At 38.0% G+C, this 57,671-nt stretch carries 55 protein-coding genes (2 of these 55 cut by a window edge); 40 read left to right on the top strand and 15 right to left on the bottom strand.

Annotated features, from left to right (window positions below):
• From arsN2 to katG, 7 genes are all read left to right on the top strand, one after another.
• Positions 1-342, top strand: partial view of an arsenic resistance N-acetyltransferase ArsN2 gene (gene arsN2, locus ACUNWD_RS09415; protein WP_445587545.1) — the 3' portion only. The gene continues 114 nt to the left of window position 1, outside the view; 342 of the gene's 456 nt are visible here — the last part of the coding sequence; the start codon falls outside the window, past its left edge; the stop codon is at positions 340-342.
• Positions 343-604: 262 nt separating this feature from the next.
• Positions 605-859: a TM1266 family iron-only hydrogenase system putative regulator gene (locus ACUNWD_RS09420; RefSeq protein WP_445587546.1), complete on the top strand. Its 255-nt coding sequence runs from the start codon at positions 605-607 to the stop codon at positions 857-859.
• Positions 860-862: 3 nt separating this feature from the next.
• Entirely contained in the window at positions 863-2,263 is a 1,401-nt protein-coding gene (gene hydG / locus ACUNWD_RS09425) for a [FeFe] hydrogenase H-cluster radical SAM maturase HydG (protein ID WP_445587547.1), read from the top strand.
• 14 nt (positions 2,264-2,277) lie between these two features.
• Entirely contained in the window at positions 2,278-3,669 is a 1,392-nt protein-coding gene (locus ACUNWD_RS09430) for an aspartate ammonia-lyase (RefSeq protein WP_445587548.1), read from the top strand.
• Between the two features lie 108 nt (positions 3,670-3,777).
• A complete protein-coding gene (locus ACUNWD_RS09435) occupies positions 3,778-3,993 on the top strand; it encodes a conotoxin (RefSeq protein ID WP_445587549.1) in 216 nt (71 codons plus the stop codon).
• Between the two features lie 346 nt (positions 3,994-4,339).
• Entirely contained in the window at positions 4,340-5,581 is a 1,242-nt protein-coding gene (gene hydF, locus ACUNWD_RS09440; RefSeq protein ID WP_445587550.1) for a [FeFe] hydrogenase H-cluster maturation GTPase HydF, read from the top strand.
• A 372-nt stretch (positions 5,582-5,953) separates the two neighbouring features.
• Entirely contained in the window at positions 5,954-8,188 is a 2,235-nt protein-coding gene (gene katG / locus ACUNWD_RS09445) for a catalase/peroxidase HPI (RefSeq protein ID WP_445587551.1), read from the top strand.
• Between the two features lie 82 nt (positions 8,189-8,270).
• Here katG and ACUNWD_RS09450 read toward each other — a convergent pair whose 3' ends face one another.
• A complete protein-coding gene (locus ACUNWD_RS09450; protein WP_445587552.1) occupies positions 8,271-10,697 on the bottom strand; it encodes a DUF4982 domain-containing protein in 2,427 nt (808 codons plus the stop codon).
• 293 nt (positions 10,698-10,990) lie between these two features.
• On the opposite strand from ACUNWD_RS09450, the gene ACUNWD_RS09455 reads away from it, so the two are divergent.
• From ACUNWD_RS09455 to ACUNWD_RS09500, 10 genes are all read left to right on the top strand, one after another.
• On the top strand, positions 10,991-11,560 hold the full coding sequence (locus ACUNWD_RS09455) for a DUF502 domain-containing protein (RefSeq protein WP_445587553.1): 570 nt from the start codon (positions 10,991-10,993) through the stop codon (positions 11,558-11,560).
• Positions 11,561-12,145: 585 nt separating this feature from the next.
• A complete protein-coding gene (ilvD, locus tag ACUNWD_RS09460) occupies positions 12,146-13,975 on the top strand; it encodes a dihydroxy-acid dehydratase (RefSeq protein ID WP_445587554.1) in 1,830 nt (609 codons plus the stop codon).
• 25 nt (positions 13,976-14,000) lie between these two features.
• The gene (gene ilvB, locus ACUNWD_RS09465) at positions 14,001-15,698 is read left to right on the top strand and encodes a biosynthetic-type acetolactate synthase large subunit (RefSeq protein WP_445587555.1); all 1,698 of its coding nucleotides are present in this window, start codon (positions 14,001-14,003) and stop codon (positions 15,696-15,698) included.
• A gap of 17 nt (positions 15,699-15,715) precedes the next feature.
• Positions 15,716-16,258, top strand: coding sequence for an acetolactate synthase small subunit (gene ilvN, locus ACUNWD_RS09470; RefSeq protein WP_445587556.1), 543 nt, complete (start codon positions 15,716-15,718; stop codon positions 16,256-16,258).
• Positions 16,259-16,395: 137 nt separating this feature from the next.
• Positions 16,396-17,283 carry a helix-turn-helix domain-containing protein gene (locus ACUNWD_RS09475; RefSeq protein ID WP_445587557.1) on the top strand — a complete coding sequence of 296 codons (888 nt, stop codon included), beginning with the start codon at positions 16,396-16,398 and terminating at the stop codon, positions 17,281-17,283.
• A 199-nt stretch (positions 17,284-17,482) separates the two neighbouring features.
• Complete coding sequence (gene ilvC / locus ACUNWD_RS09480; protein ID WP_445587558.1) at positions 17,483-18,958, top strand: ketol-acid reductoisomerase; 1,476 nt, start codon at positions 17,483-17,485, stop codon at positions 18,956-18,958.
• A gap of 165 nt (positions 18,959-19,123) precedes the next feature.
• Positions 19,124-20,224 carry an acyltransferase family protein gene (locus ACUNWD_RS09485; protein ID WP_445587559.1) on the top strand — a complete coding sequence of 367 codons (1,101 nt, stop codon included), beginning with the start codon at positions 19,124-19,126 and terminating at the stop codon, positions 20,222-20,224.
• Positions 20,225-20,260: 36 nt separating this feature from the next.
• Complete coding sequence (locus ACUNWD_RS09490) at positions 20,261-21,631, top strand: Gfo/Idh/MocA family protein (protein ID WP_445587560.1); 1,371 nt, start codon at positions 20,261-20,263, stop codon at positions 21,629-21,631.
• Positions 21,632-21,743: 112 nt separating this feature from the next.
• The gene (locus ACUNWD_RS09495; protein WP_445587561.1) at positions 21,744-22,556 is read left to right on the top strand and encodes a ZIP family metal transporter; all 813 of its coding nucleotides are present in this window, start codon (positions 21,744-21,746) and stop codon (positions 22,554-22,556) included.
• 302 nt (positions 22,557-22,858) lie between these two features.
• On the top strand, positions 22,859-23,290 hold the full coding sequence (locus ACUNWD_RS09500) for a lipocalin-like domain-containing protein (protein WP_445587562.1): 432 nt from the start codon (positions 22,859-22,861) through the stop codon (positions 23,288-23,290).
• Here the strand turns inward: ACUNWD_RS09500 and ACUNWD_RS09505 are convergent.
• The 3 genes from ACUNWD_RS09505 to ACUNWD_RS09515 are packed head-to-tail and all read right to left on the bottom strand — an operon-like array spanning position 23,287 to position 24,557.
• Positions 23,287-23,631: a hypothetical protein gene (locus ACUNWD_RS09505; RefSeq protein WP_445587563.1), complete on the bottom strand. Its 345-nt coding sequence runs from the start codon at positions 23,629-23,631 to the stop codon at positions 23,287-23,289. The two genes, ACUNWD_RS09500 and ACUNWD_RS09505, sit on opposite strands and share 4 nt — an antisense overlap.
• The gene (locus ACUNWD_RS09510) at positions 23,615-24,187 is read right to left on the bottom strand and encodes an RNA polymerase sigma factor (protein ID WP_445587564.1); all 573 of its coding nucleotides are present in this window, start codon (positions 24,185-24,187) and stop codon (positions 23,615-23,617) included. The genes ACUNWD_RS09505 and ACUNWD_RS09510 overlap by 17 nt, the downstream gene beginning before the upstream one ends.
• A 4-nt stretch (positions 24,188-24,191) precedes the next feature.
• Positions 24,192-24,557 carry a DUF6249 domain-containing protein gene (locus ACUNWD_RS09515; RefSeq protein ID WP_445587565.1) on the bottom strand — a complete coding sequence of 122 codons (366 nt, stop codon included), beginning with the start codon at positions 24,555-24,557 and terminating at the stop codon, positions 24,192-24,194.
• 213 nt (positions 24,558-24,770) lie between these two features.
• On the opposite strand from ACUNWD_RS09515, the gene ACUNWD_RS09520 reads away from it, so the two are divergent.
• Together ACUNWD_RS09520 and ACUNWD_RS09525 are read left to right on the top strand one after the other, a co-directional pair.
• On the top strand, positions 24,771-25,145 hold the full coding sequence (locus ACUNWD_RS09520; protein ID WP_445587566.1) for a BlaI/MecI/CopY family transcriptional regulator: 375 nt from the start codon (positions 24,771-24,773) through the stop codon (positions 25,143-25,145).
• On the top strand, positions 25,138-26,673 hold the full coding sequence (locus ACUNWD_RS09525; RefSeq protein WP_445587567.1) for a M56 family metallopeptidase: 1,536 nt from the start codon (positions 25,138-25,140) through the stop codon (positions 26,671-26,673). Before ACUNWD_RS09520 ends, ACUNWD_RS09525 begins: the two co-directional genes overlap by 8 nt.
• A 193-nt stretch (positions 26,674-26,866) precedes the next feature.
• Here the strand turns inward: ACUNWD_RS09525 and ACUNWD_RS09530 are convergent, their stop codons facing one another.
• The 3 genes from ACUNWD_RS09530 to ACUNWD_RS09540 are packed head-to-tail and all read right to left on the bottom strand — an operon-like array spanning position 26,867 to position 28,339.
• Positions 26,867-27,364 carry a DUF4252 domain-containing protein gene (locus ACUNWD_RS09530; RefSeq protein ID WP_445587568.1) on the bottom strand — a complete coding sequence of 166 codons (498 nt, stop codon included), beginning with the start codon at positions 27,362-27,364 and terminating at the stop codon, positions 26,867-26,869.
• 41 nt (positions 27,365-27,405) lie between these two features.
• Positions 27,406-27,852 carry a hypothetical protein gene (locus tag ACUNWD_RS09535; RefSeq protein WP_445587569.1) on the bottom strand — a complete coding sequence of 149 codons (447 nt, stop codon included), beginning with the start codon at positions 27,850-27,852 and terminating at the stop codon, positions 27,406-27,408.
• Positions 27,845-28,339, bottom strand: a complete 495-nt coding sequence (locus ACUNWD_RS09540) for an RNA polymerase sigma factor (RefSeq protein WP_445587570.1) — start codon at positions 28,337-28,339, stop codon at positions 27,845-27,847. Before ACUNWD_RS09540 ends, ACUNWD_RS09535 begins: the two co-directional genes overlap by 8 nt.
• Positions 28,340-28,741: 402 nt before the next feature.
• Here ACUNWD_RS09540 and ACUNWD_RS09545 point away from each other — a divergent pair, with 402 nt between their 5' ends.
• From ACUNWD_RS09545 to leuB, 7 genes are all read left to right on the top strand, one after another.
• Entirely contained in the window at positions 28,742-30,244 is a 1,503-nt protein-coding gene (locus ACUNWD_RS09545; RefSeq protein WP_445587571.1) for a 2-isopropylmalate synthase, read from the top strand.
• Between the two features lie 63 nt (positions 30,245-30,307).
• The gene (leuC, locus tag ACUNWD_RS09550) at positions 30,308-31,708 is read left to right on the top strand and encodes a 3-isopropylmalate dehydratase large subunit (RefSeq protein WP_445587572.1); all 1,401 of its coding nucleotides are present in this window, start codon (positions 30,308-30,310) and stop codon (positions 31,706-31,708) included.
• 31 nt (positions 31,709-31,739) lie between these two features.
• The gene (locus ACUNWD_RS09555) at positions 31,740-32,096 is read left to right on the top strand and encodes a four helix bundle protein (RefSeq protein ID WP_445587573.1); all 357 of its coding nucleotides are present in this window, start codon (positions 31,740-31,742) and stop codon (positions 32,094-32,096) included.
• A 23-nt stretch (positions 32,097-32,119) separates the two neighbouring features.
• Entirely contained in the window at positions 32,120-32,704 is a 585-nt protein-coding gene (leuD, locus tag ACUNWD_RS09560) for a 3-isopropylmalate dehydratase small subunit (RefSeq protein ID WP_445587574.1), read from the top strand.
• A gap of 12 nt (positions 32,705-32,716) precedes the next feature.
• Complete coding sequence (locus ACUNWD_RS09565) at positions 32,717-34,261, top strand: alpha-isopropylmalate synthase regulatory domain-containing protein (protein ID WP_445587575.1); 1,545 nt, start codon at positions 32,717-32,719, stop codon at positions 34,259-34,261.
• 13 nt (positions 34,262-34,274) lie between these two features.
• Positions 34,275-34,763, top strand: coding sequence for a hypothetical protein (locus ACUNWD_RS09570; protein ID WP_445587576.1), 489 nt, complete (start codon positions 34,275-34,277; stop codon positions 34,761-34,763).
• A 23-nt stretch (positions 34,764-34,786) separates the two neighbouring features.
• Positions 34,787-35,851, top strand: a complete 1,065-nt coding sequence (gene leuB, locus ACUNWD_RS09575) for a 3-isopropylmalate dehydrogenase (RefSeq protein ID WP_445587577.1) — start codon at positions 34,787-34,789, stop codon at positions 35,849-35,851.
• A 49-nt stretch (positions 35,852-35,900) separates the two neighbouring features.
• Here leuB and ACUNWD_RS09580 read toward each other — a convergent pair whose 3' ends face one another.
• Together ACUNWD_RS09580 and ACUNWD_RS09585 are read right to left on the bottom strand one after the other, a co-directional pair.
• On the bottom strand, positions 35,901-36,032 hold the full coding sequence (locus ACUNWD_RS09580) for a hypothetical protein (RefSeq protein WP_445587578.1): 132 nt from the start codon (positions 36,030-36,032) through the stop codon (positions 35,901-35,903).
• Positions 36,033-36,359: 327 nt separating this feature from the next.
• The gene (locus ACUNWD_RS09585; RefSeq protein ID WP_445587579.1) at positions 36,360-37,793 is read right to left on the bottom strand and encodes a serine hydrolase; all 1,434 of its coding nucleotides are present in this window, start codon (positions 37,791-37,793) and stop codon (positions 36,360-36,362) included.
• A 203-nt stretch (positions 37,794-37,996) separates the two neighbouring features.
• On the opposite strand from ACUNWD_RS09585, the gene ACUNWD_RS09590 reads away from it, so the two are divergent.
• Positions 37,997-38,779 carry an MBL fold metallo-hydrolase gene (locus ACUNWD_RS09590; protein WP_445587580.1) on the top strand — a complete coding sequence of 261 codons (783 nt, stop codon included), beginning with the start codon at positions 37,997-37,999 and terminating at the stop codon, positions 38,777-38,779.
• Positions 38,780-38,838: 59 nt separating this feature from the next.
• Here the strand turns inward: ACUNWD_RS09590 and ACUNWD_RS09595 are convergent, their stop codons facing one another.
• The gene (locus ACUNWD_RS09595; RefSeq protein WP_445587581.1) at positions 38,839-41,625 is read right to left on the bottom strand and encodes a hybrid sensor histidine kinase/response regulator; all 2,787 of its coding nucleotides are present in this window, start codon (positions 41,623-41,625) and stop codon (positions 38,839-38,841) included.
• A 269-nt stretch (positions 41,626-41,894) separates the two neighbouring features.
• Complete coding sequence (locus ACUNWD_RS09600; protein ID WP_445587582.1) at positions 41,895-42,944, bottom strand: M20 family metallo-hydrolase; 1,050 nt, start codon at positions 42,942-42,944, stop codon at positions 41,895-41,897.
• A 149-nt stretch (positions 42,945-43,093) separates the two neighbouring features.
• Here ACUNWD_RS09600 and ACUNWD_RS09605 point away from each other — a divergent pair, with 149 nt between their 5' ends.
• The 6 genes from ACUNWD_RS09605 (at position 43,094) to ACUNWD_RS09630 (ending at position 46,755) form a co-directional block, all read left to right on the top strand.
• The gene (locus ACUNWD_RS09605) at positions 43,094-43,393 is read left to right on the top strand and encodes an ArsR/SmtB family transcription factor (protein ID WP_445587583.1); all 300 of its coding nucleotides are present in this window, start codon (positions 43,094-43,096) and stop codon (positions 43,391-43,393) included.
• 58 nt (positions 43,394-43,451) lie between these two features.
• A complete protein-coding gene (locus ACUNWD_RS09610; protein ID WP_445587584.1) occupies positions 43,452-43,685 on the top strand; it encodes a thioredoxin family protein in 234 nt (77 codons plus the stop codon).
• An 8-nt stretch (positions 43,686-43,693) separates the two neighbouring features.
• Positions 43,694-44,125 (top strand): nitrophenyl compound nitroreductase subunit ArsF family protein, encoded by a 432-nt coding sequence (locus ACUNWD_RS09615; protein WP_445587585.1) that lies wholly within the window; start codon positions 43,694-43,696, stop codon positions 44,123-44,125.
• Between the two features lies 1 nt (position 44,126).
• Positions 44,127-44,825, top strand: coding sequence for an aromatic aminobenezylarsenical efflux permease ArsG family transporter (locus ACUNWD_RS09620; RefSeq protein ID WP_445587586.1), 699 nt, complete (start codon positions 44,127-44,129; stop codon positions 44,823-44,825).
• 36 nt (positions 44,826-44,861) lie between these two features.
• Positions 44,862-45,905, top strand: coding sequence for a permease (locus tag ACUNWD_RS09625; protein ID WP_445587587.1), 1,044 nt, complete (start codon positions 44,862-44,864; stop codon positions 45,903-45,905).
• A gap of 76 nt (positions 45,906-45,981) precedes the next feature.
• The gene (locus ACUNWD_RS09630) at positions 45,982-46,755 is read left to right on the top strand and encodes a pyrroline-5-carboxylate reductase family protein (protein ID WP_445587588.1); all 774 of its coding nucleotides are present in this window, start codon (positions 45,982-45,984) and stop codon (positions 46,753-46,755) included.
• A gap of 62 nt (positions 46,756-46,817) precedes the next feature.
• Here the strand turns inward: ACUNWD_RS09630 and ACUNWD_RS09635 are convergent, their stop codons facing one another.
• Positions 46,818-47,387 carry an acetate uptake transporter gene (locus ACUNWD_RS09635; protein ID WP_445587589.1) on the bottom strand — a complete coding sequence of 190 codons (570 nt, stop codon included), beginning with the start codon at positions 47,385-47,387 and terminating at the stop codon, positions 46,818-46,820.
• A gap of 224 nt (positions 47,388-47,611) precedes the next feature.
• Between ACUNWD_RS09635 and ACUNWD_RS09640 the strand changes: the two genes are divergently transcribed.
• The 6 genes from ACUNWD_RS09640 to ACUNWD_RS09665 all read left to right on the top strand — a co-directional run bounded on the left by ACUNWD_RS09640 (position 47,612) and on the right by ACUNWD_RS09665 (position 53,977).
• Positions 47,612-47,956, top strand: a complete 345-nt coding sequence (locus ACUNWD_RS09640; RefSeq protein ID WP_445587590.1) for an ArsR/SmtB family transcription factor — start codon at positions 47,612-47,614, stop codon at positions 47,954-47,956.
• 24 nt (positions 47,957-47,980) lie between these two features.
• Positions 47,981-48,406, top strand: coding sequence for an arsenate reductase ArsC (locus tag ACUNWD_RS09645; protein WP_445587591.1), 426 nt, complete (start codon positions 47,981-47,983; stop codon positions 48,404-48,406).
• Positions 48,396-49,454: an ACR3 family arsenite efflux transporter gene (arsB, locus tag ACUNWD_RS09650; RefSeq protein ID WP_445587592.1), complete on the top strand. Its 1,059-nt coding sequence runs from the start codon at positions 48,396-48,398 to the stop codon at positions 49,452-49,454. The genes ACUNWD_RS09645 and arsB overlap by 11 nt, the downstream gene beginning before the upstream one ends.
• A gap of 178 nt (positions 49,455-49,632) precedes the next feature.
• The gene (speA, locus tag ACUNWD_RS09655) at positions 49,633-51,525 is read left to right on the top strand and encodes a biosynthetic arginine decarboxylase (RefSeq protein WP_445587593.1); all 1,893 of its coding nucleotides are present in this window, start codon (positions 49,633-49,635) and stop codon (positions 51,523-51,525) included.
• A 229-nt stretch (positions 51,526-51,754) separates the two neighbouring features.
• The gene (locus ACUNWD_RS09660; protein ID WP_445587594.1) at positions 51,755-52,852 is read left to right on the top strand and encodes an alpha/beta fold hydrolase; all 1,098 of its coding nucleotides are present in this window, start codon (positions 51,755-51,757) and stop codon (positions 52,850-52,852) included.
• Positions 52,853-52,999: 147 nt separating this feature from the next.
• Positions 53,000-53,977, top strand: a complete 978-nt coding sequence (locus tag ACUNWD_RS09665) for a c-type cytochrome (RefSeq protein WP_445587595.1) — start codon at positions 53,000-53,002, stop codon at positions 53,975-53,977.
• A gap of 50 nt (positions 53,978-54,027) precedes the next feature.
• Here ACUNWD_RS09665 and ACUNWD_RS09670 read toward each other — a convergent pair whose 3' ends face one another.
• The gene (locus ACUNWD_RS09670; RefSeq protein ID WP_445587596.1) at positions 54,028-54,729 is read right to left on the bottom strand and encodes a protein-L-isoaspartate(D-aspartate) O-methyltransferase; all 702 of its coding nucleotides are present in this window, start codon (positions 54,727-54,729) and stop codon (positions 54,028-54,030) included.
• 263 nt (positions 54,730-54,992) lie between these two features.
• Between ACUNWD_RS09670 and ACUNWD_RS09675 the strand changes: the two genes are divergently transcribed.
• Positions 54,993-55,634, top strand: coding sequence for a hypothetical protein (locus ACUNWD_RS09675; protein ID WP_445587597.1), 642 nt, complete (start codon positions 54,993-54,995; stop codon positions 55,632-55,634).
• Positions 55,635-55,688: 54 nt separating this feature from the next.
• Here the strand turns inward: ACUNWD_RS09675 and ACUNWD_RS09680 are convergent, their stop codons facing one another.
• Together ACUNWD_RS09680 and ACUNWD_RS09685 are read right to left on the bottom strand one after the other, a co-directional pair.
• A complete protein-coding gene (locus tag ACUNWD_RS09680; protein ID WP_445587598.1) occupies positions 55,689-56,900 on the bottom strand; it encodes a sodium ion-translocating decarboxylase subunit beta in 1,212 nt (403 codons plus the stop codon).
• Positions 56,901-56,915: 15 nt separating this feature from the next.
• Positions 56,916-57,671, bottom strand: partial view of a biotin/lipoyl-containing protein gene (locus ACUNWD_RS09685; protein ID WP_445587599.1) — the 3' portion only. Its footprint extends 1,152 nt past the window's final position; 756 of the gene's 1,908 nt are visible here — the last part of the coding sequence; the start codon falls outside the window, past its right edge — the gene reads right to left on this strand; the stop codon is at positions 56,916-56,918.

Consider the following 57,671-nt stretch of genomic DNA (forward strand, 5'->3'; position numbering starts at 1 on the left):
ATAAAACACGATGAAAGCTTGCTGGCTGTTGGCGCATTGGAAACGTATGGAAAGAATGCCATTATCCGGTCGTTTGCGGTTAAAAATGACCAGCAAAATACAGGACTTGGCAAACTGGTTATTTCATTCCTCGAGAATAAAGCTAAGGAATTAGGCACTGAAAAACTTTTTCTCCTTACCACAACTGCCGAATCTTATTTCAGAAAACTTAATTATTTGCCTACAAACCGAAAAACATGCCCCCCTGAAATTCAGGAAAGTTCTGAATTTTCGAACCTTTGTCCCGCGCCTGCCAGTTGTTTAAGCAAAGTCTTATTAACTTCTGAGAAAACAAGCATATAATTTCTCTCAACTTACAACGATGATTTAACTAAAAACCAAAGAGAAATATTCTTAAGAAAGTTACTCGAATCCAGACATTCATCACGATTATGTGAGCAAAGTATTTTATCTTTGCAAAAAACCTGCGGGAAGGTCAACCGACTGACTTCAAGGGAAACATACGATTGTTGCTTGATCAATGAATAATCATGATTTGAAGGATTGATTTTCATTTGCAATTGCCTCATCTATACTTTCCTCTTTCCCGCAAAAACAAAAAATCATGAACACTGACAAACGTCTTGGATTTGTAGGAATTATCATTGAAGATCGTCAGCTCTGCTCGCATCAGGTAAACGATATTCTAAGTGATCATTCCGATCTCATACTAGCCAGAACTGGCATTCCCAATGTAAAAGGAAATACATCAATCATCACGCTAGTGGTTGACAGTACAACAGACGATTTGGGCAAACTAACCGGAAGGTTGGGAGCGATTAAGGGTGTTCATGTAAAATCAGGCTTGTCAAAAAAATAGAAAATGGAAACCATCATCAACAATACGTTTATCAACGAAGGACAAATCAGTGACATTCTCCAAAAATACAGTAAGCCTGATCAGGCACAAGTAAAAGACGTAATTACAAAAGCCCAGGAATTAAAAGGTCTTAATCTGGAAGATGTTGCCGTGTTAACAGGTATCAACGATCCGTTACAACTGCATGAGCTTTTTGAAACAGCCAATTTCATCAAGGATACCATTTATGGGAACAGGCTCGTAATTTTTGCCCCACTTTACATTTCGAATTTATGTGCCAACGAATGCACCTATTGCGCATTCCGGGCAAAAAATAAAGGCATCACCCGAAAGGTTCTAAATCAGGAGGAAATCGCGAATGAAACTATTGCACTAATCAACCAGGGACATAAACGGTTACTCATGGTTGCCGGGGAAGCCTATCCCAAACAAGGTTTTCAGTATGTATTGGAATCCATTCGCACCCTCTATGAATCGAAAACAGACAAAGGCAACATTCGCAGGGTTAATGTAAATATTGCCCCCCTTTCAACTGAAGAGTTCCGCCAATTGAAAAATGAAAACATTGGAACTTACCAGATTTTCCAGGAAACTTATCACCGCGAAACTTATTCAAAGGTTCATCTCGGAGGTAAGAAACGTGATTACAATTGGCGAATCAGCTCCCTTCACCGGGCAATGGAAGCTGGAATTGACGACGTGGGAATTGGAGTCCTATTTGGATTATTTGATTACCGCTTCGAGTTGTTAGCCATGATGCAACACATCAATGAACTGGAGAAAGTATTTGGTGTTGGACCACACACAATCAGTGTTCCGAGGCTGGAACCTGCGACAGGATCCGACATTGCCTCTCACCCACCCTTCGCAGTTTCTGATTTGGAATTTCGCAAGATTGTAGCCATCCTGCGCCTGGCCGTTCCTTACACAGGAATTATCATGTCAACGCGTGAAACAGCACAAATGCGCAGAGACACATTTGCGTTGGGAGTATCACAAATCTCAGCAGGCAGCCGTACCAATCCGGGTGGTTATGAAGACGAAATTGAAAATGAAATTGATGGCCAGTTTAGCTTGGGTGACCACCGACCTTTAGATGAAGTAATTCGCGACGTGGCAGGCATGGGTTATGTTCCTTCTTTTTGCACAGGATGCTATCGTTTAGGACGCACCGGACAGGATTTTATGGACTTGGCAAAACCAGGCGCTATCAAATCGCACTGCGGCCCCAATGCCCTTTCAAGCTTTATGGAATATTTGAATGATTATGCTTCTTCCGAAACTAAAAAAGTAGGAACTGAATTAATTGAAAAAACAATCAAGGAGTTGGAAGGTCTGCCTAAAGATCGTGCAAGAAAACTCGTTGATCGGGTAATCAATGGTCAAAAAGACGTATTCTGCTAACCAATATTCTACCTATGAAAACCCGCACTGAAACTGATTCAATTGGCCCCAAAGAAATTCCTGCAGATGCTTTTTATGGAATCCATACTGCTAGAGCTCTGGAAAATTTTCAAATTAACAATCATTCAATTCATCCGGAATTAATCCATGCATATGGTTGGGTGAAACTGGCTTGTTTTCATGTAAACCGTGAGTTGGGCTATTTTAAAGAAGATGCAAAAGGCATCGCCATTGAACAAGCTTGTACCGAAGTGGCAAATGGAGCGCACAACCAACATTTTAAAATTGATGCGCTTCAGGGAGGAGCAGGTACTTCGACCAATATGAATGTGAATGAAGTAATTGCTAATCGGGCGCTGGAAATTCTCGGTGAAGAGAAAGGCAACTACCAACTGATTTCTCCATTAGATGACATCAACCTTCACCAATCCACCAACGATACATACCCAACAGCTTTAAAGCTGGCTACCATTAATTTATTGAGGCAACTGGAGCAAACTGTATTGGAATTACAGGAAGCTTTTCAGAAAAAGGAAAAAGAGTTTTCACATATTGTAAAGATTGGACGTACTCAATTACAAGATGCTATTTTAACTACACTAGGCCGAGAAATGGCTGCATATGCTGAAGCCTTTAATCGCGACAGATGGCGGATTTATAAGTGTGAAGAACGCCTGCGAGTAATTAATCTAGGAGGAACTGCCATTGGAAGTGGATTAGCTGCACCTCGTCAATACATTTTCAAGGTTACTGACAAATTACGTGAACTCACAGGATTTGGATTGGCTCGGGCTGAAAACTTGATGGAGAACACGCAAAATACGGATGTTTTTGTTGAAGTTTCAGGAATCCTGAAAGCATGCGCCTCTAACCTTATAAAGGTATCGAACGATTTGCGACTCATGTCAAGTGGCCCCGCTGCCGGATTAGGCGAAATCAACCTGCCAGCGATGCAGTCTGGGTCATCCATTATGCCGGGAAAGGTGAATCCGGTAATTCCCGAGGCTGTGATCCAGTCCGCTATGTTGGTTTCCAGCTATGACCAAACGATTTTTCAGGCATCATCCTCCGGCAATCTGGAGTTAAACGCCTTTCTCCCATTAATTGCACATGCATTGCTGGAAAGTATATCAATCCTATCAAACGCTTGTAAAAATCTAACAAGTAAATGTGTACATGGAATAACTGCCAACGAGCATAAATGTCGTGATCAGGTTTTAAACTCAACTGCAATAATAACTGCTCTTATTCCTGTTTTGGGATATGAAAAATGTGAGCATATTCTAAACCAGTCAAAAACGGATGAACAATCCATCAAGGAAATTATTCTTCAACATAAGTATTTAGGTGAAAATCAATTCGAACAGCTTATATCCCCAGAATCTGTCAATAAGTTAGGCTTTTAACAATTTATTTCATTTTATTAAAAAATTCTAAACAATTGTTAATGCTATTTTTATTTAGACTCATTCTTCATAGATTGCGTTCGTAATATTAACTAAAAATTAGAGAAGATGAAAAAATTGGTATTGATGCTAGCTATTGTTTTTGCTTTTGGAGTTACATTCGCTGTTAACATGCCTGTTCAGGAACAAAAAGCTAAAACAGAACAAGTAGCTGACGAAAAAGATAAGAAAGAAGCTAAAACTGAGAAAAAAGAAGGTTGCAGCGATGCTAAAACTGAAAAGAAATGCTGCGGTGAGAAAAAAGCTTGCGGCGACAAAAAGTAGCATTTGATGATTTAATAATTTACAGAGGGCTGTCTGCAAGGGCAGCCTTTCTTTTTTCTATATGATTATAATTTAACGCCAAATTCTGGAGTGCATGAAATAATTCCAAAACTACTATGCGTTCAATAGATGCACCTGAATATACAAGTGCTCCTTGCCCCAGGATTCCGTTACCCTCCACCCTGGGTTAGTATAATAACCCTCTACCAGAGTGTCTACTGATATATGTAATCGTTCTGAGTTTCCTACCTCTAATTATAAAATGAAAAGAATTGAAAAACTAAACTTTCAAAAATAGTTGAATATCGATCTTCGTATTTGTAAATTTCGGGCTGAAAAATAAAACATGAGAACGCCAAAATCTTTTCGTTTGCATATTGGACTTTTCGGTAGAAGGAATGTTGGAAAATCTTCCATTTTAAATGCGCTGACCAGTCAGGAAGTTTCCATTGTTTCAGATGTTGCCGGAACAACCACCGACCCGGTTGAAAAACCGATGGAATTGTTGCCTCTTGGCCCGGTTCTATTTATTGATACTGCCGGTATTGATGATGTGGGTGCCTTGGGTGAAAAACGAATTGAGAAAACCATGGCGGTGATTGACCGGACTGATTTGGGAATCATTATTTCGAACAGCAAGGATTGGGGTGATTTTGAAGAACAATTACTGCAGGAATTTAAGGCTCGCCAGATTCCGGCTGTCATTGTTTTTAATAAGGTGGACTTGTACCAAGCCAGATCCTGCATGGTTAATAGCTTTGCCGGGGACAAGCTCCCATTTATTGAAACGTCAGCAACAACTGGCTTTGGGATTCCTGAATTACGACAGTTAATTCTTAAAAATGCTCCCGATGATTTTATTAATCGCCCAAGTATTGTTTCCGATTTAGTAGGACCTGGTGAAGCTGCCATTTTGGTAGTTCCAATTGACAAGGAAGCCCCTAAAGGTCGGTTGATTTTACCTCAGGTTCAAAGCATTCGGGATTTGCTGGACGGAGATTCATTCTGCATGGTAGTTAAGGAACGTGAACTTCGGGAAGCACTTTCACGATTAAACAAACCACCAAAATTAGTGGTAACTGATAGTCAAGCCTTTTTGAAAGTTGCAGCTGATACTCCTCCCGAAATTCCATTAACCAGCTTCTCGATCTTATTTGCCCGACACCAGGGAGATCTGGCAGAGATGGTTCGTGGAGCAATGGCAATCGACCAGTTAAAATCCGGCGACAAAGTATTAATTGCAGAGGCTTGTTCCCACCACCCGATTGGTGAAGACATTGGCACCGTAAAAATCCCTCGCTGGTTGACACAATATGTCGGTGGGAAACTGCAAATTGATCATGCACGAGGTCATGATTTTCCTAAAAATGTAGAAGAATACAAAATCATCATCCATTGCGGAGCCTGCATGTGGAACCGTCGTGAAATGCTTTCCAGGTTAATGAAAGCGCGTCAAGCTAATGTACCGCTTACCAATTATGGATTAACCATCGCATATTCGTTGGGAATTTTTGAACGAGCATTGCAACCTTTTCCTGCTGCCTTGGAAATGTTTAAGTCCCTTCAAAAAAGCACTACATTGAAATAATTATTAGCTCCTATATTTCAACATTTCAGTCTTATCCATTATAGCAAAATGGCCATATTTCAAGTCAACTTTAAATTTCATTTCCAAAGGAAAATGTGATTTATTTTAATGCTTTCTCCACTCTTTTTCTTTCTCGAGGTGATGAATATTATGATTCCCTGAACTGTTTATCCAATGAAATGTTATTCATTACAAAGGCCTTACACTGTCTTACTTTAATTTATATTCTACATTTAATATCAACAACGTTTGATCTTTCGGTTTGACAGGATATCAAAGCCATGCACTCACTATAAGCATATATAATAAACCTATAAGTTCAATAAATACTGATTATTCTAAATTTAATGAAACATTCAAAATCTACTTAAAATGGGAAATAACTCAGATTCGGGCAAATCAGCCTACAATACAAACGACGAAAGTAAATGTCCTTTTAATGGTCATTCGGCGCAGCATAGTGCAGGCGGCGGCACATCAAATAAAGACTGGTGGCCAAATCAATTAAATTTAAACATTCTTCGACAACATTCTTCCCTATCTGATCCAATGGGTGAAGCATTCAATTATGCCGAGGAATTCAAAAAGCTTGATTTGGATGCCATCAAAAAAGACCTCTTCGATTTAATGACCGACTCACAAGAGTGGTGGCCAGCCGACTTCGGACATTATGGACCGTTATTTATTCGAATGGCCTGGCACAGTGCAGGTACCTATCGACTATCAGATGGCCGTGGTGGCGGTGGATCAGGTTCTCAGCGATTTGCACCGCTAAATAGTTGGCCAGACAATGTCAACCTTGACAAAGCACGTTTGCTCTTGTGGCCAATCAAACAAAAATATGGCAAAAAAATTTCATGGGCTGATCTGATGATCCTCACCGGAAACTGCGCGCTTGAGTCGATGGGACTCAAAACGTTTGGTTTTGGTGGTGGACGTGAAGATATTTGGGAACCCGAGCAAGATATATACTGGGGATCGGAAGGTAAATGGTTAGCCGACAAACGGTATAGAGATGACCGTGATTTGGAAAATCCTTTGGCAGCAGTTCAGATGGGATTGATCTATGTAAATCCGGAAGGTCCGGATGGAAATCCAGATCCGTTATTAGCGGCCAAAGACATTCGTGAAACCTTTGGTCGGATGGCGATGAATGACTACGAAACGGTAGCATTAATTGCTGGTGGACACACCTTTGGAAAAACCCATGGTGCCGCCAATCCTGATGAATATGTAGGACCAGAACCAGCTGCTGCAAGTATTGAAGAGCAAGGCCTTGGATGGAAAAATACCTTTGGCACCGGAAAGGGAGGAGACACGATTGGTAGCGGTCTGGAAGTAATCTGGACAAAAACACCAACAAAATGGAGCAACAACTTTTTTGAAAACTTATTTGATTATGAATGGGAACTGACCAAGAGTCCAGCAGGAGCATATCAATGGAAACCCAAAGGACAAGCTGGTTCCGGAAGTGTCCCTGATGCTCACGATCCTTCAAAAAGACATGCCCCTTCTATGCTAACGACAGATCTTTCCTTGCGATTTGATCCGGCATATGAAAAAATTTCCAGACACTTCTATGAAAATCCAGACGAGTTTGCCGAAGCTTTTTCAAGGGCATGGTTTAAATTAACCCATCGTGATATGGGCCCAATTAGCCGCTATTTGGGACCGGAAGTTCCAACTGAAGAATTGATCTGGCAAGATCCAGTCCCTGCAGTAACGCATGAATTAATAGACGAGAAGGACATTGCAGAACTTAAAACCAAAATTTTAGAAACAGATTTGTCGGTGTCTCAATTGGTATCTACGGCATGGGCATCGGCTTCAACCTTCCGTGGCTCTGATAAGCGAGGTGGTGCCAATGGCGCACGCATTCGCCTGGCTCCACAGAAAGACTGGGAAGTAAATAATCCGGCACAACTGGCAAAAGTTTTGAAAACCCTCGAAAGCATACAAACAGCCTTTAACAGTGCACAGTCTGGTAAGCAAGTTTCATTGGCCGACCTGATTGTACTCGGCGGATGTGCAGCTATTGAGAAAGCAGCGAAAAATGCTGGTCATGGTGTTACAGTTCCGTTCACTCCGGGACGAACTGATGCTTCGCAAGAGCAAACAGATGTGGAATCCTTTATGTATTTGGAGCCTGAAGCAGACGGTTTCCGTAACTATATGAAGAAAAAATACACGGTGTCGGCTGAGGAAATGCTTGTTGATCGTTCACAACTGTTGACACTAACAGCACCTGAAATGACCGTTCTCATTGGTGGAATGCGTGTGCTAGACACAAACTTCGATCATTCAAAGAATGGAGTATTCACCAATCGGCCGGAATCACTCACCAACGATTATTTCACCAATTTGCTTGACTTAGGTACGAAATGGAAAGCCACATCAAAAGACGAAGATTTATTTGAAGGCCATGATCGTAAAACCGGAAAACTCAAATGGACCGGAACCCGTGTCGATTTAATCTTTGGATCAAACTCCGAGCTTCGGGCATTGGCTGAAGTGTATGGTAGTTACGATTCTCAGGAAAAGTTTGTTCAAGACTTTATCTCAGCCTGGAACAAAGTAATGAACCTTGATCGTTTTGATCTGGATTAATACGAACGAAATTGAGACAAAAGGTGGTTCAGAAATGAATCACCTTTTTGTTTTTTCCTGAACGAAACCGATCCATGCTTCTCTAAAGTTCGTTTGCTAACAATCGTATTTTCCCCTTCTTGAGACCATCTCCGGAAACTGTTAGTTCAATATCTCCTGCCTGGGTAGACGACTGAACCAAAATAACCAATTTACCGTTAAACACGTTCATTGTAGGTTTATGAAATACTTCCAATGAAGTTGCATCGCCATTACAAACTGCACGGAACTTACCATTTCCCTTTACTTTAAAATTCAACCGATTTGAAGCGTTTGGGCAAGTATTTCCGTTTTCATCAACAATGGTTGCTGTCACATAACTTAAGTCTTCGCCATTTGCCTCAATGGTTTGCCGATCTGCTTCAAGTTTAATATGATGTGGTTTCCCCGATGTAACAACTGTCTTTTCAGCAACTGCCGTCGCTTGATCATCGTAGGCAATCACTTTCAATGTTCCCGGTTCATATTTAACATCCATCCACATCAACCGATATCGCTTTAACTTAGACTCATTGCTCTTTTTTTGGATCCCTTGGCTTTTGCCATTGATGAATAATTCGGCACAGTTATAATTTGTATACACAAAAACGGGAGTGGTTTCGCCCTCGCGTCCTTCCCAGTTCCAATGAGGAAGAATGTGCAAGGTTTCATCTTTTGTATTCCAACGACTGCGGTACAAATAATATCGGTCTTTGGGCAGACCGGCAAGATCGCAAATGCCGAAATACGAACTTCGGGAAGGCCAATAATCATCGTAAGGCGTAGGTTCCCCCAAATAATCAAAACCAGTCCATACGAATTCACCAATCACCCATGGTTTATCATCTTGTAAAATAAAATCATCCTCCGGAATGTTAGACCAGTTACAATATTCTAAATCATAAGAAGAACATTGTAAATCAGGGTAGGTTTTCCCCGGCTCATTTACAACAGGAAATTTATACACCCCTCTAGAACTTACGGTTGAAGCTGTTTCCGAACCTAAAACAAAGCCTTGAGGAAATCTTTCATAAGCTTCTTCATACAAATGGTCACGATAGTTCAATCCCGGAATATCTAAAATTGCTCCAAAACCGCTTTCCATCACTGCCTTTACCTGATCCATTCCTACAGTAACCGGCCTTGTCGGATCTTCACGATGAAAAATATCCTGAAGCCATTTCAACCTTTTCACGCCATCGCTCACCCATTGGTCGGGAACTTCGTTACCAGCACTCCACATTACAATACAGGGATGATTGCGGGTAGCACGCACCAAATTCTCCACATCACTTTCTGCCCATTCATCGAAATAATGGTTATAACCATTTTCAACTTTAGGCCTTTTCCATTCGTCAAAACTTTCGGCCAGAAACAGAAATCCCATTTCGTCACATAACTCCAATTGTTCAATGGACGGCATATTATGAGAAGAACGAATGGCGTTACACCCCAAATCCTTTAAAACGGTTAGTTGCCGCTTGAGTGCCGTTTTATTAACTGCTGTACCGATGGGACCCAAATCATGATGCAAACATACTCCCTTGAATTTTGTCACTGTTCCGTTAAGTTCGAACCCCTTGTTTGCAGTGTATTTTATTTCGCGAATTCCGAAGCGCACAAACTCCGTATCTTTTAAAACATCTCCCTGATATAGTTTCAATTCTGCAGTATATAAATAAGGGTGGTCAGGACTCCATAAATTTGGATTCTTAACTGCAATGTTTTGCTCTATTTCATCAGCAAATCGCTCTGAAGTTGTTTTTTCAGCCACAACTTTCCCATCCGCATCTTTAATGCAGGTAGTAATACAAACAATTTCTCCCTGCACCTGCGAACGAATATTAACTTTGGCTTGATTTTCAGTAATAATTGGAGTGGTGATAAAATGCCCCCAATGTTTAAAACTCACCTGGTCCTTTACAATAATTTGAACCTTACGGTACAAGCCAGCACCAGGATACCAGCGCGAAGAAAATGGAAAGTTTTCCAGGCGAACTGCAATAACATTCTCTTTTCCTTTTTGAAGATATTTAGAAATATCAAAATAAAAATAGCTATATCCATAGGGCCGTTCACCTACCTTTTCACCATTTACAAATACTTCGGCATTGCTCATGGCTCCATCAAAAGCAAGTAGTGCTTGTTTGCTATCAGAAAACTCAGGAAGATTTATCGTGGTTCGATACCAACCAACTCCAATAAAAGGCAAAGCACCGGTTCTACCGGTTTTTTCCGTTGCTTCTTGTTCATTATTTTGTTCAATTTTAACAACTTGTTTGTCGACTTCCTTGTCAAAAGGACCGTAAATAGCCCAATCATGAGGTACGGCTACTGATTGCCAATCTGAATCATCAAAGTCTATCTGCGAGGCAGCAGTATTCTCCCCTTTCGAGAATTTCCATGTATCAAGTTTTTTTACTACTGTTTGCGCAAAGGAAGTTGAAGTACACATAAAAAACAGCAGAAAAAAATATTTACTCAATCTCATATTCAATCTATTTTTAATTTCAAAGAATGCGATGGACTATTTAAAATTCCACAGCACAAAATTATTATGTTGCCCTTGTTTTTGGGATGCCCAATTTACTAAATTGATTAGAAATTATATTTCGGTATAACTAATTTGGATTAATTATAAGTGACAGGGAAATCCGCTAAGCCGATAAACGGCTTAGCGGTTAAGCGGCTAACGGCAACAGAATTGTAAAAACAAACGATTCGATTCATGGCATAACCCGATATTTTGTAACTTCCCAGCAGAAAAATAAACTCCAAAGCATCATGAAAAAATTATTCACATATTTTATGCAAGGGCTGGTTTTAGTAGCGCCTTTGGCCATTACGGCATACATCATCTACCTTATTTTTGATTTTCTGGACGGACTTTTACGCGATCAACTTGAGCATTGGTTTGGCATTGCTATACCCGGATTGGGCCTTGTCCTGATTTTTATATTGGTTACCCTTTTAGGTTTAGTTGGGCAAAGCATTGTTGCCAGTCCCTTTAAGTTTCTATTTGAACGATTGCTGGAACGGGCGCCTTTGCTCAAAGTAATTTACAGCTCGCTAGCAGACTTGTTTTCCGCTTTTGTTGGTAAAGAAAAGAAATTCAACCAACCAGTTACTGTTCAAATTAATAAGGAAAACAACCTGTGGAAAATCGGTTTTATCACCCAAAAAAGTTTGGAAGAAATTGGGATGAAAGGTCTCGTAGCTGTTTACTTTCCGCACTCCTACAATTTCTCTGGAGAACTGTATATGATTGAATCAACGGCTGTAAATCCATTGGACATGCCTCCTGCCGAAGCGATGAAATTTGTGGTTTCCGGTGGAGTAACACGGGTGAACTAATCCCATGTATGTCTTCTCCTGAACGGGAAAGTATATTTGAAAAAGGATGTCATCTTCAAAAAAAAGATCTCATCCTTTTTTGCTACAACGCAAGGATAATTGACGCCTCTTGATCATTTTTTCATTCAATAAAAACTGCAAATCAAAACTATTGCTTCATGTTTTGATTTATCATTGAACACCACTAGTTATCTGCCAATTTTTATCTTAAATGGGAGATTTGCTTTCAAATTAATTTTGGTTTTTCAAATTAATTCCTACATTTGCTTCCTAGAAGAACACAAAATGAAAAATTGGGCTATCATACTTAACGTCATCATTCTAGTCGTAGTTGTCATTTCACAAGCGAAGTGAGGATGTTGCACGTGTGTATAACTGATAGCCATTCTCACAAACAGGGAATGGCTTTTTTCATTTTAGAACTTTTTTTATGAAACATTTTACTTCAACATATCATTTGCTAGTCATTGTGGTCGTCATTCTTGGATTTCACTAAGAAAGGCTCATGATTGTTGAACAAATAATATTCAAAAGCCTTTCTCTACGAGAAGGGCTTTTTTTAAGAACAAGCAAAAGACGTTTGATATGCAAAACAAATTACGATCAGCTACAACAACCGAAGGCCGCAGAATGGCTGGAGCAAGGAGCTTATGGCGTGCCAACGGAATGAAAGAAGAACAATTTGGCAAACCAATGATTGCAGTGGTTAACTCATTTACCCAGTTTGTCCCTGGACATGTCCACCTTCACGATATTGGTCAGTTTATTAAAGCAGAAATTGAAAAACAAGGTTGTTTCGCAGCCGAGTTCAACACAATTGCTGTTGATGATGGTATTGCAATGGGGCATGACGGAATGTTGTATTCACTTCCTTCGCGCGATGTAATTGCAGACAGTGTGGAGTATATGTGTAACGCACACAAGGTAGATGCGATGGTTTGCATTTCGAACTGCGATAAAATTACTCCTGGAATGATGATGGCTGCAATGCGCCTGAATATTCCTGCCATTTTTGTATCGGGTGGCCCAATGGAGGCTGGCGAAGTTGATGGCAAAATGCTTGACTTGGTTGATGCCATGGTTATGGGAGCCGACCAATCAGTGGACGATGACACACTCCTAAGAGTTGAAAGAGATGCTTGTCCAACTTGTGGAAGTTGCTCAGGTATGTTTACAGCAAACTCAATGAACTGTTTGGCAGAAGCTTTGGGAGTTGCACTTCCAGGAAACGGTACCATTTTGGCGACACATGCCAACCGCAAAAAACTGTTTGAAGATGCAGCCAAACAAATTGTAAAAAACACTTACGCATATTACAGGGATGGTAATGAGGATGTACTTCCACGAAGCATTGCGACCCGCGATGTATTTGATAATTCCATGAAGCTGGATATTGCCATGGGAGGTTCGACAAATACTGTATTGCATATTTTAGCAATTGCCCATGAGGCTGGTGTTGATTTCACCATGAAAGATATCAATGAATTGTCCAGAGTAACACCAAACCTTTGTAAAGTTGCTCCCAGTAGTAGCTACCATATTCAGGATGTGAACCGTGCAGGTGGAATTCTAGGAATTTTAGGAGAGCTTGTTAACGGAGGGCTGTTGGAGGCCTCAGCCAAACGTGTTGATGGACTAACACTTGCAGAAGCAGTAAAAAAATATAGCGTAACTACAGAAACAATAGCGGATAATGCGCTTCGCATATACAAATCAGCACCAGGTGGTGTTCGCAACCTTGTTTTAGGCTCACAGGAAAACTATTATAAAGAATTAGATGTTGATCGCACTGCAGGATGCATTCGCGATATTGAGCACGCTTACAGTAAAGATGGCGGACTGGCTGCACTATACGGGAATATTGCTGAAGATGGCTGTATTGTGAAAACTGCCGGTGTTGATCCATCTGTATATCAATTTAAAGGTACAGCCCGTGTCTTCCATTCACAGGATGATGCCTGCAATGGTATTTTAGGCGATACAGTTCAGGCAGGTGACGTAATTATTATTCGTTATGAAGGACCAAAAGGTGGACCGGGAATGCAGGAGATGCTCTACCCTACTTCTTACCTGAAGTCAATGAAACTGGATAAAGTTTGTGCGTTGATCACAGACGGACGTTTCTCTGGTGGTACATCAGGCTTATCCATTGGACACGTTTCTCCTGAGGCAGCTGCCGGTGGAGCTATTGGTTTAATAAAAGATGGTGATCCTATTGAGATTGATATCCCTGCTCGTAAAATAAATGTATTAATTGATGATGCAGAACTGGCACAACGAAGGGCTGAGGAAGAAGCAAAAGGGAAAGATGCTTTCCAGCCAGGGCCACGTCCTCGGCAGGTAAGTAAGGCACTAAAAGCATACGCAAGTATGGTTTCGTCAGCAGACAAAGGCGCAATCCGATTAATCGATTAGAAGAAATTATAAACTCAATTATATTATGGCTACAAAAAGAATTACCGGTTCAGAAGCTGTTATCCTCTCTTTGTTAGAGGAAGGCGTTGATACCATTTTTGGGTATCCTGGTGGGGCAATTATGCCCATTTATGATGCACTTTATGATTTTGACAAACAAGTAACTCATATTTTAACCCGTCACGAGCAAGGAGCTATCCATGCTGCTGAGGGTTACGCTAAAGTCACCGGCAAGGCAGGGGTCTGCTTTGCGACATCCGGTCCTGGGGCAACAAACCTCATTACTGGTATCGCAGATGCTATGATTGATTCAATTCCGCTAGTGTGTATCACTGGGCAAGTAGCTTCCCCACTTTTGGGAACCGACGCGTTTCAGGAATCAGATGTAGTAGGTATTTCAATGCCTGTTACCAAGTGGAATTACCAAGTTACTTCAGCGGACGAAATTCCAGCTGCAATGGCTAAGGCATTTTATATTGCCCAGTCAGGCAGACCGGGCCCTGTATTGTTAGATATTGCCAAAGATGCACAATTCCAGGAATTGGACTTCGAATATAAAAAATGTACCAAAGTTCGCTCGTACATTCCGGAACATCCTGTAGATCCTTTTAAGGTAAAAGCAGCTGCAGAACTAATTGACCGTGCCAAAAAGCCATTGTTGTTATTTGGGCAAGGTGTTATTATTGCAAATGCTGAAGCCGAATTAAAAGAATTTGTTGAGAAAACGGGAATCCCTGCTGCGTGGACTTTATTGGGACTTTCAGCTCTTCCGACAGAACATCCACTAAATGTTGGAATGTTGGGAATGCATGGAAACTATGGTCCAAATATTAAAACAAACGAAGCAGACTTGATAATTGCTGTTGGTATGCGTTTCGACGACCGTGTTACTGGGAAAGTAAGCGCCTATGCAACCAATGCAAAAATCGTTCATTTGGAAGTTGATCCTGCTGAAATCGACAAAATTATCAAAACAGATGTTGCAGTTTTAGGAAATGCAAAGAAGTCATTGAAGATGCTTACTGACAATGTTAGCGCAAATAATCATGATAGCTGGTTGAAAGAATTCCGTGATTGTGATGCTATCGAAAATGAAAAAGTTTTCAGCAAAGATTTAACTCCTACCAAAGATGGGTTGACCATGGGCGAAGTAGTTCGCATGGCTTCTGAGAAAACAAATAATGATGCTATTTTGGTTACTGACGTAGGTCAGCAACAAATGGTAGCTGCTCGTTACTTCAAATTTAAGCACTCGAAAAGTGTGGTTACATCAGGTGGACTGGGAACCATGGGATATGGAATTCCTGCTGCGATGGGTGCACAGCTTGGAGCAAAAGACCGTAAAGTTGTCGCCTTTGTTGGTGATGGTGGTTTCCAAATGACCCTTCAGGAATTAGGTACGATTGTACAAAACAAACTTCCTGTAAAAATCGTGTTGTTGAATAACAATTTCCTTGGAATGGTTCGCCAGTGGCAACAATTGTTCTTTGATAGAAGATATTCGTTTACGGAACTTGACAACCCTGACTTCATCACAATTGCCAAGGGATTTGGAATGGCCGGACACAAAGTAACGTCACGTGAAGAACTAGACAAAGGGGTTCAACAAATGATTGATCATGATGGACCTTATTTACTTGAGGTTGTTGTTGAAAAAGAAGACAACGTATTCCCAATGGTTCCTTCGGGAGCATCTGTTTCAGATATTATATTGGAAGCATAACCTAAAAATCAATTCAAATGAAACAAGAATTTAACATCACCATATATTCTGAGAACCATATCGGGTTATTGAATCGAATTACGATTAATTTTACTCGCAGGAAAATGAATATCGAAAGTTTAACGGTTTCTGAATCTGCAATTAAAGGTATTTCAAAATTCACTATTGTTGTGAATGAAACTGAAGATCGTGTAAAAAAAGTAGTTGGCCAATTGGAAAAAGTGGTTGAAGTGCTTAAAGCATTCTACCATACCAACGACGAAATGGTATATCAGGAGTTAGCTCTGTATAAAGTACCAACTGATGAACTTTATGATAGTGACCAAATTGAAAAGTTAGTGCGCAAGTCCGGAGCCCGCATATTAGAGATTACCAAAGAATTTACGGTAATCGAAAAAACAGGACACAAGGAGGAAACTCAAGAACTTTTTGAATCGCTCAACCAATTTGGAGTACTTCAGTTTATTCGTTCAGGAAGAATTGCAATCACACGAGATCCTATCGAACGCCTTTCGGAATTCCTGAAAGAACGGGATGCGCTATTAGAAGCAATGGATTAAAAACCAGATACAAGCCCTGAAGAAATTTCTTCAGGGCTTTCTTTTGTATTAGCTTATTGCCACGAGCAACTTTATGTGAGAAGACATCTTTAAATATTAATTTTATTCTTCTTATTTTCGTAAGAAATCGGATGTCAATGAAAGAGAAAGCGGAACAATTACCGGTATACAGCCTTCATAATTTCAGCTCACCTGAACGAAAAAGCCAGCAATTCCAGGTGGAGGTATTTGATGCGAAACGCCACTTCAGCGTGAAATATCCACATAGACATGATTTTTTTGAAGTTCTTTACCTAATGAAAGGTTCCGGTTTTCATGTAATAGATAGTAATAAATACGAAATAAAACCTCCCTGCGTATTTTTCATGTCACCCGGTCAAGCCCACAAGCTTGAATTTTCGCATGACATTGAAGGTTATATTTTTATTTTCACTGCTGATTTTTACCTTGCTAATAGAAGCAATCAAAACAGCTTGATCGAATTTCCCTTTTTCTATAATTTAAGCCAGGATAATCCACCTCTGCAACTGGAAAAACAAGCTGACATTCACTTTTTAGAAGAACTATTTTTAAGAAGTATCTCAGAGCTGAAAGACAATCAAAAGAATCCGCTCGACACCTTGCGATCTTTATTGGATTTAATCCTTACAACCTGTACATCAAGCTACCACAGCGAAGAAAATTTAAAATCGAAAGGGAAAGGTTATTTGCTGGTCAAACGATTTTACCACCTAATTGAAGAAAATAACCACAAAAATTTATCACTAAAGGAATATGCCAATTTGTTGGCGATCACACCCAACCATCTAACTCAAATTGTCAAACAATTTACGGGGCAAACTTCAAGTCAGATTGTAAAAGCGAAACAAGTATTGGAGATCAAACGTTTACTAGTACACACGAACATGAGCGTTTCTGATATTGCAACTCAACTGAATTTTGAAGACCAGTCGTATTTTACGAAATTTTTCAAAAGGGAAGCGGGCTATTCACCGCTTCAATACCGAACTGAGATGGTCAAATAGTAAAAATATTACCATCCATATTTTATTCATAAATAATTGAATTATAATCGAAAAAATGATTCCTCTTTCTCTTCGTTTTTTAAAATCCATGAATATTACCAAAAATTCATGCTTTTTTACTCTACATTCTAATCAATATTTTCTTGCTTTGTATTAATAAAATCGAAACAGACTTATTTTACATTTAAAATTTATAAAAATGGCTAATTATTTTAACTCAATTCCTTTACGCATCCAGTTGGAGCAATTAGGAAAATGCGATTTCATGGATGAATCAGAATTCGCAAATGGTGTTGACTATCTAAAAGGCAAAAAGATTGTTGTTTTAGGTTGTGGCGCTCAAGGTTTGGCTCAAGGTTTAAATATGCGCGACAGCGGTTTAGATATTTCATATGCATTGCGTGCAGTTGAAATTGAAGAAAAACAAGTTTCATGGCAAAACGCTACTGATAATAAATTTGCTGTAGGTACATTCGAAGAAATGATTCCTCAAGCTGATTTAGTTTTAAACTTAACTCCAGACAAATACCACACTCCAGTAGTTAATGCTGCTATGCCATTAATGAAAGAAGGAGCATGTTTGTCTTATTCACACGGATTCAATATTGTTGAAGAAGGAATGGAAATTCGCCCTGACTTAACAGTTATTATGGTTGCTCCAAAATCTCCTGCTTCAGAGGTTCGTGCTGAGTTCTTAAGAGGATTTGGTGTTCCTACCTTGATTGCTGTTCACCGCGAAAACGATCCTAACGGAGACGGTTTAGAAATTGCAAAAGCATACTGTGCCGGAACTGGTGGTCACAAAGCAGGTGTACTTCATTCTTCATTTGTTGCTGAAGTAAAATCAGACTTGATGGGTGAGCAAACAATTCTTTGTGGTGTTCTACAAACTGCATCAATTCTAATGTTCAACAAAATGGTTGAAAAAGGAATTGAAAAAGGTTACGCTTCTAAATTCATCCAGTACGGATGGGAAGTTACAACTGAAGCTTTAAAATTAGGTGGTATCACTCATATGATGGATCGTTTGAGCAACCCAGCTAAAATCGAAGCATATAAAATTGCCGATACTTTAAAATCTATTATGCGCCCATTGTTCGAAAAACACATGGACGATATTATGGACGGAACCTTCTCTTCTACCATGATGGAAGACTGGGCGAACGGCGATAAAAACCTGTTAACCTGGCGTGCTGCAACTGGCGAAACTGATTTCGAGAAAACTCCAGCCGGAGATGTTGAAATCAGCGAACAAGAGTACTTCGACAACGGTACGTTAATGGTTGCATTTGTAAAAGCTGGTGTTGAGTTGGCGTTTGAAGTAATGACTGAGGCTGGTATTAAAGCTGAAAGTGCATACTACGAATCGTTGCACGAAACTCCACTTATTGCAAACACCATCGCTCGTAAAAAATTGTTCGAGATGAACCGTGTAATTTCAGATACTGCAGAGTACGGATGTTACTTATTTGATCATGCCGCACGTCCATTATTGGCAGACTTCATGAAAACTGTTGAGACTGACATTATTGGAACTAACTTCAATGCAGGCAAAGACGGACACGTTGACAACAAAGAATTGATCGACATTAACGATGATATTCGTTACCACGATGTAGAAATTATTGGTGCTGAATTGCGTGAAGCAATGGAAGCAATGGAAGCTATTATATAATTAATTTCCACATAACTCTGAAAGGGCTCTGTCGTTTGACAGAGCCTTTTTTATGGAAAAAATTTTAAAACACACTCGAAGATGTGTGCACGTACACGCATTTTTATATATTTGAATTTTCAAATTCAATTTGAAGCTAAATTTTTGACAAACTCTGGCTGGAAAATGGAAAAAAACGAATTCACCCAATCACGATTACTCTCACTTGATTTCTTTCGGGGAATTACAATGCTTCTATTGATTGCTGAATTTACCCACCTATTTGATTGCCTGGTTGCTCCAGAATTAAAGACCACAATTATTTATTCTATTGGAATGCAATTTCATCATCATCCATGGAATGGACTACGTTTTTGGGATTTAATACAACCCTTTTTCATGTTTATAGTCGGTGTGGCAATGCCTCTTTCCTATGCAAAACGAATAAAAAAAGGAGAAACACACCAACATATATTTAGGCATATTCTCAAACGTTCTCTATTATTGCTTATCCTCGGATGGGCACTTTACTGCATACCCGAAGGACGGATTACCTTTTTCTTTCAAAATGTGCTCGCTCAATTATCTGTCACTATTCTGATTGCTTTTTTGATCATGCGAAAATCAATCACAACGCAAATTATCACATCAATTGCACTAATTGCCCTTTCTGAGCTGGTGTATCGAACATTTTGGATTGAAGGTTTTACTCAACCTTTTACACCTGATCATAATTTCGGTGCATGGTTTGATCTCTTAATTTCCGGAGAGTTATCCGGAGGGCATTGGGTGTCAATTAACGCCATACCAACTACTGCGCATACAATTTGGGGAGTGCTGGCTGGCAAGCTTTTGATGAGTAATAAAACAAACCAACAAAAACTATATATATTGATTATTGCCGGATTAACAACTCTTATTATTGGATATGGACTGAATCCGGTTATCCCAATTATCAAAAGAATAGCAACCAGTTCTTTTGTATTTGCCAGTGGTGGCTGGACACTATTAGCCTTGACTCTCTCTTATTGGTTAATTGATATGCTCAACTTGAAAAAAGGAGTCCTATTTTTTGCAGTGGTTGGAATGAATCCGCTATTTATTTACCTGTTTGCGCATGTTGGAGGAGCTCAATTAATTAACGAAATTGTTACTCCATTTACCTTTTCTGCATTTAATTGGGCTGGAGAATTATGGGTTCATTTTCTTACTACCCTAGCAAGTACATTCTCATTGTGGTACATTTGTTATCGGATGTATAAACAGAAAATTTATATAAAAATATAGTAATCAGAGTTCGGAATACCTCAAACCAACAAAACTATGAAATCTTCAAGAAGAAAATTTGTAAAGCTAACTGCCGCTACAGGATTAGGAATAGCAGTTTCTCCCGGTTTTACTTTTGCAAAATCAATGTCGAATGAAAAAATAAGAATCGCCTTTATTGGTGTTGGATTAAGGGGACGAAATCATCTGCGCAATATTCTTATGCGTGATGACGTAATTGTGCCAGCCATCTGCGATATTAATCAGGTTGCTCTGGATGCCTCCAAAAAGCTATTTACAGAATATAACCATCCTCTGCCCAAAATATATACTGGTAATGAATACTCCTACCTGGATCTACTTGAACAAAAAGATATTGATGGAGTGATCATCGCGACACCATGGTTGTGGCATACCCGCATGGCAGTAGCGACTATGAAAGCTGGAAAACATGCAGGAGTTGAAGTGTCCGCTGCAAATACGCTTGAGGAATGTTGGGACTTGGTAAATACCCACGAACAAACTGGCAAGCACTGCATGATTCTGGAAAACGTGTGTTACCGACGCGACGTAATGGCAGTTTTGCAAATGGTTCGGGAAGGATTATTTGGAGAATTGGTTCATGCTCGTTGTGGATATCAACATGACTTGCGTGAAGTAAAATTCAACAATGGCAAACAAGCTCATGGTGGAGGGGTTGAATTTGGAGAAAAAGCAATCAACGAAGCAAGCTGGCGAACCATGCATTCCCTAAAACGAAATGGAGATTTATACCCAACACATGGAGCCGGACCTATTGCAACCATGCTTGATATCAACCGTGGTAATCGTTTTACCTCACTTACTTCTACTGCAACAAAGGCTCGTGGACTTCATGAATACATTGTCAATCATCCGGCAGGAGGAGAAGATCATCCAAATGCAAAATTAAATTGGAAGCTCGGCGATGTGGTGACAACAACCATTGAAACAGCCAAAGGAGAATCAATCATCGTCACCCACGACTGCAACCTTCCTCGCCCCTACTCGCTTGGATTCAGAGTTCAAGGTGTAAAAGGCCTTACTGAATTCGATTATCACACGAACCGAATTTACGTTGAAGGAAAATCAGCACCACACCAGTGGGAAAAAATGGACAGCTACCTTCAACAGTATGATCATCCACTATGGAAACGGTGGGGAGAATATGCATCAGGTGCTGGTCATGGAGGAATGGATTTCTTTGTGGATAATGCGTTCGTCGAATTCATAAAAAGGGATGAACATCCTCCCATGGATGCATATGATGCAGCAGCATGGAGCGCAATTTCACCTCTTTCAGAAAGTTCAATTGAAAATAATGGTGCACCACAAGAATTTCCAGATTTTACCAGGGGACGATGGATGACCAACAAACGCATTTTTGCGATCAGAGGTGATGAATTCTAAAAGAATACTTTGTTAATAATTTTAAGCTTTTAGCAGAACAAGTATGTAAATATTGGGTTATTTTGTGACTTCAACTTTATCTCTAAAATCAAGTTCAAAAAAACTCACAGATATGTATAATTGGTTCGTTCAATTAAGTCCGATAATGCAAGCCTTGATGGCTACACTTTTCACCTGGTTTGTTACAGCAGTTGGTGCTGCAATGGTTTTCTTTTTCAAAAAAATCAATCGAAAAGTATTAGATGGTATGTTGGGTTTTGCTGCAGGAGTAATGATTGCCGCAAGTTTTTGGTCGTTGCTCAGCCCCGCCATTGAATTAGCGGAAGAAACGACTGACAATCCATGGATTCCGGCAGTAATTGGATTTTTAACTGGCGGTGCTTTTTTATGGTTGGCTGACCAACTCATCCCCCACCTTCACTTGGGTTTTCCAAAAGAAGAAGCAGAAGGTATCTCCACATCATGGCGTCGAAGCGTGCTACTTGTGTTAGCGATCACCTTGCATAATATCCCGGAGGGGCTTGCTGTTGGCGTAGCGTTTGGCGCAGTAGCAGCCGGCATTCCAGCAGCATCATTGGCAGGAGCAATCGCATTGGCAATTGGTATTGGGATTCAAAATTTCCCGGAAGGAGCTGCGGTTTCAGTTCCGTTAAGACGCGAAGGATTCTCACGAACAAAAAGTTTCATGTATGGCCAGGCATCTGGAATTGTAGAACCGATTGCCGGTGTTATTGGTGCAGCCGCTGTTTTGATGATGAGACCGATTCTACCCTATGCACTTTCGTTTGCTGCTGGTGCAATGATTTATGTAGTTGTTGAAGAATTAATTCCTGAATCGCAATTGGAAAAGAACACAGATATTGCCACTATTGGTGCCATGCTTGGTTTTGCGGTCATGATGGCTTTGGACGTTGCTTTGGGGTGATTCGAGTTTCGAGTTGCCGGTTACAGTAACGAGTATTCAGTGATCAGTCACAGTCAGCAATATCCATATGCCAATTACTGATTTTACTAATGACAGCAAATGAATCTCGCTTCAATCTGAGAGTTTTCTCAATGCTAATTGCACCGTGTTTATTTTCTACAAATGACTTAACGACAACGACTAACAACAAATGGCCAGTGGATGAAATCCCACATCCAAAAATATTAGTTTCTTAAACATATTTGCTTAGTGAACTTTTTAAACTTTTCGCTGTAAATTAATGTCAATAAAATTTGATCATTATGCATACAATAATTGAAGGAACGTACAAATTAACTTCATTTCAGATTGAAAGTCCCAACGGGGAAACAGAGTATCCATTCGGAGAAGACGCAATTGGTTATGTACATTATACACCGACTGGACATTTTTCGGTTCAGTACATGCCAAAGTCATTGAATGACGAACCATGTGATCAATCTAAAGTGGCATTTATGCCTGTTTCTTATTTTGGCACCTATGAATACAATCGTGAAAAAGATTATGTGGTACATCATGTAGAAGGATCGTTTTTCCCGAATAGTGAAGGGTTAGATAAAATTCGTCGTGCAGAAATTCGAGGCAAAAAACTGACTTTAGTAAGTCCGTCAATGAATTGGAGAAGTAAATCGGGAATTGTTGCGAATATTAAATTTGAAAAACAAGAGGAGATACCGGAAGTTACCAAGTTCTAATCTTCCTTTCTCTTAATGGTAAAGTCGAGCAACTTATCGAACTGCAGTAAGAGAATAACAGCAATTCCTATTTGTAAGCCAAATGCAAGTTTTTTTGCAGGGATTCCAATTATTAATTGTTCCAGGTTAGCTACAAGGCTGGTAATTAGCAGTCCAAAAAATAAACCCAGGCAGAAGAAGATCCATGCAATTCGAATCGTATTGGAAACTGACTTCTGCCTTTGTTTTTCGTCAACAATTTTAGCCATCAATCTATCTTCAAAATCACGAAATGGCATTTCAACCAACGACTTTTGCATCAGTTTACCAACAACCTTTTCTTCCTTATTTTGCTTGTCCATAGCTTTCAACCTTAATGTTTTTATTAATCATTTCCTGAATGACTGCCAACAAACTTTTTCTCGCCCTGTACAAAATTACCCTAACATTTGCTTCAGACCAACCAGTTTCATCTGAAATCGTTTTATTATCATGACCGTCAAAATAAAACAACCTCAACACCAAACTTTCTTTTGCTGAAATTAACTTCAGCGCCTTCTGAACAACGACCTCCTGCTCTTCCAGATTCAATCCTTTAAATCCATCATCCACATCATCTAGATCATACTCCCGGATTTTATCAGAATACACATGCTCTTTTTTCTCATCTCTCAATCGCTGAAATGCTTCATTAATAACAATCCGGTACAACCAGGTTTTAAAAGAAGATTTCCCCTTGAATGATTTTAAACTATTGAATACCTTAATAAATGATTCCTGAACAACCTCCTCTGCCCAAAATTCGTCTTTCACCACAGAAAGGGCCACTGAAAATGCCAGGTCTTTATAATTCATTATAAAATACCTGAAACTTTCGGTGTCCCCGCTGAGTACTTTCTGAATATGGAGGTTATCCATTCTTTTAGCTGTTCTTTGGCTTATCAATGTAGTGAGAGATGATCATTGCAATGCCACCAAAAAGCAAAATTAGTGCAAAGATAGCAGCTCCATCTGTTCTTTTAATAAGCTCAGCCCCTTCATCTGACAACGTCAAGAAAACGGCTATACTAAGTCCTAGACCTCCTCCGGTAATCAGCATCCCCAATTTTAACCATGGAAAACGAAACCGGAATTCCCGTTCCCTTTTTGCATAAATTTCAGAGACATCCTTGTCCCTTTCAATCAAGGCCATCCGTTCTTTATTACGCGCTTTTAAATAAAAATACCATCCTAAAAAAATGGCTGCAAAAAAACCAAGCCAAACTAGCGTCAACATTAAATCTTCCATTATATTTCTTTTAAAGTTTGCTCCTTTGATGCAAAGTACTTCAAAATGTTACAAAAACAAGATGATTTATTCTGTAATCAATAATTTGAATCCAGATTAAGACTGTTCAAACTTCCAGATTAAACCAACCAAACTACAACAAATAGTTATTAAACTAAATTAGTAGTTGTAAAACTAATTTTTATAGTTATATTTGATGAAAATATTTTTACCATGAAACATTTAACAAATCGAGAAGAGGAAATAATGGAACATTTTTGGCACAAAGGACCACTATTTGTTAAAGAAGTTGTAGACCTTCTTGCCTCCCCAAAACCGCACTACAATACCATTTCCACCATAGTCAGAGGACTTGAAGAGAAAGGGTTTTTAGCACATGAGCAATTTGGAAATACCCATCGGTACTATGCAAAAATTTCGCTGGAAGAATTCAGCAAGACTTCGATTAATAAAATTGTAAAAAAGTATTTTGATAAGTCTTATGCATCAGTCGTTTCGATGTTTGTTGAAGAGCAAGAAATAACAACCGAAGAAATAAAAGAATTAATCCGCCAGGTTGAAGAACAAAAAAACAAAAAAAATGAATAACCTATTTATACTACTAATCAAATCAACTGCCAGTTTAAGCATTCTATACGTGGCATTCCGGGTATTGATGCGAAATGAGACCTATTTCAAACTCAGTCGATACCTTTTAATTCTTTTCGTATTGATTTCTGTAATTATTCCATTTTTACAATCGCCAATACTTACTTCATCGATAACAAAATCAGAATTGAATATTGCGAATCAGGATATTACTTCGATCAATGAACCACTGCAGCTATTCCGCTCAACAGACATAACCCAATCATCAGCTGCACCACCTGAAACGATTCAAGCAAAACACATTTCCACTACAAGCATTTTGAAAAACCTATACCTATTCGGTGTGTTGGTAATGCTTGGAATTTTGGCACACAGCATAATTTCAGTTTTACTACTTTTTAGAAAAGCCACAAGAACGACAGTTGATGGAATTCATTTGATGATTATCTGTGATGACATTCCGGCATTCTCATTTGGTCATTATATTCTGATATCTCAACATGATTTTGAAACCAATTCTGAAGCAATCATTACTCATGAACTATCGCATATTCGGATGAGGCACTTTATCGACCTCATCATCATGGAAATTGTAAAAATTGTTTTCTGGTTTAATCCTTTGGTATACCGGATGGCACGTGATCTAAAAGAAATTCATGAATTTCAGGCAGATCAGCACACTCTTCAGTTAGGAATTGATGCAACTCAATATCAATTATTAATTATTAGAAAAAGTGTCGGACATCAGAAGTTCGCACTTGCAAACAGTTTTAATCATTGTCAAATTAAAAAACGTATTACTATGATCAACAAGCAAAAAATCAGTACCGCATGGCGATGGAAGGTGGCGATCTTCCTTCCCGTGCTTGGACTAGTATTTATGGCCTTCGGCAAAAAGGCAGATGAAGCACCGGTCCAGCATAATACCGCCGAGAACACAATCTATCCGGTATATGAAATTCAAGCTCAAACCGGTCAATATGATCAGTTTAAAAGAACAATTGAAATTAAAAAGGACGGTAATTATATTGATGCCAAGCTGTGCTCATTGCAGGAAATAGCTAAAAAGGGGAAGGAATGGTATAATTCAGGCAATAATGATTGGATTTTCCTTTCAGTTGATGAATCGATTCCACTAAGCCGTATCGATGAGGTCCGTGAAGCGCTTGATCACAGTTACTGGATTGTCCAGTCAACACCAAATTCCGATGATCTCATATATTTTGCTGGAGACGTCAATGAAACAGCAAAATTCACACAAGGAGGCCTCAGCATATGGATGAAAAATCAATATAAAAAGTATCCTGACATCGATTTCGAAAAAAGTGAATATGAAATACTTCTCAGTTTTATTGTTGGTAAAAATGGTAAAGTCAGAGATGCACATATTGCCAAAAGTTCTGCTTCAAATGAAATAAATACTGCATATGAAAAAATCCTGGCTCAAATTCCTGATTGGGAACCGGCGAAAAGAGGCGGTTTAAATGTCAGCGTTTATAACAAGATTATACTTACTCAACATCAATAACTGAAGAAAATCGCCCTTACGTCTGCAAGAAAAAGATCTATTCAACGAATGTGCTAAAAAAAAGCTGCCGGTTTTGGTGCGTCTCCATTACCGGCAGCTTTAATCATTGTCAAATGTTGTACTTCTACAACACTCCAAAATTAATAAATTATTGAGCTTTCAATCCAACTAAGTAAAATAATCGCTAAGGCTTTTAATGTCCAAAAGCGCTGCCCGCAACTTGCATGATCATCTGAAATTCGTGTATCGATTTTAAATCGATGCTTCCACAGACATAAATAATAGATTTGTTAGTGAGCAACAGAAACTGGTTTTCATCATTTGATCCTTCACGTTTAAAGAACGAAATTTTTTCTCTTCTTTCCTCTGAAACCATTAATAGCGTGTAATTTTTCAGGTTAGTTTGTTCTAAAAATGAATTATAAAACTCATCCGTATTACCTTCTTCATAATTACGGTTATTATCCTCAATCATTCTAATTTTTGTGAGCTGACTATAATACGTCTTTAGTTCTGGAGAAATATTTTTTGCTTCTGAGAGCATTTGAAACATCTCTTTTGAAACTTCAAAAAAAGTTACATCCTTTTGTTTTCTGATCAAATCAATCGATTCATCAATCGATATTGAACCATTCTGAGCAAACGCGGCAACACTAGCCAGTAGCAAAATAAGAACTAATTTAATTTTCATTTTCATCGTTTTTTATTGTTATCTGTATTATTGATTCCTGGTTATTGCAAACTTTTGAATGGCTTTTCCAAATCTTGCATTTGGTCGAGATGCTGAAGGGAAGAATTTAATTGTTGAGACATCGTACCTAATGCATATACTGTATTTTCATTTAGTTCCACCAATTGTGCTTCGGTGAGAGCAGCCATCTCTGAATTTCTGTTTTGCTTTTCAATAAATAAAAATCCGATCAACAAAGCCAATAATATACTCGCAGCCGAACTATAAAAAATTCGCTTCATTTTCAATTTGCGCGTTGCCTTGCGCTGCGATATTTTCCTGAAAGGATCAAATTCAGGAATGCCCTGATCTTTGGAAGAATCGATCAACTTTTTATAAGATATTAGAAACTCAGAATCAGCCAACTCTTGACTGTCATCGTGAATCGTATCATCCAATGATTTTAAACCATTGAGAAAATCATCCATATTATCTTTCTGACTATTCATATGCTAATTCCTCCTTAAAAATTTCAAATAATCGTTTACGCCCTCTGGAAACACTCACCCTTATTGCATTTACTGGCAAATTCAACATCTCACTAATCTCTTGATATTCGTACCCCTGAAAATCTTTCAGTTCCACCGCGATCCTCTGTTGTAGAGGTAATCCGTTCAATTCGTGCCTAATTTTATGTACAAGATCTTTTGTATCATGCACTGGAAGTTCCGAATCATTGTGATTGTTATTTCCAATATATTGTTCTTGTTGTTTCCTCTTTCTCAGAGTATCTATGCAATAATTCCGAATTGCACTCATACAAAAACTTTCAATATTTTTTGTTTTATCTAATTGTTTTCGTTGGTTCCACAACCGAAGAACAACCTCTTGAACAGCATCTTGCGCATCATCTGAACAACCAAGGATACTTAATGCAAATCGATACAAATTTTCCTTCATCCCTAAAATTATGTTTTCAAAATCCGCCTGTGTCATGGGTGCTTAGCAATTGTTGTTTGTTTCAAGTATTACGGTTGAGTGCTATTTTCATTACAATAATGCTAAACTATTTTCATCTTAGCGTGTTTTAAATTTGAAATTATTTAGCACTGACTATATTAAGACAATTGTATCTTTTTATTAAAGATTGTAAAAAAAGTGGCTACTTAATTTTCATTTTAAAATTAAATTGTCATATTTGCAGGAAATCATTGAAGACATGATCAAAATTAGCTCTATTTCTATTCTCGGTATTCTACTCGGTATTCTACTTTGGATGCGGTAATGAGAATGGTATGGAGTAAATAAGTATAAAAATAGACATAAAGCCATTCTCAAATGAGAATGGCTTTTTTGATGCGAAAAATTTTAAATAAAAATAAATCAAATCATTGCGTTATGAGCGACAGATTGTACATTTTTGACACCACATTAAGGGACGGAGAACAAGTTCCTGGTTGTCAATTAAACACCGTTGAAAAAATTGAGGTGGCAAAAGCATTGGAGGAATTAGGCGTCGATGTGATCGAAGCCGGCTTCCCTATTTCAAGCCCTGGTGATTTTGAATCGGTTGTGGAAATTTCAAAGGCTGTAACATGGCCAACCATTTGCGGGTTAACCCGTGCAGTAAAGAAAGATATTGAAGTTGCTGCTGATGCCCTAAAATTCGCGAAAAAACCGCGTATTCACACAGGTATTGGTACTTCATATTACCACATTCACCACAAACTCAACTCGAACCCTGATGAGATTTTAGAACGTGCTGTTGAAGCGGTTAAATATGCGAAGAAGTACGTTGAAGACGTTGAATTCTACGCTGAAGATGCGGGACGCTCCGAGAATGAATACTTGGCGCGTGTGGTTGAAGCAGTAATTAAAGCTGGTGCAACAGTCGTAAACATTCCTGATACAACAGGATATTGTTTGCCTCACGAATTCGGAGAAAAAATTAAGTACTTGGTTGACAATGTTAAAAACATTGACAAAGCAATCATTGCCACACACTGTCACAACGACCTTGGAATGGCTACTGCCAATACAATTGCCGGTATTATGAATGGTGCCCGCCAAGCTGAAGTGACCATCAATGGTATTGGAGAACGTGCCGGTAACACATCTTTGGAAGAAGTTGTAATGACTCTGAAAAGTCGTTACCAGGTATTGAACATTGACACCAACATCAATACAACAAATATTTATCGTACCAGCCGTATGGTTTCGAATCTGATGAACATGCCGGTACAACCAAACAAGGCTGTTGTTGGACGAAATGCATTTGCTCACTCATCAGGTATTCATCAGGATGGTGTGTTAAAAAATCGTGAGAATTACGAAATCATGGATCCAAAAGATGTGGGTATCAATGAATCTTCAATCTTATTGACAGCTCGCAGTGGACGTGCTGCATTGAAACACCGCCTGGAGTTATTGGGCTTCGAATTGGACAAATCTAAATTGGATGAAGTTTATGAAGAGTTCTTGAAATTAGCTGATAAAAAGAAAGAGATACGTGACGACGATGTTGCTTTATTAGTTGGTGATGCAACCCGAACAGAAAGACGTATTAAACTGGAACACTTGCAGGTAGTCTCTGGCAAAACATTGAAACCAATGGCTAATGTGACTTTAGATATCTCTGGTGAAAAGTTTGATGCTTCGGCTTCAGGAAACGGACCAGTTGATGCAGCGATTAATGCAGTTAAACAAATTATCCACAGACAGGTTACTATAGATGAATTTTTAGTGCAAGCGATCAATCATGGCAGCGACGATGTTGGTAAAGTTCATATGCAAATTGATTTTAACGGCACGATGTTCCATGGATTTGGAGCAAACACTGATATCATCACTGCATCAGTAGAAGCATTTCTGGACGGAATCAATAAAATTCCGGTACAGTAAATAAAATAAATACCATAGAATACAGGACCAGCAAACACTGGTCGACAAGATTTTAAATTTATTATGGAAGCAAAAACTTTATTTGATAAGATTTGGGATTCACATGTTGTGAAAAATGTTGAAGGAGGTCCCAATGTTTTGTATATCGATAGACATTTTATACATGAGGTAACAAGCCCTGTTGCATTTTTAGGATTGAAAAATCGCGGTTTGAAAGTATTCCGTCCAGATCAAACCACTGCAACACCGGACCATAACGTTCCTACAATTAATCAGGAATTAAGCATTAAAGATGAGCTTTCCCGCAATCAGGTAGAAATGCTTGAAAAAAATTGTAAAGAACACGGGATTACCTATCACGGATTGGGAACTGAAGGACATGGCGTTGTTCATATTATTGGACCAGAGATGGGGCTTACCCAGCCAGGCATGACCATTGTTTGCGGTGATAGTCACACCTCAACTCACGGAGCTTTTGGAGCTATCGCTTTTGGTATTGGAACCAGCGAGGTTGAAATGGTATTGGCCAGCCAATGTATTATGCAGCCAAAACCCAAGAAAATGAAAATTACCGTTGATGGTGAATTAAGTAAAGGTGTAACTGCAAAGGATATCGCACTTTATATTATTTCAAAAATATCAACTAGTGGTGGAACTGGCCACTTTATTGAGTATGCAGGTTCTGCAATTACCAGTTTGAGCATGGAAGGTCGAATGACCTTGTGCAACCTGAGTATTGAAAGTGGTGCTCGTGGTGGAATGATTGCTCCGGATGAGACAACAATCAACTATATCGAAGGACGTGAATTCGCTCCAAAAGATGCTGATTGGGATAAAGCTGTAGAATATTGGAAATCATTAAAAACTGATGAAGGTGCTAAATTCGATACTGAGTATCATTTTGACGCAGCTGACATTGAGCCAATGATTACTTATGGAACGAACCCAGGAATGGGTATTGGCGTAACTCAGTCAATTCCTACCGGAAGCGATTTAGAAGGTACTGATAAAACGACTTTCCTAAAATCACTGAAGTACATGGATTACCAACCAGGTGAAGCCTTAAAAGGGAAAAAGGTTGATTATGTATTTCTAGGAAGTTGTACGAATGGACGCATTGAAGACTTCAGAGCTTTTGCTGATTTTGTAAAAGGAAAGAAAAAAGCTGCCGACATTAATGTTTGGTTAGTTCCTGGATCAAAAGCAGTTGAGAAGCAAATTCTTGCTGAAGGATTGGATAAAATATTTGAAGAAGCAGGAATGGCTCTTCGCCAGCCTGGATGCTCTGCTTGTTTAGCGATGAATGATGATAAAATTCCTGAAGGAAAATATGCAGTTGCTACATCTAACAGAAACTTTGAAGGGCGTCAAGGTCCTGGTGCACGCACCATGCTTGCTAGCCCTCTTACTGCAGCAGCTGTTGCTATAACCGGTGTTGTAACCGACCCACGCGAACTAATGTAATTGATTATTGATGAATGATTATTGATGATATATGAATAAGCAGATTCTTGAAAATAGGACAAAACTGTTCGCGCACAATTGTGTCAAGGATGCTGTTTCATTGGAAGGAAGTAAGCTTGGCAGTCATATCAGTGGGCAATTGATAAGATGTTCAACATCAGTCGCAGCAAATTATAGAGCTGCCAATTTAGCTCATTCAAAAGCAGCATTTACTGCAAAATTATCAATTGTTATCGAAGAAGCAGACGAATGCGGTTTTTGGTTGGAATTTGCCTCTGAAGAAAATATTCTTCACTCAAGTATTTCTGATCCGCTGATAAAAGAAGCATCTGAATTAACGTCTATTTTCATTTCATCAAGAAAATCAATTCAATTAAATAATAAGTAGAAAATAATAAATCATAAATAAAAATGGCCTACGATAAATTTATAACCTTAAAATCTCCAGCGGTACCGATGCCAATAGAGAATGTTGACACAGACCAGATTATTCCAGCTCGATTTTTAAAAGCAGTGGAACGTAAGGGATTTGGAGATAATCTTTTCCGTGACTGGAGATACGATAAAAGCAATCAACCAATTGCTGATTTTCCATTGAATGATAGTAAATACACTGGGAAAATTCTAGTTGGCGGCAAGAACTTTGGTAGTGGTTCAAGTCGTGAGCACGCTGCCTGGTCAATTTACGATTATGGTTTCCGTGTGGTTGTTTCCAGCTTTTTTGCCGACATTTTTAAAGGAAATGCCTTGAACAATGGATTACTTCCTGTTGTTGTTACACCAGCTTTCCTTGAAAAAATATTTGCTGCAATAGAGGTTGATCCAACTACTGAATTTGAGGTGGATTTGGAAAAACAAACGTTTACAATTGCTGCAACCGGTAAGTCTGAAGAATTTGAAATTAATCCATATAAAAAACATTGTCTGCAAAATGGGTTAGATGATATCGACTTTCTTGTAGATATGAAAGCTGAAATTGAAGCGTTTGAAAAATAAAAATAACCAATCATGACGGGGAAAGTAGTTGAGGTGCAAACCGATGTGCTCAGTATAATGGACACAACACTGAGGGATGGTGAACAAACCTCTGGAGTTTCATTTACTGATACAGAAAAGCTAAGTGTAGCTAAAGTTCTTCTTGAGAATGTTAAGGTTGATCGCATTGAAATTGCATCAGCCAGAGTTTCTGAGGGAGAGTTTAATGCTGCCCGTCGAATTATGGATTGGGCTAACAACAACGGACATCTTAACAAGATTGAAATACTTGGATTTGTTGATGGAAAAATCTCAATAGACTGGATTAATGATGCCGGTGGTAAAGTTCTGAACTTACTTTGTAAAGGTTCATACAAACACGTAACTCAGCAACTTAGAAAAACTCCGGAAGAGCACATTGCTGATATTCAGAAGTCATTAGATTACGCTGAAGAACTTGGCATTTCGGTAAATGTCTATCTCGAAGACTGGTCAAATGGAATGCGTAACTCTAAAGATTACGTTCATTTCATGGTCTCAAAAATGAAGGACATGAACATCAATAGAATCATGCTTCCGGACACGCTTGGAATCCTAGATCCGGACGAGACCTATGAATTCTGTAAAGAAATGATAGAATCTTATCCAAGTGTAAACTTTGATTTCCATGCTCATAATGATTACGATCTTGCGATTGCTAATGTTTTCCATGCAATTAAGGCTGGAATTCGTTGTGTCCACACCACTGTAAATGGTTTGGGTGAACGTGCAGGGAATGCTCCACTTTCAAGTGTCATTGCAACGATCAAAGATCATTTAAATATGAAAACCCTGGTAAATGAATCCATGCTAAACAGGGTTTCGAAACTGGTAGAGACTTTTTCAGGAATCCGTATCCCTACAAATAAACCATTGATTGGCGAATTTGTGTTCACACAGTGTAGTGGCGTACATGCAGATGGCGACAATAAGAACAATTTGTACTTTAATGACCTGCTTCCTGAACGTTTTGGAAGGATAAGAACATATGCTCTAGGAAAAACTTCAGGAAAAGCTAACATTAAAGCAAACTTAGAAGACATCGGCATTGAGCTGACTCCTGACGCTCTAAAAAAGGTAACAAACCGTATTATTGAGCTTGGAGACAGAAAAGAAACCGTAACTGCAGAAGATTTGCCGTATATTGTAGCTGATGTTCTTCACGAAAGTCTTGAACAACGAATTCACATCAACAATTATTCCCTGTCTCATGCGATGGGATTAAAACCGGCAGCAACTGTCAGTATTAAAGTTGATGGGAAAAATTTCGAAGAAAGTGCATCTGGTGATGGCCAGTATGATGCTTTCATGAATGCATTGAAAAACATCTATACTAGACTAAAGAAGCCATTCCCTAAACTTTTGGACTATACGGTGTCTATTCCTCCTGGTGGAAAAACTGACGCGTTAGTTGAAACAGTTATCCTATGGGAAATGGATCGCGAATTTAAAACACGCGGACTCGACCCTGACCAAACTGCGGCTGCCATAAAAGCAACCATACGGATGTTAAATTTATTGGAACATACAAACACATAAAAATTGATACGCCATGAACCGATTTACCAACCAAGGGAAAATACACTTTCCAAAAAACAAGATTTTTCGCCTTGCCAGGCGTCCAAAAAAACAAAAAAGTCAAGTTGTTTTAAAAGAGTGCTTCTGTCCTAACGGACATTCATTAATTGATGAAAACATGCATTTTTGCGAGCACCCTGGAATTAAGGTAAAGGTAAAACGGAATGGCAACGATGAAGGCTTTTTGGCCTTGAGCCCTAAATTTGGAGATTATTCAAAAATTACCATTGATATCAAATTAAAAAACGGAGACCTACTTGAAATGTTTTGTCCGGAATGCAATGCAAAACTACCGGTATATTCAAGCTGCTACGTTTGTGATAATCAAATGTTAACATTGTTTACATCTTCAGAGAAATCATATTCGCATTGTTTAGGGGTTTGTCAAAAAGTTGGATGTCATAATTCAAAAATGGTAGAGAGTAAAAGAATGCTCTATTCGGTAGCAAAAACATGCTCATAAACAAAAATTGAAATAACATAAAAATGAAACTAAATCTTGCTGTTCTCCCAGGAGACGGAATTGGGCCTGAGATTATTGAACAGGCGATGAAAGCTGTAAAAGCTATTGCTGAAAAATTTAATCACGAATTGGAATATCAACATGGTTTAACCGGTGCAACTGCCATCGATCAAGTTGGAGAACCCTATCCTGACAATACACACGAATTGTGCATGAAATCAGATGCAGTACTTTTTGGTGCTATTGGTGATCCAAAATTTGATAATAACCCAAAAGCCAAAGTCCGCCCGGAACAAGGACTTCTTTTGATGCGCAAAAAACTGGGGTTATATGCCAATATTCGCCCCGTAGAAACTTTCGAATCGCTGCTGCATAAATCACCACTTCGTCGCGAGTTAGTAGAAGGAGCTGATTTTGTTGCTATCCGTGAATTAACCGGTGGTATTTATTTTGGTGAGAAAGGGCGCAAAGACGACGGGAATACAGCATTTGATACGTGTACATACACCCGCGAAGAAATTGAACGTATCCTTAAATTAGGCTACGAATTCGCACTAAAAAGAAACAAGAAACTAACTGTGGTTGACAAAGCCAACGTTCTTGAAAGTTCAAGACTTTGGAGAGAAGTAGCTCAGGAGATGGCTCCAAACTATCCTGATGTAACTACAGAATACATGTTTGTTGATAATGCAGCGATGCAAATTATCCAGTGGCCTAAAAACTTCGATGTGATGGTTACAGAAAACATGTTTGGCGATATTTTAACTGATGAAGCAAGTGTGATTACAGGTTCTTTAGGATTACTTCCATCTGCATCAATGGGGATTCATACATCAGTGTTTGAACCAATCCATGGATCATACCCACAAGCGGCAGGAAAAGACATTGCGAACCCAATTGCAACGATTCTTTCAGCAGCGATGATGTTTGAATATGCGTTCAATTTAATGGACGAAGGCAAATTAATCCGTGACGCAGTTGCTGCTTCCATGTCAGAAGGGGTTGTTACAGAAGATATCGCTGAAGACAAATCATATAAAACCTCTGAGGTTGGTGATTGGATTGCTAAATGGATTTCAGAAAACTAAGATTCCAGATATTCTTATTGAGCCCTAATCAGCAATGGTTAGGGCTTTTTTATGATAACACCCACTTAATTGCAGCTTCAATACTTGAAAAAGGTCTGGATAAATAACCATCATCCTCGTTTTGTACTAAGGTAGGAATTACAATATCCTTAGGAGATTCAGTGACTATTGCAATCTTCATATTTTGGAATAACTCAAGATGCAATCGATAAAAGTCTGATATTTGTGTATACTCTTCCATATCGATTGCAAATGACGCTTCTCTATAGTCTAATATATATCCTCGAATATTCTTTGGTATCAGTTTATTCTCAATGGCGTATTCCCAAGATAAATGTATATCCGTAATCTTAATAATACCAAAATATTTCTTGTATAATATTCGGGTCTTCGGGTCATATCTATAATTGAAATTCTCTTTCATAAACTTTTAGACTATAATCTCTATCTTCTAATATAAAAATTATCACTAATCAAATTTCCAGCGCATAAAGACACAATCCATTTACTAAGGACTGTTTTGATTGATTATATTCAGAATATACGTATTATTAGGATAAAAATCCAGTACCTTCTCATAAACAGGTATTGCCTTATCTAATTGATTATTTTCCTTATATTTTTCAGCTAGCTGAAATAGCGCACCGGATGACTTTGGAAACAATTGGGCATTTAATTCAAAAACTTTAATTGCGTCATTCGTTCTTCCATACCAGGAAAGTTGATTTCCAAATTCACTGATTAATTTTTCTTCCGCATCAAAGAGATAATTGACAGACACAATTCTTTTAATTGTTGCATCAAGATCACCCCGTAAAAGAGATTTTGCTATTAATGGCATTACATCTTTTTTCGAATCGAGTATTGGAATATCATACAATAGTTTAGAAATCTCGCCCACAATTTTCTCTTTCACTAATTGACCGGTTCCTGTATTTCCTAATAGAATTATAGTATGCCTTTCATTTGGAAACCTTGTGATTAAAGAACTATAACTATCCGTCTCGCCACTACTCTCGTGCAACATCAATTCCCCCGTGTGACCAGTAATCGTAAAATTTTTTGTTTTCCAACCATAATTATTTGAGGGATCAAATAAGATAGATTTACTCAACTCCGACAATAATTGGTCAGTATAAAGTGCGCTGTCTAACTTGTAGAAGTCATCAACTGTTGAATAAATATTACCCGTCCCTTTGAATAAAGCCAGATTTAAATCCGGTTGTTTCTTAAGCCCTTCTGATGACAAGAAATATCCGAATGACAAATCAGAAATTTCTCCCATATTTTCGACAATTCCTGTATTTTCCATTTCGAGAGGTTGAAGAATTAAATCATTCAGAACCTGTTTATAAACTTTTCCACTTACTTTTTCTATAATCTTTGCTAATAGAAAATAACCAGCATTTGAATAAAAATAATTTGTTCCAGGATCAAAGAGCAAAGGCATTTGCTCTATTACGTTGATAAAATCATCATCACTAATGCCCTGATCAAATTTACCTTCAGACCAACCTTCCATTTGATAATAATTTTGAATCCCCGAAGTATGATTCAGCAAATGCTTAATTGCAACCTGAGATAGCTGATCAGGCAAACCCGTGAAAAATTCACTCAGTTTGGAATCAAGACTCAAACTTCCTTCATCAATCATTTTAAAAATCAAGACTGAGGTAAAGATCTGAGTAGTTGGACCTAGGATAAATTTTGTATGAATTGAGTTCTGCTTGTCGTTTTCGAGGTCTTCACTCCCGTATGCTTTCTTAAAAATGACCTCTCCATTCTTAGCCACCAACAACGTCCCACTAAAAAGACTGCTTTCTCCAAATGGCTTGATTATCTCTTCAATTGGACGATTAATAATTTCATTTTGCTGTGCATTCGTCTGGAAACATCCAATGCTAAAATATATCACTAATAGTAAGTGTAATACCTTGTTCATTCTTAAAGAATCGTTGATAGATTGGTTTTAACAAAAAAATAAATTGCATTAATTACAATTTGTTCATTACAAAACTACATTAATATGCAATTTATTCTAAAGCTAATTTAATAATTGACAAGAATATTTCAAGAAAAAAGTCTAAATTTAGATAGTTCAGGTTTTTGCGATTGATCTGAACAACTAAATGAAGGGACTTATTTATGAAAAGAATTGGCTTATTGAGAGCAATGTCCATTGCTCTAACTTTTTTCGTTATCGTTGCTGGGAAAGATATAAATGGGCTGGTTATCGAAACAGAAACTAGTCTGACTTATCAAACTAATTGCTATTTACTTTATGACATAGAAAGTAATGAGGCAGCCCTTGTTGATGTGAGTGAAAAGGTTGACTCATTAATTCAACTCATATCCGATAAGGATATCCAGCTAAAGTACATCTTCATCACGCATTGCCATCCTGATCATGTTTATGGTCTGGCTTCAATTAGGAAAAAATTTCCAGAAGCTAAGGTTTGTTTCTCAAAAGAAGAATATGATGCGATGCTGCATGTTTATTCGAATTGGAAGGAAACCTACTCAAAATCAGCTGTGAAAATTTTAAAAAGTGAAGTTGAGTTGTATCGAATTGCGGATATGGATTTCACTGAAATTGGAGAACCAGACATATGGATTCAGGAAAATGACAGCCTGTATATAGGGAATACACTAATAAAAACATTGCTTGTACCGGGTCATGCACCCGGAAGCATATGCTACTATACTGATAAAATTGCATTTACCGGTGATGAACTATTTTACAGAGGAGTTGGAAACACCCAAAAATATCCGAACTCTTCATTTCCAAAACAAATAGAATCTGTTCGCAAACTTTACAAATTTCTCGACGAAAATACCATTGCCTATCCAGGACATGGACCACAAACTATAATTGGTGAAGAAAAAGTAGAAAATCCCTACATATCGGAAAAAGACGCAATTCAATAACGTTGTAACCAACGTTACTATTACTAAAGTAAATGAAAGGTTTATATAATCGACATCGTTTATTTGAAATACTTATCTAGCAATAGAATCAGTTTCTCCCTGTCAATTGGTTTTGAAATATAATCATTGCATCCCGCATCAATTGCCATTTCGCGATCATCGGCTAAAGCAAAAGCAGTTTGAGCGATAATAATTACTTCTTTATTGAATTTCCTAATTCGGTTGGTAGCTTCAAATCCATTCATTTCAGGCATTTTCAGATCCATCAGAATTAAATCAATATCTGCATTGCTTTTACAAACCTCAATTGCTTCAGCTCCATTGACTGCAACAATAATTTCCTTACAATAGCTTTCCAGAGTTGTTGAAAGTAGTATCGATGAAACCTCATCGTCTTCGACAATAAGCATTTTTAGCTTTTCATTCAAACTCTTTTTATCGGATTCTATTTCAGTAATTGATAACTTTCTATCATTACTTCGATCACCAGTATCAACCTGCTTATATGGTATTGTAAAATGAAATGCTGCGCCATGCCCTACTTCACTCTCAACCCAAATTTTACCACCTAGCAAATTAACATACGCCTCAGTAATGGAAAGCCCTAAACCAGCACCTTCATAACTTCGGGTAATTGACACGCTGCCTTGAATAAATCTTTCAAAAATAACATTCTGCTGATCGACCGGAATCCCTGCACCTGTATCCTTCACGAAAAACTCTATAAATTCATCTTTCTTTACACAACCAATTTCAATACTTCCCTTTTCTGTGAATTTAATCGCATTCTTAACCAGGTTTGTCAAAATCGCATATAATTTTTCTCTGTCAGTTTGTATTATTGAATTACTCGAATTCAACTTTTTGTCGAAAACTAGCTGTAACTTCTTCTGTTCAATCTCAGGTTTGAAGAATTTATAGATATATTTTAACTGCTCATTTATATCAGTTGTTGAAATTGTAACATCCATTTGTCCTGACTCAATTTTCGAAATATTAATGATATCATTAATAATATTGAGCATCCGGATTCCACTCCGTTCTATAATTTGAATATAATTCTGTTGTTCTTTGCCAGAAAGTCTTGGTTCTTTCAGAAGCTCTGCAAATCCAAGTATACCGTTCATCGGGGTTCGAATTTCATGACTCATATTTGCAAGGAATGCAGATTTTAAACGGTCACTTTCTTCAGCTTTTTCTTTTGCCTGAATTAATGCTTCTTCCGCGTTTTTGCTGTCGGTAATATCTCTAATAGTACCAATCATAGAAATGGGTTCATGATCATCATTAAATTTTAATCGTCCAATACCATGTACCCAACGAGTTTCTTCATCATTTATCCTTCTAATTTTATATTCTTTATTGAAGTCCAATCCTTTCCCAACCACCTCATTACTAAAATAATTAGCCATTATTTGACGAAATTCCGGGTGGACGATTTCCAACCAGCCCTCAACATCTTTTTTATAGTTGGCATTGATCCCCAAGATGGTATTAAGAACTTCTGAGCATTCCCACAAACCAGTTGTAAAGTCCAAAGTATACGTTCCTAAATTTGCAATCTGTTGAGTTTCTTTAAGATATTGAGTATTTAATAGAAGGGCATCTTCTGCGTGTTTACGCTTTGTTCTATCTCTACCGTTAATAACAAACCCTAATGTTAATCCCTGATCATCATAATAAGGAGAGTATTTTATCTCAATATACCTGAGCCCTGTCGGTTCAGGGAATTTAAACCATTCTTGTCTTACTACTTCTTCTCCTTTTAAGCATTTGATTGCGGTCGGCTGTATCACAGAGTCAAAAAATTCCTTACTAAATATTTCTCTCATTGATTTTCCAATCATTTGAGCCGGGGTTAGGTTAAAAGTAGCTGCGTATGTGTCATTAACAACCCGATAATGATAATTTTTATCAACCAAGGCCATTCGGTCCGAAGAACTGGAGAAGATGTGTTCATACTGACGAAGTGCTTCTTCTGCTTTTTTTCGATCTAAAATATCAATACCGACTCCTGCTAAATATCTTTTACCCTGCAATTCAAGACTTACTCCTGATAATATGAACGGAATATATCTTCCATCTTTTGTTATTAATTGGGCTTCGATTTCGTTTTCACCTCTCTCCATTGCCAAATCCACTGCCTCTGAAACAACCGCTTTCAAATCAGTGCTGTGCCATTCAAAAATTGAGCGATCTTTAAGTTCTTCTGACGAATAGCCAAAAACAGTTTCATGATTTTTGTTCCAATCGACAAGCTTTAGCTCTGGATAAGAGTATAGATAAAAAATACCAGGAAGACTATCTAACAAACTCTTCACATATTGCTGATCCCTAATCAGTTGATCTTCATAGCGAATTCGTTGAGTGAGGTCAATCCCCTGCACAAGAACATTTGTAACTTTCCCATTCGCATCCAATATAGGGGTAAAAAATGATTTAACTATTTTGTGTGTCGGATTGGCAACATTTACATGATTTACCTGACCAAAATTGTAGTCAACTACAATATCAGTTATCTCACCATCTTCAAAGACCCTTTTCAATTGAGGTATAAATCCCTGTTCTACAAGCACTTCATCTTTAAACAAGTTGTACTTTCCTATCACCTCCTCTTCGGTAGCACCAAAAAATCTTTGACATGCTTTATTCACTCGAATGGCAATTCCATTATCATCAGACAACCAGGCACTTATAGCTGACTCATCAATAATTTTATTCAAAAATTCGGATTTTTCAGCTAATTCTTCCTTTTTACGTAAATTCTCTTTTACATCACTTAGCTCCTCTTGAAGTCGATGAAGCTCGTTAATGAGATCTTCCTTAGATTTTTCCCTATAATCCATTTCTACGCAATTTTAGAAATCCCCCCAATCTATAGTTGTTCAAGAATTTAGATAGATTTAATACATCTAATCACCTAAAAACTAATGCATCAAAGTAATTCTCAGCCAACTATGTTCCAATATATCAATTAATTTTCAATTAATCTGTGATATATAACCTGTATAGGAAAAAAGATTCTAATGAATGATGTATTAAATTGAATCTCCTATAAAATCAAATACATTGATTCTTAGGAGAAACAACATTCGTCTATTTAACCACAACGATGCTAATCCAAGGTTAAATCGTTGAGTAATTTTATGTAGGTAGAAAAACCCTCTTCAATTTCGGAAAGAAGAATATATTCATCTGCAGTATGCGATCTGGCGCTATCTCCCGGACCAATTTTTATGGAGCGGAACGGCATTACAGCCTGATCCGATGTGGTTGGTGATCCATAATAACTAAGGCCCAACGATAAACCCCGCTTAACGATAGGATGCGTTACTTTAATGCCTGAAGAATTTAATTTATAGGACCTTGCTTTCACTTCTGAATCGACCAAATTATTAATGATCTCAAAGGCTTTTTTATTTGAATAGTGCTCATTTGTACGAACATCCACAACAAAACTGCATTGATCGGGAACTACATTATGCTGATACCCTGCGTTTATCTGGGTAACTGACAATTTTACATCACCCAAAACTTCTGAAGTATTGTCAAATTTAAAATCCCTGATCTTTTGAATATCATCCAATGCTTTATATAGCGCATTTTCGCCTTCATTCCTGGCAGCATGGCCTGCTTTACCAAAAGCTGTACAATCTAAAACCATCAACCCTTTTTCTGCAATGGCCATTTGCATTTGTGTTGGCTCACCAACGATGGCTAAATCAACTTTCCCGAATTCGGAAATGAGACTCTCCATTCCACCGGCACCAGAAACTTCTTCTTCCGCAGATGCCGCATAAATCAGGTTGTAAGGAAGCTCGTTTTGCGCATTAAAATAAACGAATACCGCCATTAATGTAACCAATGAAGCTCCTGCATCATTACTTCCCAAACCAAAAAGTTGATCACCATTCAATTCTGCTGCAAACGGATCTTTCGTCCAATTCTTTACTGGTTTCACAGTATCAATATGTGAGTTAAGCAAAACAACTGGTTTTCCGTCTTTCCATCCAGCATTTCGTGCCCAGGTATTATTCCCTTTGGTTTGAAAACTTATTCCTTTTTCGGTTAAAATACTTCTTACGATTGCTGCAACATCAGACTCCTCTCTACTAAATGAAGGAGTTTGTATCATCTTTCTCAAAAGGTCAATGTATTCTTTCATACTTCCTGATTAGAATGACAAATGTAATAATGTTTCCTAAAGAAACAGTTCTAAACTCCAATTGCATATTATATGCAATTAATTATTGATTACGATTTCCAATTAATAAAAAATTCCTAAATTTGTTCGCAATATTACGAACACTAAAAATGGAACAACCAACTGTTTTTACAGAAAATCAAATTCAAACAGCACGCTTTGCTAAAGCGATGGGGCATCCCGTTCGCTTATACGTACTTGAACTATTGAACAACCAATCATGCTGTTACAGTGGCGACTTAACTGATATTCTTCCAATTGCAAAGTCCACCTTATCCCAGCATTTGAAAGAATTGAAGGATGCCGGATTAATTCAAGGTGAAATTGAAGGTCCTAAAATTAAATATTGCATCAACCGAACGAACTGGGAAAAAGCGGAAGAATTATTCCGGAAATTACTGAAAAGCTAAAAAAATTTATCACACTTGTTCGCTGTTTTGCGAACTACGAATAAAAACTAAAATCAACATGGAAATCAAAGTACTTGGAACAGGCTGTAAAAAGTGTAAAACTCTTGAAGAATCAACAAGAAGAGCTGTGAGTGAGGCAGGTATTGACGCTACCGTTACTAAAGTAGAAGATATGCTTGAAATGATGAAACTGGGAGTCTTGACTACTCCTGCCCTTGTTGTTGATGGAAAAATCGTTTCAAAAGGAAAAGTTTTATCTGTTAACGAAATCATCGAATTACTCACCCAATAATTTTTATCATGAAAAAACTAATATCCATCACCATTTTTATTTTTGCAATCAGTGTTTTCAATGTTAATGCTCAATGCTGTGATAAAAGCTCAATTGCTGTAAAAACAAAGAAGTGTTGTTCTGACACAAAAGAAACTTCTGAAGTAAAAGCATATTATTTTCACGGAACAAGGCGCTGCGTGACTTGCGAGGCTGTTGAATCTGTAACCAGAGATGCCTTAAAAGAATTGTATGCAGATAAAGTTACGTTTGACTCAATAAACAGAGAAGAAGACAATGAAAATGCCCTTGTGAAAAAATATAAAATCAGTGGTCAGACGCTTATCATTGTAAAGGGAGAAAAAGTCGTCAATTTGACCAACGATGCCTTTATGAACGCAAGGACAAAACCTGAAAAATTGAAAGCAAAAATCAAGTCAACCGTTGATGATTTAATCTAGCATGGAAATTCTTCAGAACATACTGGAAAACTCTGAAACCCCAATTTTGTCTGCATTCATTTTGGGACTGATGACGGCCATCAGTCCTTGTCCACTTGCAACCAACATTACCGCAATTGGATATGTCAGCAAAGATTTGACTATGCAGAGGAGAGTATTTTATAATGGGTTAATCTACACTATTGGGCGTGCAATTTCATATACGTTAATTGGATTGCTTTTTTACTTTGGAGCAAGTCATTTTGAAATTTCTGGTTTTCTGCAAGAATGGGGCGAAAAAATTATAGGCCCTTTGTTGGTTATCATTGGCCTGTTTATGCTTGGATTGCTTCAACTAAGAATCCCCGGCATGGATGGAATTACGGGAAAGATGGAAAATATTTCCTACAAAAGTTACTGGAATGTTTTGCTCTTGGGCGTTGTTTTTGCATTGGCATTTTGTCCATATAGTGGAGTTTTATATTTCGGAATGCTTATCCCAATGACCATCTCAAGCATCAGTGGATTGTATTTACCAATCATCTTTGCACTTGCAACGGGAATCCCGGTAATTCTTTTTGCGTGGCTAATTGCATACAGTATTGGATCCGTTGGGAACATTTACAATAAAATAAAAAGCTTTGAAATGTGGTTTAGGCGAATTGTCGCTATCATTTTCATTGCTGTTGGAATTTACTATATCATCATTCTGTTTTTTTAAAAGATCAGAAACAAATTTGCAAGCAAGCGATCAGATATGAGAGAGAGAATAATCAATTTGCAACGAAATATACCTGCGTGGACAGTTCCTGTTCTGTTATTACCTGTTTGGCTTTTTGTCTACATAAGTCTGCAATCGGTTTCAGACTTTATAATTGATGATTTATTCTCCATGCAGACAGGAACGCATCTGGCGGAATCCATTCGGTTCTTCATTTTTGAAGTCCCGAAAGTTTTATTGCTTCTTGTTCTAATCATCTTTTGTATTGGAATTATTAATACCTACTTCACGCCTGAAAAAACAAGAAAAATTTTAGAAGGAAAATCACTGTTCACCGGCAATATCCTGGCATCAATACTGGGTATTGTGACTCCTTTCTGTTCATGTTCTGCAATTCCATTATTTCTAGGATTCGTTGAAGCAGGTGTTCCAATTGGTGTCACTTTCTCATTTCTTATTGCCGCACCTATGATCAACGAAGTAGCTTTGGTACTACTAATCGGTTTGTTCGGATGGAAAGTGGCCCTCATTTATGTTGGAACAGGATTAATCGTAGCGATTCTATCCGGATGGTTAATTGGTAAATTCAAGCTGGAAAAGTATGTTGCTGAATGGGTATTTTCGGTTAAGTCCAACCAAAATGAGGAGACCGAGATCAAAATTACTTTTCAAGATCGAATTAAAAATGGGTACCATTCAGTTAAAGAAATTCTGGGCAAAATATGGATTTACATCCTAATTGGAATTGCTGTTGGTGCTGGAGCTCATGGCTATGTGCCTGAAGATTTTATGAGTACCCTTCTGGGAAAAGAACATTGGTACGGTGTACCTGTTGCAATATTAATTGGGGTGCCAATGTATTCCAATGCTGCTGGAATTATTCCAATTGTCAGTGTATTAATTGAAAAAGGGGTTTCACTGGGTACCGCACTTGCCTTCATGATGTCGGTAATCGCATTATCTCTTCCAGAAGTTATCATTCTTAAAAAAGTACTAAAATGGCAATTGATCGCCATATTTATCGGAATTGTTGCCACCGGAATTTTAGCTGTTGGCATCATTTTTAATTTCATCATGTAACAAGAAAAAGCAGAATGATGTGTGTTGAGTGATTGCTAGGCTATGAACAAAAAATTGAACCAAAAATCATACGCTCATGGAAACAAAATCACTAGGTTTTATTGGCGGTGGAAGAATCACTAAAATCTTTCTTCAAGCCTTTAAAAACAAAAACATCGAATTCAAATCAATTACCGTTTTTGATTCAAATTCGGAAGTCCTAAATTCTCTAAAGAATCAATTTCCTAGCATTAATTTAGCTGAGAACTCGGAAAGTGGAGCAAAACAGGATATTGTATTTATTGCAGTACATCCACCAATGGTAGTCGAAGTCCTTGAGCAAATTAAGAACTCGCTCTCCAATGACTCAATCGTAATTTCACTTGCTCCAAAAATTACCATTCAAAAAATTCAGAGTCTACTGCCAACGCCGAATATCATCAGAATGATTCCGAATGCAACTTCAATTATTAATGAAGGATTCAATCCTGTTAGTTTTGCAAATTCAACAGATGCAGATAAGAAGCAACTGATTTTAAAAACACTCGAAGTACTAGGCAAAACTTTTGAAGTGAAGGAAGCAAAGCTCGAAGCTTATGCAATGCTTTCAGCCATGTTGCCAACTTATTTTTGGTTTCAATGGGATACTTTGCAAAAACTCGGAACGGACATGGGACTAAATGAGCCTGAAACTAAAGAAACTATTCAGGAAACGTTAATTGCATCCATAAAACTGTTCTTTGATTCTGGCATGAGTTCTGGCGAAATAATTGATCTTATTCCCGTAAAACCAATCAAGGATCATGAGGAAGAAATAAAGCAATGTTTGAATGAAAAGTTAATGGGATTATACCAAAAGATAAAACCTTAATTACACAAAAAGTCCCCGCACTAACTGCAGGGACTTTTCCGATATTTTTTAAAAGCAAAGATCTATTTTTTTGCAATCCAGGCTTTTCCGGATTTCAACAATTCACGCCCGGCCAAATCATTCAAAATAATGCTTGCCATCATGTACCAGGCTGCCAATGCGCAAATAATTAAAACGTATGCAGCTGCTACATTCATCGCTGGAAAACCAAAGTGGCCAAAATCAAGCAAAATAAAACCAATTAAAAGCGTGGTAAAGGTTATCGCCATTGCTGAATGTATGAATAATGATCCCACCCAGAAGATAGCTGTAATTAATGTCCATGCTACTAAATACAGGCCAACATCAGTCCCGGTTGATGGATATATCTGGAAGTGGTTAAAAATCCAGATTATTCCTAAACCGATCCAAAAAGAACCATAACTTGAAAAAGCAGCAAACCCAAAGTTATTGCCTGTTTTTTGCTCCATAAAACCAGCAATTAATTGAGCAAGTCCACCAAATATAAATCCCATCGAAACAATTGGTCCCAAACCACAAATGCCAAGGTTATGAAACTGTAGCAATAATGTCGTGAGACCGAAGCCTGCCAACCCAACAACGGCTGGATTTCCTAATTTTGAATTTTGCATTACAAGATAATTTTAATTGTTTGATTTTGCGGCAAAAATATTGTTCAGAAACAATCTGTGAGCATATCCGGCATTTACAATTGATGAAATTGTTGGTTTGATAATATTGCAAGGACGGCAAATTACTGCTCTACTCGGATTGTCTATTTTTTAACTCAAATTTAACGACGTATTAATACGTCAGAAAAGAAAGCGACGTATTTTTACGCCATATATTCAATCTAATGACACAAGCAAAAGTTAATTTATTTGACGATGATTTGCAGGTGGCTTCGAGCTTTTTTAAAGCACTCGCTCACCCTGCAAGGCTGGCAATATTAAAATACCTTGCGGAAGCGAAAGTTTGCATTTCTAGTGATATTTCCAATGAATTGCCATTAGGACGCACTACGGTAAATCAACATCTGAAAGAATTAAAAAATATTGAACTGATTAAAGGTACAATTGAAGGAGTAAAAATGAATTACTGCCTCAATCCCCAAAAAATTGATGAACTAAAAATGGTTCTTAGTCAGTTTGTAGATACTATCAATCTGCCTACCAACTTTTCATGTAACAACAACTCATAATCTATAAAAAGAAACAAAATAATAATGAAAGTTTTAATCCTTTGTACAGGAAATAGCTGTCGAAGCCAAATGGCGCACGGCTTTTTACAATCTTTTGATTCAGCAATAACTGTTTGTTCTGCCGGAACTGAAGCATCCGGAAAATTGAACCAAAAAGCAGTGCAGGTCATGAAAGAAATTGGTATAGATATTAGTAGTCATACTTCTGACCCGGTTGAAAAATATTTGAATGATGAATGGGATTATGTAATTACAGTTTGCGGAGGCGCCAATGAAAGTTGCCCAACCTTTATTGGCAGGGTGAAGAATCGTTTACATATCGGTTTTGATGATCCTTCGCATGCAGTTGGCTCTGATGAATTCATTATGAGTGAATTCTATCGAGTTCGGGATGAGATACAAAATTCATTCTATGACTTCTACTTAAAAAACATCAAGCATGCCAGCTAAAAAACGACTTTCATTTCTTGATCGATATCTAACATTGTGGATATTGCTTGCGATGACTGTTGGAGTCTGGATTGGTTACGAAAGTCCCCAAATTAGCAACTTTTGGAATAGTTTACAATCCGGAACGACGAATATTCCGCTTGCCATTGGATTAATAATTATGATGTATCCTCCATTGGCAAAAGTAAAATATGAAAAACTTGGTCGGGTTTTTAAAGATGTAAAATTACTGGGCATTTCATTGGTTCAAAACTGGATTATTGGACCAATCCTAATGTTTGTTCTGGCGATTCTATTTTTGCAGGATTACCCGCATTATATGGCTGGTGTGATTTTGATCGGTTTAGCCCGATGTATCGCCATGGTGATTGTATGGAATGACCTGGCTGGCGGTAACCGTGAATATGCAGCAGGATTGGTAGCATTCAACTCAATTTTTCAAATCTTGTTTTTCTCAGTCTATGCTTGGGTATTTCTAGGTATTTTGCCAAACGTTATTGGCCTTCAAGCCATGGAAATCAATATTACTATTGGACAAATTGCAGAATCAGTTTTAATTTATCTTGGGATACCATTTGCAGCCGGATTCCTAACCCGTTTTATTCTTACCAGAGTTAAAGGACAAGAATGGTATCAATATACATTCTTGCCAAAAATAAGTCCATTAACATTAATTGCATTGCTATTTACCATTTTTGTGATGTTTTCACTGAAAGGAGAATACATTATTAAAATACCACTTGACGTCATTCGGATTGCCATTCCTTTGGTCATTTATTTTGTAGTCATGTTTTTGGTATCCTTTCTCATGGGAAAACGATCTGGTACCGATTATTCTAAAACGACAACCATTTCATTTACGGCAGCGTCAAATAATTTTGAACTGGCGATTGCAGTGGCCATAGCTGTATTTGGCATAAATTCGAGAGAAGCATTTGCTGCAGTTATCGGCCCCTTAGTTGAAGTTCCGGTATTATTAGCGCTGGTTAATGTCGCTATTTGGTTCAAAAAGAAATATTTTCGTCCGATTGGCATAGCAGCGAACTAACAATTAACTACTGATATACAAATACATATGGCTGTCAATTTATTAAAACTGGCAGCTTTTTCATTGAAAATAACCGCTGTTGTCGCTTTTCATTTTCAATATTGAATTTTATATTGTTTGAAAAACTATATTTGAAGCGTAATTTTATAGTAATTTAAAGCATCATCAGTATAGAAAAATGAGAAAATGGCGTATTGAAGATTCGGAAGAACTCTACAACATTAATGGTTGGGGAATTAGCTACTTTTCGATAAACGAAAAAGGGAATGTAGCTGTTACTCCTGAAAAAAATGGTAATTCAATTGATTTAAAAGAATTGATTGACGAACTGCAGGTGAGAGATGTTGCAGCTCCAATGCTTGTTCGTTTCCCAGACATTTTGGACAGCAGGATCGAAAAAATGTCCAGTTGTTTTAAATTAGCTGCTAAGGAATATGAGTACAATGCGCAAAATTTCATCATTTATCCGATTAAGGTAAACCAGATGCGTCCGGTTGTGGAAGAAATTGTAAGCCATGGTCGCAAATTTAATATTGGTCTTGAAGCAGGGTCAAAACCTGAATTGCACGCGGTAATCGCAATCAATACAAACAATGATTCACTTATTATTTGCAATGGCTACAAGGATGAAGATTATATCGAATTAGCCTTGCTGGCACAAAAAATGGGTAGAAGAATCTTCATCGTTGTAGAAAAATTAAACGAACTGAAGCTAATTGCTCGCATTGCTAAGCGCCTAAAAGTGAAGCCTAATTTGGGAATACGAATCAAACTGGCGAGCTCAGGAAGTGGCAAGTGGGAAAATTCAGGAGGCGATGTTAGTAAATTTGGACTGACTTCCAGTGAACTACTTACTGCAATGGATTATCTCGAAGAGAATGAACTGAAAGATTGTCTGAAATTGGTACATTTTCACATCGGTAGCCAGGTAAATAAAATACGTCGAATAAAAATTGCCTTGCGCGAAGCATCACAGTTTTATGCTCAAATGTGCCTGCAAGGATTTAATATTGAATTTGTTGATATTGGTGGTGGTCTCGGTGTTGATTACGACGGAACCCGTTCTGCAAATCGTGAAAGCAGTGTAAACTACAGCATCCAGGAATATGTGAATGATGCCATTTCTACCATGGTAGATGTCAGCAATAAAAATAATATTCCTCATCCAAACATTATCACCGAATCAGGGCGCTCATTAACCGCTCACCATTCCGTGTTAATTTTTGAAGTTTTGGAATCTGCCACTTTGCCAAACTGGGATGATGAAGAAGAACCTCATGAAGATGATCACGATTTGGTACTTGAGTTGTACTCACTATGGGATTCTATTAATCAGCCACGTATGTTGGAAATCTGGCACGATGCCCAGCAAATTCGCGAAGAAGCGTTAGATCGCTTTAGCCTTGGATTAGTCGATTTAAAAACCCGTGCACAAATTGAACGCTTGTTTTGGTCTATTGCCAGGGAAATTCATTCCATGACGAATAAAATGAGGCATGTTCCTGAAGAGTTAAACCAATTGCAAAAATTACTCGCTGATAAATATTTCTGCAATTTCTCACTTTTCCAATCATTACCCGACAGTTGGGCAATTGATCAAATTTTCCCGATCATGCCAATTCACAGGCTAGAGGAAAAGCCTGATCGTTCTGCTACTTTGCAGGATATTACCTGTGACTCTGATGGAAAGATTGACAATTTTATTTCGACCAGAAACCTTTCCTATTATTTACCGGTACACAAATTAAAATCTAAAGAACCTTATTATATTGGTGTATTTTTAGTAGGTGCGTACCAAGAAATTCTTGGTGATTTGCACAACTTGTTTGGCGATACCAATGCCGTCCATGTCTCAGTAGACAAAGACGGATATTCGATCGACCAGATTATTGACGGTGAAACGGTTGCTGAAGTATTGGACTATGTTCAATACAATCCCAAAAAGATGGTACGCACGGTAGAAACATGGGTAACATCCGCCGTAAAAGCAGGGAAAATATCCGCTACCGAAGGGAAAGAGTTCTTATCAAATTATCGATCCGGCCTTTACGGATATACTTATCTCGAATAAAAAGCACCTTAATTTATAGCAAAAAGTCTGCCTACTGGGCAGACTTTTTTTATCTAATCATGAATCTTTGACGTCAATTCACTATAGAAAGTTCAATTGTCGTAAATTAGTTACCAAATAAGAATGAAATAAAATTAATCAGGTGGGAAAGTTATAATTCTTTGAATTACTTAAGAAATCAAACAATAATTATATAATCATGTTCCCAAAAATTGCAAGCTTTTTTTTGATGATACTTAAATGGATAATCATCACCGGACTAGTTCTTTTCTCATTGGCGACCTTCATGGGAGGAGCGTATGCTCAAACACTATTATTATTATTAATTGCAACTTCCATCGTATTCTGGCCAAAGACGATTGAAAGAAAATGGGATCGAAAAGCTTCGTTAATCTCGAGAATTGTCTTTCTATTATTGCTGATAATAATCAAGGTAGTATTCCTGGGCGGTGAGCCCAAAACAAGTATCTATACATCTGAAGAAAATCGAAAGATACTTACTAATATCTATGACCAGAAAGTAAAAGATTGGCCGGTAGAAACCGAGGATATCTTCATTGTAACAAGTTATGGTAAAGTTCATGTTTTAGCCTGTGGAGCAAAAGAAAATCCTCCAATTCTATTATTTCATGCGGCATCAATGGGGGCTCATTCCTGGGCTGAAAACTTACCACCGCTGCTAGATCATTATCGAATATACGCTATTGACAATATTGGAGAAGGCAATAAAAGTGCTCTTATCGATGCAACAGTATATCCCAATTCGCCCAAAGAAATAGCAAACTTTTACGCATTGATTGCAGATAGCCTGGGAATAAAAAGTTCACCTGTCTTTGGCGCATCCAACGGTGGATATATTGCCCAGGTGTATGCATATTACTATCCTGAAAAAGTAGAATCACTGGCACTTTTTGGACCAATGGGCTTAACTCAATTGACTGGAAATAGTATTCTTATGCTTGGTCTCACTTCGATGTATCCTCTGCAGCCGTTACGTGATAGGGTTTCAAAATGGGCTATCGGTGACAACCAATACGTAAATCAAAAATATGGTGACTGGTTTAACCAGATTATGATATCCACCATTCCTTCCGTCAGCATGCCAATTCCCATGACAACAGAACAGAAGAAACAGATGGATCTACCTATATTGCTTTTTCTAGGAACAAAAGACCCAATTGTGGGAGACGCTGAAATAGCCAAACAAACTGCACGGGATTATCCAAACATTCAAATTGAAATTCTTAAATCAGGACATTTAATATCGGTAGAACATGCAGAAACCATCAATGAAAAAGTCTCCAAATTCTTAACTATTGAAAGTTAAACTGAATTCTGTCATTTTTCCCACTTTTCTGAAACATGTGTAATACAAATTCGTAACTTGCAAAAAAAGACCAAAAAGTATTCTATACGCACAACATCATTATCACTCAGGAGCTTAAAATTCAACCACTAATTTAATACCACAATTATGAAAAAGCTTTTGAAATTTATTTTATGGATTCTGGGAATCTTGGTCGTTGGCATTGTCATCTTGCTTGTATATGTCAAAACGATGCTACCTAATGTCGGTGAACCTGAAGAAATGACCATCAAACTATCTCCTGATCGAATTGAACGTGGGGAGTACTTAGCCAATCATGTGATGGCTTGTATGGATTGTCACTCAACCAGAGACTTCAGCCTTTTTGCAGGGCCCGTTGTACCCGGCACTTTAGGACAAGGTGGGGAGATTTTCGATCAAAATATGGGCTTCCCTGGCAGGTTTATTTCTCCTAACATCACCCCCGCAAAACTCTCAAATTGGACCGATGGTGAAATTTTCAGAGCAATAACCAGCGGGGTATCAAAAGACGGACGTGCACTTTTTCCGGTCATGCCCCACCCCAATTACGGACAAATTGATCCGGAAGATATAAAGTCAATCATTGCTTATTTAAGATCACTCCCACCGATCGAAAATGAGGTTGAAAAATCGAAACCAGATTTCCCTATGAATTTTATTTTGAACACGATTCCTAAAAAAGCAACATTCCAAAAAACTCCACCAAAATCAAACAAAATTGAATATGGTAAGTATTTGGCTACTGCAGCTTCCTGTGCTGATTGTCACACTAAACAGGAAAAAGGTAAAATTGTTGGTGAACCCTTTGCCGGAGGAATGGAGTTTCAATTTCCTGACGGGTCTATTCTGAGAGCAAAAAATATCACACCACATCCTGATACCGGAATTGGCTATTGGACAGAGGAAATGTTTATAGAAAAATTTAAAACTTATGGTGATTCCACCTACAACCCACATAAAGTTGGTCCCGGAGACTTTCAAACAATGATGCCCTGGATGCTCTATGGAAAAATGAAAACAGAAGATTTAAAAGCCATTTTTGCCTATCTCAAGTCTGTAAAACCTGTGGAAAATGATGTTGAATTCTTTTCTCCGGCACAATAAGAAATTTACGAGCGGATGTGAATAACCATCCGCTCGATTTTTTTCCATCATTATTCATGAACAAATGGTACAAAGCGTACTGCTGTAACATTTCTGGTTTTTACCTTGCCATTTTTCTTTTCAACTAACTTAAGTATCTGTACATGAGATGGTCTGCCCACCGGAATAACCATTCTCCCCCCTTCTTTTAACTGATCAATCAATGGTTGTGGAATCGAATCTGCCGCTGCCGTAACAATGATTGCGTCATAAGGTGCATATTCTTCCCAACCAACATAGCCATCTCCTATTTTTACATGTACGTTATCATATCTCAGTTTACCTAACAACTCCGCTGATTGGGTTCCAAGTTCTTCGACCAACTCAATGGTATATACCTGATCTACAATTTCGGCCAAAACAGCTGCCTGATAACCTGAACCTGTGCCAATCTCTAAAACCCTATCAGTTCCTTCTGGAAGAATTAACTCAGTCATGAAAGCAACAATATAAGGTTGGGAAATGGTTTGACTATAACCTATTGGTAAAGGTCGATCATCATATGCCAGGTGCTGATAAGGCTTAGGAACAAATAAATGGCGTTTTACTTTTTTCATCGCATGAAGCACTTCTTCCGATCGAATTCCCCTTGATTTAATTTGCTCAATGACCATTTGATTTCGTTCTTTCTCAAATGAATCTTGTGGCGAATTTGCCCCCAATAAGATCAGACTAAAGCCACATATAAAAACGTGTAATCCTATAGAAACCATAAATTCAACTCTATTTATTTCTATTTACGAATCAATCAAGTTTGAGTTTTCTCTTTGGGTCAGCTTTAAGATTTTTATATATTCAACTATATAAAAATTAGCTTCTGCACAGAATCAGATACATAATTTTTATATCTTTCGGTGTCAGAAAAATATCTATAATTCATATTCACCCTATAAAAATAGCTCCAATTCAAAACTATTATCAGACGAAGCAATTCATATTCAATAAATTCTCAATTATTATTAAAGTAAAAATCAAAATGAAAAAATTAATCTTATTCTCGTTCATGTTAATGTTGGTAACCATTTCTTTTTCTCAAACGAAGCTATATGTTCATCCTGATGCTGATAATTATGTTTCAAGTACCAAAACAATTGCAATTTTACCGATGAGTGTTCAAGTAAAATTAAGACCAAATCAATTGAAGGAATTTAGCAGTGAGCAAATAGAAGAGATGAACAAAAGCGAATCTCTTGACTTACAAAAAGGTATGTACAGTTGGTTCTTAACAAGAAAGAAAAGAGGTTCATTATTAGTGGAGGTACAAAATCCAACTAAAACAAATGCACTCCTCAAAAAGAAAAATATAAATATTCATTCGTATGATGAATACACCCCTAGTGAATTAGGTGAAATTCTAGGTGTTGAAACCGTCATTACTGGATCCTTCGAAACTTCAAAGCCAATGTCTGATGCTGCTGGAATTGGTCTATTATTGCTTACAGGCGGTATGTTTGCTACAAGTAGCGCAACAATAAATATGGATTTTGTTAGCACTAACGATGACGAAGTGGTTGTAAACTATTTCAAAAAAATAAATGGATCTTTAGGCTCAAACTCTCAGGATTTAATGAATATTCTTATGAGAAAAGTTTCTAGAAGAATTCCTTACACAGATTAAATCGCAAAAAAGGCGCTTCAAATTGAAGCGCCTTTCCCTTTTTCAGTTTATTTTTTATCCCAAAAATGAAATCAGAACACCAGCAGCAACTGCTGATCCAATTACTCCTGAAATGTTACTGGCCATACAATATTGTAGAACGTGATTCTTAGGATCGTATTTAATAGCAATTTCGTTGGCAACACGAGAAGCCATTGGAACTGCACTTAGTCCGGTTGCACCAACCAGCGGGTTGATTTTCTTCTTAGCGATCAAATTATATATTTTCACTGCAAAGATTCCACCCGCAATTGAAATTGCAAATGCAATAAAACCACCAACGATAATCATGATGGTACGAACATTCAGAAATACTTCTGATGTCATAGTAGCACCAACAGTTAAACCTAGGAAGATTGTTGCGGTGTTCATAATAGAACCAGTAGCAGCATCCGACAAACGTGCTACAGTAACACCAACTTCCTTAATTAAGTTACCGAAAAGCAACATTCCTAAAAGAGGTACCGAAGAAGGTACAAATATGGAAATGATGATTCCCAAAACTATTGGGAAAGCAATTTTCACTGCTCTCAGGTTTTTTATTTTGTGTTTTGGTGGATATAATTTATCCATCTCCTTCATACTGATTCTTAACTCCTTTTCGGAACACAGAATTCGTGTCACGAAAGGAATAATTACTGGTACCAGTGCCATGTATGAATAGGCAGCAATTGCAATTGGTCCCAATAAATGAGGTGCCAGCATGATGGTTGTATAAATAGCAGTTGGTCCGTCTGCACCACCAATGATACCAAGAGAAGCAGCCTCTTTCAGGGTAAACCCAAACGCAACAGCAGAAATTAAAACGGTAAAAATACCGATCTGTGCCGCAGCTCCAAAAAAGGCAAGTCTCAGGTTACGTAACATTGGACCAAAATCGGTAAGCGCTCCTACCCCCATAAAAATGATGGGTGGCAAAAATCCGGTTTTAATCAAGGCATAATACAGGAAATTCATAATCCCGTGGTCATGCGCAATTTCAAACAGGTTTTTATAATGATGCTCATCGATCTGGATATACTCAGCAGGAACAACTCCCATACCACCTCCTGGAAGATTTGCTAAAATTAGACCAAACGCAATTGGTATCAGCAACAGTGGTTCATACTGCTTTTTTATACCAAGGTATAAAAGAACAGCTCCTATTGCCAACATCAAAATTGTACCGGGTCCATTCACAAAATCCTGGATGGCAGTCATTTGATAGAGTTTCTCTAAAATAGACATATGCAGGATCTTGAATTATTGAATTTTTACTAAAACGTCGTCTTCTTCTACCTCAACACCACTATCGAAAGCAATCTCAACAACCTTACCAGAAATATCTGATCTTATGGCATTAAAGGTTTTCATCGCCTCAATGTAACCAATCAAATCACCTTCTTTCACAGTGTCTCCAACCTTAAGTGCCGTTTCTGAGCTTTCTTTTGTCAGGTAAAATTTCCCTTCTAATGGAGCAATAATTTCTTTCGCAGAACCATTCACTACAGGCGCAGCAGCTGGCGCGGCCGGTGCGGCAGCAACCTCCTGTGCAGGAGCAGCAGCTTCACTTCCACCATACGAAACAGAAACTTGGAATTTCTCTCCATCAACATCAACAATCATGCTTGAAGGGCTAAAGTTTGCAGGAGCCGCTGCCACTACAGGAGCTTCAGCTTTCTTGGTTCCTTCCAACATACCAGCACCTTCTTCTTTTTTCTTGGCCAAATCAGCTTCAAATGCTTTTTTAGCTTCACCTGATTTATAAGCACGATATTGTTCAGGGTGCATTGCCAATTCAAACAACTCTTCATCATCCTGACCGTAATCCCAACCTTTTTCATCCATTTCCTTACGGAATGTATCAAGTGCATCAGGATACAAGCTTTGAGGAATAGCAGTAAATTCTTCTTTACCATTCTCCTTAGCAAGTGCTTTCAATTCAGGAGCTAATTCTCCAGGTAGTTTTCCACCACGTCCCATTAGCATATCCCAAATATTATCTGCAATCATTCCCCA

This window comes from Sunxiuqinia sp. A32, assembly GCF_052690465.1.

What these genes read in the sequence shown, in the direction of transcription:
- ACUNWD_RS09420 (WP_445587546.1), top strand. Translation starts at nt 605, where the DNA reads ATGAACACTGACAAACGTCTTGGATTTGTAGGAATTATCATTGAAGAT.
- hydG (WP_445587547.1), top strand. Translation starts at nt 863, where the DNA reads ATGGAAACCATCATCAACAATACGTTTATCAACGAAGGACAAATCAGT.
- ACUNWD_RS09430 (WP_445587548.1), top strand. Translation starts at nt 2,278, where the DNA reads ATGAAAACCCGCACTGAAACTGATTCAATTGGCCCCAAAGAAATTCCT.
- ACUNWD_RS09435 (WP_445587549.1), top strand. Translation starts at nt 3,778, where the DNA reads ATGAAAAAATTGGTATTGATGCTAGCTATTGTTTTTGCTTTTGGAGTT.
- hydF (WP_445587550.1), top strand. Translation starts at nt 4,340, where the DNA reads ATGAGAACGCCAAAATCTTTTCGTTTGCATATTGGACTTTTCGGTAGA.
- katG (WP_445587551.1), top strand. Translation starts at nt 5,954, where the DNA reads ATGGGAAATAACTCAGATTCGGGCAAATCAGCCTACAATACAAACGAC.
- ACUNWD_RS09450 (WP_445587552.1), bottom strand. Translation starts at nt 10,697, where the DNA reads ATGAGATTGAGTAAATATTTTTTTCTGCTGTTTTTTATGTGTACTTCA.
- ACUNWD_RS09455 (WP_445587553.1), top strand. Translation starts at nt 10,991, where the DNA reads ATGAAAAAATTATTCACATATTTTATGCAAGGGCTGGTTTTAGTAGCG.
- ilvD (WP_445587554.1), top strand. Translation starts at nt 12,146, where the DNA reads ATGCAAAACAAATTACGATCAGCTACAACAACCGAAGGCCGCAGAATG.
- ilvB (WP_445587555.1), top strand. Translation starts at nt 14,001, where the DNA reads ATGGCTACAAAAAGAATTACCGGTTCAGAAGCTGTTATCCTCTCTTTG.
- ilvN (WP_445587556.1), top strand. Translation starts at nt 15,716, where the DNA reads ATGAAACAAGAATTTAACATCACCATATATTCTGAGAACCATATCGGG.
- ACUNWD_RS09475 (WP_445587557.1), top strand. Translation starts at nt 16,396, where the DNA reads ATGAAAGAGAAAGCGGAACAATTACCGGTATACAGCCTTCATAATTTC.
- ilvC (WP_445587558.1), top strand. Translation starts at nt 17,483, where the DNA reads ATGGCTAATTATTTTAACTCAATTCCTTTACGCATCCAGTTGGAGCAA.
- ACUNWD_RS09485 (WP_445587559.1), top strand. Translation starts at nt 19,124, where the DNA reads ATGGAAAAAAACGAATTCACCCAATCACGATTACTCTCACTTGATTTC.
- ACUNWD_RS09490 (WP_445587560.1), top strand. Translation starts at nt 20,261, where the DNA reads ATGAAATCTTCAAGAAGAAAATTTGTAAAGCTAACTGCCGCTACAGGA.
- ACUNWD_RS09495 (WP_445587561.1), top strand. Translation starts at nt 21,744, where the DNA reads ATGTATAATTGGTTCGTTCAATTAAGTCCGATAATGCAAGCCTTGATG.
- ACUNWD_RS09500 (WP_445587562.1), top strand. Translation starts at nt 22,859, where the DNA reads ATGCATACAATAATTGAAGGAACGTACAAATTAACTTCATTTCAGATT.
- ACUNWD_RS09505 (WP_445587563.1), bottom strand. Translation starts at nt 23,631, where the DNA reads ATGGACAAGCAAAATAAGGAAGAAAAGGTTGTTGGTAAACTGATGCAA.
- ACUNWD_RS09510 (WP_445587564.1), bottom strand. Translation starts at nt 24,187, where the DNA reads ATGGATAACCTCCATATTCAGAAAGTACTCAGCGGGGACACCGAAAGT.
- ACUNWD_RS09515 (WP_445587565.1), bottom strand. Translation starts at nt 24,557, where the DNA reads ATGGAAGATTTAATGTTGACGCTAGTTTGGCTTGGTTTTTTTGCAGCC.
- ACUNWD_RS09520 (WP_445587566.1), top strand. Translation starts at nt 24,771, where the DNA reads ATGAAACATTTAACAAATCGAGAAGAGGAAATAATGGAACATTTTTGG.
- ACUNWD_RS09525 (WP_445587567.1), top strand. Translation starts at nt 25,138, where the DNA reads ATGAATAACCTATTTATACTACTAATCAAATCAACTGCCAGTTTAAGC.
- ACUNWD_RS09530 (WP_445587568.1), bottom strand. Translation starts at nt 27,364, where the DNA reads ATGAAAATTAAATTAGTTCTTATTTTGCTACTGGCTAGTGTTGCCGCG.
- ACUNWD_RS09535 (WP_445587569.1), bottom strand. Translation starts at nt 27,852, where the DNA reads ATGAATAGTCAGAAAGATAATATGGATGATTTTCTCAATGGTTTAAAA.
- ACUNWD_RS09540 (WP_445587570.1), bottom strand. Translation starts at nt 28,339, where the DNA reads ATGACACAGGCGGATTTTGAAAACATAATTTTAGGGATGAAGGAAAAT.
- ACUNWD_RS09545 (WP_445587571.1), top strand. Translation starts at nt 28,742, where the DNA reads ATGAGCGACAGATTGTACATTTTTGACACCACATTAAGGGACGGAGAA.
- leuC (WP_445587572.1), top strand. Translation starts at nt 30,308, where the DNA reads ATGGAAGCAAAAACTTTATTTGATAAGATTTGGGATTCACATGTTGTG.
- ACUNWD_RS09555 (WP_445587573.1), top strand. Translation starts at nt 31,740, where the DNA reads ATGAATAAGCAGATTCTTGAAAATAGGACAAAACTGTTCGCGCACAAT.
- leuD (WP_445587574.1), top strand. Translation starts at nt 32,120, where the DNA reads ATGGCCTACGATAAATTTATAACCTTAAAATCTCCAGCGGTACCGATG.
- ACUNWD_RS09565 (WP_445587575.1), top strand. Translation starts at nt 32,717, where the DNA reads ATGACGGGGAAAGTAGTTGAGGTGCAAACCGATGTGCTCAGTATAATG.
- ACUNWD_RS09570 (WP_445587576.1), top strand. Translation starts at nt 34,275, where the DNA reads ATGAACCGATTTACCAACCAAGGGAAAATACACTTTCCAAAAAACAAG.
- leuB (WP_445587577.1), top strand. Translation starts at nt 34,787, where the DNA reads ATGAAACTAAATCTTGCTGTTCTCCCAGGAGACGGAATTGGGCCTGAG.
- ACUNWD_RS09580 (WP_445587578.1), bottom strand. Translation starts at nt 36,032, where the DNA reads ATGAAGATTGCAATAGTCACTGAATCTCCTAAGGATATTGTAATTCCT.
- ACUNWD_RS09585 (WP_445587579.1), bottom strand. Translation starts at nt 37,793, where the DNA reads ATGAACAAGGTATTACACTTACTATTAGTGATATATTTTAGCATTGGA.
- ACUNWD_RS09590 (WP_445587580.1), top strand. Translation starts at nt 37,997, where the DNA reads ATGAAAAGAATTGGCTTATTGAGAGCAATGTCCATTGCTCTAACTTTT.
- ACUNWD_RS09595 (WP_445587581.1), bottom strand. Translation starts at nt 41,625, where the DNA reads ATGGATTATAGGGAAAAATCTAAGGAAGATCTCATTAACGAGCTTCAT.
- ACUNWD_RS09600 (WP_445587582.1), bottom strand. Translation starts at nt 42,944, where the DNA reads ATGAAAGAATACATTGACCTTTTGAGAAAGATGATACAAACTCCTTCA.
- ACUNWD_RS09605 (WP_445587583.1), top strand. Translation starts at nt 43,094, where the DNA reads ATGGAACAACCAACTGTTTTTACAGAAAATCAAATTCAAACAGCACGC.
- ACUNWD_RS09610 (WP_445587584.1), top strand. Translation starts at nt 43,452, where the DNA reads ATGGAAATCAAAGTACTTGGAACAGGCTGTAAAAAGTGTAAAACTCTT.
- ACUNWD_RS09615 (WP_445587585.1), top strand. Translation starts at nt 43,694, where the DNA reads ATGAAAAAACTAATATCCATCACCATTTTTATTTTTGCAATCAGTGTT.
- ACUNWD_RS09620 (WP_445587586.1), top strand. Translation starts at nt 44,127, where the DNA reads ATGGAAATTCTTCAGAACATACTGGAAAACTCTGAAACCCCAATTTTG.
- ACUNWD_RS09625 (WP_445587587.1), top strand. Translation starts at nt 44,862, where the DNA reads ATGAGAGAGAGAATAATCAATTTGCAACGAAATATACCTGCGTGGACA.
- ACUNWD_RS09630 (WP_445587588.1), top strand. Translation starts at nt 45,982, where the DNA reads ATGGAAACAAAATCACTAGGTTTTATTGGCGGTGGAAGAATCACTAAA.
- ACUNWD_RS09635 (WP_445587589.1), bottom strand. Translation starts at nt 47,387, where the DNA reads ATGCAAAATTCAAAATTAGGAAATCCAGCCGTTGTTGGGTTGGCAGGC.
- ACUNWD_RS09640 (WP_445587590.1), top strand. Translation starts at nt 47,612, where the DNA reads ATGACACAAGCAAAAGTTAATTTATTTGACGATGATTTGCAGGTGGCT.
- ACUNWD_RS09645 (WP_445587591.1), top strand. Translation starts at nt 47,981, where the DNA reads ATGAAAGTTTTAATCCTTTGTACAGGAAATAGCTGTCGAAGCCAAATG.
- arsB (WP_445587592.1), top strand. Translation starts at nt 48,396, where the DNA reads ATGCCAGCTAAAAAACGACTTTCATTTCTTGATCGATATCTAACATTG.
- speA (WP_445587593.1), top strand. Translation starts at nt 49,633, where the DNA reads ATGAGAAAATGGCGTATTGAAGATTCGGAAGAACTCTACAACATTAAT.
- ACUNWD_RS09660 (WP_445587594.1), top strand. Translation starts at nt 51,755, where the DNA reads ATGATACTTAAATGGATAATCATCACCGGACTAGTTCTTTTCTCATTG.
- ACUNWD_RS09665 (WP_445587595.1), top strand. Translation starts at nt 53,000, where the DNA reads ATGAAAAAGCTTTTGAAATTTATTTTATGGATTCTGGGAATCTTGGTC.
- ACUNWD_RS09670 (WP_445587596.1), bottom strand. Translation starts at nt 54,729, where the DNA reads ATGGTTTCTATAGGATTACACGTTTTTATATGTGGCTTTAGTCTGATC.
- ACUNWD_RS09675 (WP_445587597.1), top strand. Translation starts at nt 54,993, where the DNA reads ATGAAAAAATTAATCTTATTCTCGTTCATGTTAATGTTGGTAACCATT.
- ACUNWD_RS09680 (WP_445587598.1), bottom strand. Translation starts at nt 56,900, where the DNA reads ATGTCTATTTTAGAGAAACTCTATCAAATGACTGCCATCCAGGATTTT.